Raw genomic sequence first — 55,348 nt, 5'->3', positions numbered from 1 at the left:
ACTGCAGTAATGTTCTCCCCATGGCACAGAAGGCGGACCAGCCAGTGAGCACCCCGACCGAGGAACCGGCCTGGAAGCAGCGCGCGGTGGAGCGCTCCACACAGGCGGCGAAACGTCGGGCCGAACAGAGGGTCGAGCGGTTTCTCGACGCGGCTCAGGCGATCATGGCGGAGAAGGGCACGACGGACTTCACCGTGCAGGAGGTCGTCGACCGCTCGAAGCAGTCGCTGCGGAGCTTTTACCAGCACTTCGACGGCAAACACGAGCTGCTGCTCGCACTGTTCGAGGACGCGATGAGCAAGTCGGCCGACGAGCTGCGCGCCGTCGCGGCCGAGCAGCCCGACCCGCTGGACCGGATCAAGGTCGTCATCCAGGACCTGTTCGAGAGCTCCCGCCCCGACCCGACCGGCAAGCAGCGCCCGCTGTTCACCGACTTCGCGATGCGCCTGCTGGTCTCGCACCCGGCCGAGATGCGCGTGGCGAACGCCCCGCTGCTCGCGCTGTTCACCGAGCTGATGCAGGACCTCGAGGACAAGCTTGTGCTGCGCCAGGGCTTCACGGCGAAGCGTGCGGCGGCCCTGACCATGCAGACCGTCATGTTCAACGCCCAGTCCAGCGGCCAGGAGGGGACCCACCCGCTGACCGCGGAGGAGATCTGGGACTTCGTCGCGCACGGATTCGCGGGCGACTGACGGCGAGAATCCCATTCTCATGGGCGGGAATATCCCTTACCCTCCCAGGCATGCCACTTGCCGTGAGTGAACTCTGGGACGACCTGCTGGCCTGCCTCGACCTGCGTACGCATACAACGGACATCGCGACCGCGCCCTTCGTGTACGAGGGGCACAGCCAGTGCCTCGGCTACCACCGTCTCTTCGGCGGGCAGTTGCTGGCCCAGTTCGTCCGGGCGGCGCAGCTGACCTGCCCGGGCAAGAGCGTCAAGTCCCTGCACGCACTGTTCGCGCGCGCGGGGCGCCCGGAGGAGCCCGTCCGCTACGAGGTCGACCGCCACCACGACGGAGGCTCCTTCGCCGCGCTGACGATCGTGGCCCGGCAGACGAAGGGTGTCGTGGCCACCGCGTCGGTCTCCCTGCACACCCCGGAGGACGGACCGGCCCACCAGACCGTGCCGGCCGTACCGCCCGTCCCCGGTCCGGAACACCGCACGGAGTTCCACCCGCTTCCCTGGGAGGCACGGACCACCACCGACCTCGACTCCCCGCTGCCCGAACAGCCCGAGTTCGACCTGTGGATACGCACCCCTCCCACGGAGCCGCACTTCGCCCCGGCCCTCACCGCGTACGCCACCGACCTGACGCTGATCGGCACGGCGCTGCGGCCGCTCGCGGGAATCACCCAGCACGACGCGGGCAAGGCGTTCACCTCCGCCGTCACCTCGCACACCCTCTGGTTCCACCGTCCGTTCAGCGCCGACGAGTGGCTGCTGCTGCGCCAGCACAGTCCGGTCCTGGCGCACGCCCGCTGCTTCGGGCGGGGTGACGTCCTGACCGAGAGCGGCGCACTCGTCGCGTCGTACGCCCAGGAGGCGTTGCTGCGCTTCACGCGGGAGCCGGCATGACGCCGTACCGAGTCGTCCAATGGGCCACCGGCACCATCGGTGCCCGCTCGCTGCGGGCGGTCATCGAGCACCCGGATCTGGCCCTGACCGGCCTGTACGTCCACACGCCCGACAAAGAAGGCCGGGACGCGGGGGAGTTGTGCGGTGCGGACGCGACCGGCGTCACCGCCACCCATGACATCGAGCACGTGCTGGCACTGGGCGCGGACTGCGTGCTGTACATGCCGTTGGTGTGCGAGGTCGACGAGGTGTGCCGGCTGCTGGCGTCGGGGGCGAACGTCGTCACCACGAGAGGCGAGTTCCATCATCCCGAGAGCATGGATCCCGTCGTACGCAAGCGCGTCGAGGACGCCTGTGAGCGCGGCGGCAGTTCGATCCACAGCACGGGCAGCAGTCCCGGCTTCATCACCGAGGCGGTGCCGCTCGTCCTGACGTCGATCGCGCGGCGCCTCGACTCGCTGACCATCGACGAGTACGCCAACCTCTCCCAACGCCCCTCCCCCGAGCTGTTGTTCGGGGTGATGGGTTTCGGCGCGACACCGGCCTCGTTCGACGAGGAACGGCTCTCCCACGCGCGGACCAGTTTCGGCCCGTCGCTGCGGCTGGTGGCGGAGGCACTGTCGCTTCCTCTCGACTCCCTCGATGCGACGGGCGAGTTGGCGACGGCTCGTCAGCACACCCGTATCGCCGCAGGTGAGTTGGCGCCGGGCACGGTGGCCGCCCAGCGCCTCACGGTGACCGGTCTGCGCGCGGGCCGCCCTCTGCTCCGCTTCCGTGCGACCTGGTACTGCACCACCGACCTCGAACCGGCCTGGAACCTGCACGACACCGGCTGGAGCATCTCCGTCGAGGGCGACGCGCCTCTCGACGTCTCCCTGCGGCTGCCGGTGCCGCTGGAACGGATGGCCGAGATCTCCCCGTCGTACACGGCCAACCGGGCGGTCAACGCGGTGCCGTTGGTGTGCGCGGCGGCTCCCGGGATCCGTACGACGCTTGATCTGCCGCAGATCACGGCGACCCTGCGCTGAACCTCCGCACCCGCCGCGGCCGGCTACGGCGCCGCGACCTCCACGACCATCGCCGACCCCATCCCACCGCCCGCGCACATCGACGCCACGCCGACTCCCCCGCCCCGCCGCCGCAGTTCGTGCACGAGCGTGACCAGCATGCGCGCACCGGTGGCGGCGACGGGGTGGCCCAGCGAGCAGCCGCTGCCGTTGACGTTGACGCGGTCGGGATCGAGGTCGAGGAGGCGGACGGCGGCCACGGCGACCGAGGCGAAGGCCTCGTTGATCTCGTACAGGTCGACGTCGGACGGTGAAAGGCCCGCGCGGGCAAGGGCCTTGGGGATCACCTTGACCGGTGAGAGTCCGGTCTCCGCGGGGTCCACGCCGACGGAGGCCCAGGACCGCACGGTGGCGAGCACGGGCAGGCCCTCGGCGGTCGCCGTGCCGTCGCTCGCCACGACCAGGGCGGCCGCGCCGTCGTTGCCGCCGCAGGCGTTGCCCGCGGTGATGCTGAAGCCCTCGATCTCGGGATGCAGCGGCTTGAGCGCGGCCAGTTTCTCCAACGAGGTGTCACGGCGCGGGTGTTCGTCGACGGAGAAGAGGCCGTGCGGGGTGTCGAGGGGGACGATCTCGACGTCGAAGCGGCCCTCGTCGATGGCCCGTACGGCGTTCTGGTGCGAGCGCAGTGCCCAGGCGTCCATGTCGGCGCGGGAGATGTCGGCGCGCTGGGCGACGTTCCAGCCGATCGTGATCGACATGTCGTTGTTGGGGGCGTCGGGGCGGCTCGGGTGCGTGGGTGGCGTCCACGGCTCCGTCCATTCGCCGTCGATGCGGAAGGCCGATTTCGGTGCGGTGGAGGCCGAGTTGACGCCACCGGCGATGACGAGGTCGTCCATGCCTGCGCGGATGCTCGCGGCGGCGCCCGCGACGGCGGTCAGTCCGGCGGCGCAGTGGCGGTTCAGGGCCTGCCCGGGGATCGAGGTCAGCCCGGTGGTCAGTGCCGCGTGGCGGGCGAGGACGCCACCGCCGTAGAGACCCTCGCCGAGGATCACGTCGTCGACCCGCTCGGGGTCGAGTCCGGCCGCCGCGGCACCGACGATGTGGTGGGCCAGGTCGAAGGCGGTGGTGTCGCGCAGGGTCCCCCTGAACGCGGTGCCGACGGGGGTGCGCAGGGCGGACACGATGACTGCCTCGGGCATGGAGGGTCTCCAGATCGGCGGGGTGGGCAGGGATCACTTCACTGAATGAGAATGCTACTCTCGAAATACTAGAACCATGTATCCCTGGAGGGGAGTCGCGATGCAGGTTCAAGGGACGTCCGCGGTCGTGGTGGGTGGGACGGGCGGCCTGGGCGAGGCCACGGTCCGCCGGCTGCACGCGGCGGGCGCGGCGGTGGTCGTCGCCGACCTCGCCGACGACAAGGGAAAGGCCCTGGAGAAGGAGCTGGGCGTCCGGTACGTACGGACGGACGCGACCGGCGAGGACGACGTGCGCGCGGCCATCGGCGAGGCGGAGGCCCTCGGCCCGCTGCGGATCTCGGTCGACGTGCACGGCGGACCCGCGAGCGGGGGACGGCTGGTCGGCAAGGACGGCGAACCGATGGATCTCGCCGGGTTCCGCCAGACCGTCGACGTCTATCTGACCGGCGTCTTCAACGTGATGCGCCTGACCGCCGCAGCGATCGCCCGCCAGGAGCCGGTGACCGAGGACGGCGGCCGGGGAGTCATCGTCAGCACCGCGTCGATCGCCGCGTACGAGGGCCAGATCGGCCAGCTGCCCTACGCGGCGGCCAAGGGCGGTGTCGTCGGCATGACCCTCGTGGCCGCCCGCGACCTGTCCCCCCTCGGCATCCGCGTCGTCACCATCGCACCCGGCACCTTCCTGACCCCCGCCTACGGCAGGGCGGCCGACCAGCTGGAGGGGTACTGGGGCCCGCAGGTGCCCCATCCCCGGCGGATGGGCCGCTCCCCCGAGTACGCCGCTCTCGTCCAGCACATCTGCGAGAACGACTATCTCAACGGTGAGGTGATCCGCCTGGACGGGGCGCTGCGCTTCCCGCCCAAGTAGGCCCGGCCACCGCCTGGCGGCTCAGCTCGACTCCCGCACCACCAGCCGGCACGGCACGGTGTGCACCCCAGGCACCGGCTTCGCGTCGATGGCCTCCAGCAGTTTGAGCGCGGCGATCCGGCCGATCTCGGTCAGGTCCATGTCGATCGTGGTGAGGGGCGGGCGGCAGGCCAGGGCCATGGTGTCCCAGTTGTCATAGCCGACGACGGCGATCTGCCCGGGCACGTCCAGGCCACGTTCGCGCAGCGCGTCGGCGACCCCCCGGGCGATCTGGTCGTTGCCGCAGAAGAAGGCGTCCGTATCGGGTGCCGTGCGCAGCACGGCGTCGGCGGCCCGACGCCCCCACGCCTCGCTCCACTCCCCGAAGTGCACGCGCCCGGTGGCGAGTTGAAGCGCGGAGTGGTCCAGCAGGTCCAGGGCGTGGCGGGCGCGGTCGCGGGCGGCCGCGTGGTGTTCGGGGCCGGTGACGTGGGCGATGCGGGTGCGGCCCGTCGCGATCAGGTGCTCGACGGCGAGGTGGGCGCCGCCCCGGTCGTCGGAGGCGACCGAGGTGTCGCGCGGGTCGGTGGACGGGGAGAGCGCGTAGACGATCGGTATGCCGTCGACACCCCGCAGCGGCGGGCGCGGGTCGGTGCGGCGGCCGGTGACGATGATGCCGTCGACCCGCCGGTCCATCAGGTTGCGCAGGTGGTGCTGTTCCCTGATGGTGTCGCCCCGGGTGTCGCACAGCAGCACGGAGATCTTCCCGGCGCCGAGCGCGTCCTCGGCACCCAACAGCACGGGCGTGCTGAAGCGGCCGATGCCGTCCGTCGTCATCAACCCGACCGTCCAGCTGCGGCCCGTGTGCAGGCTCTGCGCATGCTGGTTGGGCCGGAACCCGAGCCTGTCCACGGCGTCCAGCACCCGCTGCCGGGTCTCCGGCCGCATCCGGCCGCCCCCGCTCAGCGCCTTGGAGGCCGTACCGACACTGACGCCGGCGAGCGCGGCGACATCGGCGAGCTTCGCCCGTCCGGCGGAGGGGGAACGCGGAGCGGCTTCGGTCACGGGCAATCCTTTTCTCAGTCGTCGTCCCTGGCGGGCTCGGCGCGGTCCATGGTCGCAGGCGGTCCGGCGGAGTGCCAGTCCTTGAGCAACAAGAGAAATATTACGCAGAGCCCTTGACCGCGATCCCCTGCCTCCCCTCTACTCATCGGCGAGGAAAACGGTTGCCCAGATCGTTGCCCGGTCCCGGTCGCTCCCCCGCCTTCCACCTCTCGGAGAGCCATGCCCCGCACCAACGCCACCCCGCCCTCCCCCACCGGCCCGGTCCGTCTCGGTCCCGGCTCCCGCTCCGCCCTGCACCCCGGCGCGGTCGAAGTGACCGAAGGCTTCTGGCGGTTGCGTCGCGAGGTCAACGCGCGCACCTCCATCCCCCAGGGCCCCGGCCTGCTCGAGTCCGCGGGCAATCTGCACAATCTGCGGCTGGCGGCGGGCGCCGTCGAGGGCGTTTTCCGGGGCGCGTACCCGTTCGTCGACACGGACGTCTACAAGTGGCTGGAGGCGGCCGCCTGGCAGCTGGCCCAGGGCCCGTCCGCCGAGCTGGAGTCGGACGTCGACCGGATCGTCGCCCTGGTCGCCGACGCCCAGCAGTCCGACGGCTATCTCAACACCTGGTTCCAGCTGGTCAAGGGCGGCGAGCGCTACCAGGACCTGCGCTGGGGCCACGAGTTGTACTGCGCCGGCCACCTCATCCAGGCCGCCGTCGCCCACCACCGGGCCACCGGGCGCACCCAACTCCTCGACGTGGCCGTGAAGTTCGCCGACCACATCGACTCCGTCTTCGGCCCGCCGGACAGCGGCAAGGAGATCGACGGCATCGACGGCCACCCCGAGGTCGAGACCGCCCTGGTGGAGCTGTACCGGGAGACCGGAGAACGCCGTTATCTCGATCTGGCCGGCTACTTCGTCGACCGCCACGGCCACGGCCTCCTCGGCGGCGAGGCCTACTGCCAGGACCGCGTCCCGCTGCGCGAGGCGACGAACGTCGAGGGTCACGCCGTACGCCAGCTGTACCTGCTGGCCGCCGCCACCGACCTGGCCACCGAGACCGGGGAGCCCGAACTCCGGTTCGCCGCCGAGCGGTTGTGGCAGGCCATGACCACCACCAAGACCCACCTGACCGGCGGGCTCGGCGCGCATCACGAGGAGGAGGATTTCGGCGACCCGTACGAACTCCCCAACGAGCGTGCCTACTGCGAGACCTGCGCCGCCATCGCCTCGATCCAGTGGAGCTGGCGCATGGCCCTGCTCACCGGCGAGGCCCGCTACGCGGACCTGATCGAGCGCACCCTCTTCAACGGCTTCCTGGCGGGCGTCTCCCTGGACGGCGAGCAGTGGCTGTATGTCAACCCGCTCCAGGTCCGCGACGGCCACACCGACCCCGGCGGCGACCAGTCGGCCCGCCGCACCCGCTGGTTCCGCTGCGCCTGCTGCCCGCCGAACGTGATGCGGCTGCTGGCCGGCCTGGAGCACTACCTCGCCACCGGTGACGACGACGGCCTGCAGATCCACCAGTACGTCACCGGCCGCTACACCGCCGGCCCGTTCGCCGTACGCGCCGAGACCGACTACCCCTGGCACGGCACGATCGCCCTCACCGTCGAGGAGGCCCCGGCCGACCGCCCCTGGACGCTCTCGCTGCGCATCCCGCAGTGGTGCCGCGACTTCCGGGTGCGGTGCGGGGAGGAGACGTACGACACCGCCGTGGACGACGGCTGGCTGCGGCTGGAGCGGACCTGGGCGCCCGGCGACCGGGTCGTGCTGGAGCTCGGCCTGGAGCCGCGGCTCACCGCGGCGGACCCGCGGGTGGACGCCGTACGCGGCTGTGCGGCGATCGAGCGCGGGCCGCTCGTCTACTGCCTGGAGCAGGTCGACCACCCCGGCGGCGGCCTGGACGACATCGTCCTGGACACCACCCGACCGCTCGCGGTCAAGCACCGCCCGGACCTCCTCGGCGGCGTCACCACCGTGGTGGCCGCCGGGCGGCGGCGCCACATCCCCGACCGGGGGTGGTGGCCGTACGCCTCCGCGGACACCGTCGCGGCCCCCGAACAGGACGGCGAACCCGTCGAGTTGACCGCCGTCCCCTACTACGCCTGGGCCAACCGCGAGGACGGCAGCATGCGTGTCTGGCTCCCCACCTCCTGAAATCCCGTTCTACGACAACGAGGTCACCCCGTGATACCCACCCGCCGCACTCTCCTCGCCGCGGTCGCCGCCGTCGGCACCCTCGTCTCCCTCACCGCCTGCGGAGGCGGCTCCAGTTCCTCCTCGGACTCCTCGTCCGGTGGGTCCGGGGGGTCCGGGGGGACGTACACCTTCTGGGACCCGTACCCGCAGTTCGACGCCTCCTCGGCCTGGGGCAAGCTCGTGACCTCGTGCGGCACCAAGGCCGGGGTGAAGCTCAAGCGGACCGCGTACGACACCACCGACCTCGGCAACAAGGCCCTGCTGGCCGCGCAGCAGGGCAACGCGCCCGACGTGATGCTCGTGGACAACCCGGTCGTCTCCACGCTGGTGGAGGCCGGGATCCTGAACAAGACGAGTGACCTGGGCCTGGACACCAAGTCGATCCAGAAGAACATCATCGGCGCGGGCACCATCGACAGCGCGCCGTACGGGGTGCCGATCGGCGCCAACACACTCGCGCTCTACTACAACAAGAAGGTCCTTTCCGCGGCGGGCATCGACCCGACGTCGATCAAGGACTGGAACTCCCTCACGGCCGCGTTGAAGAAGGTCAAGTCGGCCGGGAAGAAGGGGATCACGTTCTCCGCGATCAACACGGAGGAGGGCAGCTTCCAGTTCCTGCCGTGGTTCTGGGGTGCGGGCGGGGATCTCACCAAGCTCAACTCCGCCAAGGGAGTCGCGGCGCTCTCGCTGTGGAAGCAGTGGGTGGACTCGGGGTACGCGCCCAAGGACGTGCTGCAGAACACGCAGACGACCAGCTGGCAGGAGTTCGCGACCGGGGACTACGCGTTCGGCGAGAACGGCACCTGGCAGCTCGGCAACGCGGAGAAGGCCGGTTTCGACTACGGCATCATCAACATCCCCGGGCAGAACGGCGGCTCGGCGCCGGTGCCGACGGGCGGCGAGTTCGTGACGGTGCCGGTGCAGAAGGAGACCGGGCGCTACGACGTCAGCAAGAAGATCGTCACCTGTCTGACCAGCGACGCGAATCTGCTGCCCACCGACACGACGCTGCAGTATGTCGCGCCGACGGCCGCCGTGCAGGCCGAGCAGGTCAAGCAGAACCCGAAGCTCAAGCCGTGGGTGTCGGCGGTGGCGGCGGCCCGCGGCCGTACCAGCGGCGGTCTGGGCACCAAGTACCCGACCATCTCCCAGCCGATGTGGACCGCCGTGCAGGCCGCGCTGTCGGGCGGCAAGAGCCCGCAGGACGCCCTGGACACCGCCCAGTCGAGCGCGCAGAAGGGCTAGGAACGGCATGACCATCGCCCGGGTCGACCGTCCGCGGCGGGCTCCGGCCGCCGCGGCGGGGGCGAGCGGCTCCGACGCCGTGTCCCTGCGCCGCCGGCAGCGGCGCAGGAGCCGCCTCACCGCGCTCGCCTTCGTGACGCCCCTGCTCGCCTATCTCGCCGCGTTCTACGTCTATCCGCTCTACCGCAATCTCGATCTGAGCCTGCGCGACTACACCGTCCGGTCGTTCGTGGCGGGGGACGCGCCGTTCTCCGGATGGGACAACTTCCGTACCGTCCTGGACGATCCGACGTTCGGTCCGGCCATGCGGCACACGATGGTCTTCACCTTCGTGTCGATCGCCTTCCAGTACGTCATCGGGCTGGCCCTCGCGGTCTTCTTCAACCGGCACTTCAGGCTCTCCACGGTGTTGCGGGCACTGTTCCTCATCCCGTGGCTGCTGCCGCTGATCGTGTCGGCGTCGACGTGGTCGTGGATGTTCAACAGCGAGTCGGGAGTGGTGAACTACTTCCTGCACTTCTTCGGCGTCGACCCGGTCGGCTGGCTGACCTCGCCGGACTGGGCGCTGACCTCGGTGATCGTCGCCAACATCTGGATCGGCATCCCGTTCAACCTGGTCATCCTCTACAGCGGCCTGCAGAACATCCCCGCGGAGTTGTACGAGGCTGCGTCCCTGGACGGGGCGAGCACCTGGCAGCAGTTCCGCCGGATCACGTTTCCGCTGCTGCGCCCGGTGTCGGCGATCACCCTGCTCCTCGGGCTCGTCTACACCCTCAAGGTCTTCGACCTGATCTGGATCATGACCAAGGGCGGCCCCGGCGACGCCTCGTCGACCCTGGCGACATGGTCGTACCAGCTCGGTTTCGGCACGCTGCTGCCCAAGTTCGGCCCCGGGGCCGCGGTGGGCAACCTCCTCATCCTCATCGCCCTCGTCTTCGGGCTGCTGTACATCCGCGTCCAGAGGAGGCAGGAGGCGTGAAATCCCTTACGCACACTCGCCGTTACACGCTGATCGGGCTCGTCCTCACCGCACTGATGCTGTTCCCGGTGTACTGGATGCTGAACGTGTCCCTCACCCCGCAGCAGGACATGCGCAAGGACCCGCCCGACCTGTTCCCGCTGCACCCGACCTTCGAGGGCTACCGGGCCGTCCTGGACGACCAGTTGCCCTACCTCGGCACCAGCCTGCTGATCGGCCTGGGCACGGTCGCCCTTACCCTCGTCCTGGCCGCCCCGGCCGGCTACTCCCTGGCGAAACTCCGCCCGCGCGGCGGCGGCGCGCTGGGCCTCGGCCTGCTGATCGCGCAGATGGTCCCCGGGATCGTCATGGCGATGGGCTTCTACGGCATCTTCCTGGACCTCGGTCTGCTCAACTCCTGGTGGGGGCTGATCATCGCGGACTCCACCATCGCCGTGCCGTTCGGCGTCATGATCTTCACGGCGTTCATGTCGGGCATCCCCGGCGAGCTCATCGCCGCGTCCCGCATCGACGGGGCCGGCACCTTCCGCACCTTCTGGTCGGTCGTCCTGCCGGTGAGCCGCAACGCCCTGGTCACCGTCTCGCTGTTCAGCTTCCTGTGGGCCTGGTCCGACTTCGTCTTCGCCAACACCCTTGACGGCGGCGGCGATCTGCGGCCGATCACCCTCGGCATCTACAAGTACATCGGCAACAACAACCAGGAGTGGAACGCGATCATGGCCACCGCCGTCGTCGCGTCCGTCCCCGCAGCGGTCCTGCTGGTCCTCGCTCAGCGCTATGTGGCCGCGGGTGTGACCGCGGGCGCCGTGAAGGACTGAGATCCCAGAGGTCGACGTCCCCGAGGACCGACCTACCGGAGGGCCGGCCCACCGGAGGGCCGCCCCCTCCATCCCCCCATCCTCCCCGAGGAGATATCTGTCATGAGCCGCACAAGACCGCCCGTCCCCGCACGTCTGACGGCCGTACTGGGCGCCGCCGCACTCACCGCGGCAGCGCTGGCCACCGCCGCCCCCGCCCAGGCGGCCCCGACCGCCTCCACCACACTCGTCGTCAACGCCGACCAGACCCTGCGTGCGGTCACCCATGTGGCCACCGGCAGCCTCTACGGCCTCGCGGACGCGAGCACCCCGTCCGACAGCCTGGTGACCCCGCTCAAGCCGAACACCTTCGTCCAGATGGCCCCGGGCGGCTCCCAACTCCCCAACGGTGAACCCAAGCCCGCCGGCGACGCGTTGGTCGTGGCATCCAAGGCGGCGCGGGCCGGCGCCAAGGTCGTCGTACGCATGCCGGACTGGTATCCGAACTTCCCGTACAAGTGGGTGAGTTGGAGCGACTGGCTGTCGGCCGTGGACAAGCAGGTCGCGTCGGTGCAGGCCTCCTCGGCCACCAACGTCGCCGCCTACGAACTGTGGAACGAACCGGACTGGACGTGGGACACGACAAACGCCGGTGCCTTCGACGCCGGTTGGGCACGGACGTACAAGGAGGTCCGGGCCAAGGACACCAAGACGCCGATCCAGGGCCCGAGTTACTCGGCGTGGAACCAGTCCTGGATGAGCACGTTCCTCACCGACGCCAAGGCGAGCGGCACGGTGCCGGACATCATCGCCTGGCACGAGCTGCAGGGTTCGGCGAACATCGCCTCGCACGTCTCCGCGTACCGGGCCCTGGAGAGCAGCCTCGGCATCAGCCCGCGGCCGATCGCGATCGAGGAGTACGGCACCACGAGCGAGGTCGGCGTGCCCGGACCGCTGGTGGGCTACGTCGCCAAGTTCGAGCGGGCGGGCGTGCACGACGCGGAGCTGGCTTTCTGGAACCACTACGGCACCCTCGGCGACACACTGACCGACACCGGCGGCTCGCCCAACGGCTCGTACTGGCTCTACAAGTGGTACGGCGACATGTCCGGGAACATGCTGGTCACCACTCCCCCGGCGCAGACGGGTATCGACGGCGCGGCCTCCCTCAACAGTGCGGGCAACCAGGTCAGCGTCATCTTCGGCGGCGGCGCCGGTTCAAGCGCCGTGCAGGTCAAGGGACTCGGATCGCTGTCGGCGTTCGGCGGCACCGTGCACGCGAAGCTGGAGTACACGCCGTCGAAGGGCCGTACGACCGCGGTGTCCGGGCCGGTGACCATCTCGGACGCCGACTACACCGTCTCGAACGGCTCGATCACCGTACCCGTGACGACCAATGCCTCCGACGGCTATCACCTGGTGGTCACGCCGAGCGGAACCTCGTCCTCACTGGCCGGTACCTACCAGATCACCAACAAGAACAGCGCTCTCGCCCTCGACACCTCGGGTGCGGGCACGGCGCAGGGCACGTCGGTGGTCCAGGCGACGTCGAGCACGGGCAGCAGCCAGTCGTGGACCCTCACCGCCGCCGGATCCGGCCTCTACAAGATCAGCAACAAGGCGAGCGGGCTGCTGCTGGGCATCGACTCCATGAGCACGGCGGACGGCGGCAAGGCCCTGATCTGGGGTGACAACGGCACCGCCGACCACCTCTGGCAGCTCATCCCGTCCGGCGACGGCTACTACAAGATCGCCAACTACAACAGCGGTCTGCTGCTCGGCGTGAACGGCATGAGCACGTCGTCGGGGGCCCAGGTGCTGCAGTGGGACGACAACGGCACGGCGGACCACCTGTGGAAGCTGACGTCCCGGTGAGTCACTTCTCCCGGCCGGTGAGCCGGGCGAGGCTGTCGCGGAAGTCGGCCGTCCGGAAGGACTGTTCCTCGGCGGACGTGGCGTAGTCGAGGGTGGCGAGCACCGCGCGTTCCAGGTGCATGTTCAGGACGCGTTTGGTGCTCTCCGCCGCCTGCCTCGGCAGCTCCGCGATGCGTTTGGCACAGGCCGTCGCCTCGGCCAGCGGGTCGGCCACCACATGGTTGGCCAGCCCCAGGGCGACGGCCTTCTCCGCCGGGATACGTGCGCCGGTGAGGGCGTACTCCTTGGCGAGCAGCAGGCTGGTGTGCAGGGGCCAGGTGAGCGGCCCGCCGTCGGCGGCGACCAGGCCGACCTGGACGTGCGGATCGGCGAGATAGGCGGTCTCGGCCATGTAGACCATGTCGCTCAGCGCCAGCAGACTGCAACCGAGCCCCACCGCGGGCCCGTTGACGGCGGCGACGACGGGAACCCGGCAGCGGACCATGCCGAGGACGATCTCGCGGCCATGGGCGATGGTGCGGGAGCGCAGGTCGGGATCCTGCCGGATCTCGTCGAGGTAGGCGAAGTCTCCGCCCGCCGAGAACGCCTTTCCCGCTCCGGTGAGGACGGCCGCTCGGGCGTCACGGTCGTCGGCCAACCGGGGCCAGAGCCGGGCGAGGCCGGTGTGGAGCGGGTCGTTGACGGCATTGAGGGCGTCGGGGCGGTTGAGGGTGATGAACCGCAGGGCGCCCTCGGCACGGACCTCGATCTCGTCCGGCATGCCGTACATGTTCTGACTTTCCGTCATGTCAGGCTCCCAGTCCGAGGATCCGCGAGGCGATGATGTTCTTCTGGATCTGCGAGGTGCCGCCCATCACGCTCTGCGCGCGGCTGTAGAGGTAGGCGTGCAGAAGGTCGGGGTCGCCGGCGCCGCCGACGGCCAACGCGGCGTGGCCGACCGTCTGTTCCGTCCAGGTCATGAGCAGCTTGTCGAGAGAGCCCTCGGGGCCGTGCGAGACACCGTCGAGCTGTTCGGACAGCCGTCGGCGTACGTGCAGGCGCAGCATCTCCGTCTCCACGACGGCCCAGGCGAGTTCGGGCGGCGGGGAGCCCTCCGTGCGGGCGGCGAGTTCGCGGACGAGTGTGCCGTAGCGGGCGGAGAAGCCGAGGGTCGAGGGTTCTCGTTCGTGGCCGACGACGGTCATCGCCAGGGCCCAGCCCTCCCCCGGCGCGCCGATCATCTGGTCGGCGGGCACCGTCGCGCCGTCGAAGAGGACCTGGCCGAACTCCTTGGTCACCCCGCTCATCATCTTCAACGGGCGCTGCTCGATGCCGGGTTGGTCCATGGAGACGATGAACGCGGAGATGCCCTTGTGCCGGGGTGCCTCCGGGTCGGTGCGGGCCAGGAGCAGGCACCAGTCGGCGACATCGGAGTAACTGGTCCAGATCTTGTGGCCGTTGACCACATAACGGTCGCCGTCGCGGGTGGCCGTGGTGGTGAGGGAGGCGAGGTCGGAACCGGCGCCGGGTTCGCTGAAGCCCTGGCACCAGCGTTCGGTGCCGTCGATCATGCCGGGGAGGAAGCGGCGCCGCAGTTCCTCGCTGCCGTGCCGGCCGAGACCCTGCACGAGGTAGCCGAGGCTGGGGCGGGCCGGGGCGCCGGCGCGGGCGAGCTCCTCGTCGAGGATGACGTCGTAGACGGGCGGGAGTTCGTGGCCCCCGTACTTCTTGGGCCAGGAGAGTCCGAAGAATCCTGCCGCGTGCAGGGCGCGGTGCCATTCGCCCTGGCGGGCCCAGTACTCGTCGCCCGCGGTGGGGAAGGTGCCGGCCCGTTCGGCCAGCCAGCTGCGCAGCCGGCCGCGGAACGCGGCTTCCTCGGGCGCGTCACGAAAGTCCACAGTCGATCTCCTCCAGGCGGACGGGGAACAGGTCGGCGGAGACGAGCGCCCGGCGGAGGTGGACGTGGGCGAGGCATTCCCAGGTGTTGCCGATGCCGCCGTGCACCTGGACCGCGGTCTCGCACACGGTGCGGGCGGATCGGGTGCAGTACAGCTTGGCGATGCGGGCGGCGCGGAGCGCCTCGGCTGCGGGCAGTTCGTCGACGGCCCAGGCTGCGTGTCTCAGGACGCTGATCGAGCCCTCGATGAGGGCCAGTCCCTCGGCGAGCAGGTGCGCGACGGCCTGGTAGGAGCCGATCGTACGGCCGTACTGCTCGCGGATCTTGGCGTAGTCGCAGGCGAGGGCGTGGGCGCCGCGGGCCGTGCCGACGAGGTCGGCGGAGGTGGCGACGAGGGCCAACGCGCGCCAGGAGTCGGCGCTTTCGTCAGGCAGGGTGCCGAGCTGCTCGGGGGTGCCGCTCAGCCGGGCGTCGAGGCGGGTCAGGTCGGTGCCGTGAACAAGAGGGCCGTTCTCGTCGGACAGGACGCGGTTGCCGTCGAGGGAGACGGCCCGTCGCATGCCGCGCGCGTCCCGCGCTCGCCCGTCGACGGCGATCGTCGCCGAGCGGACCTCCGGGGCCAGGTCATCGGCGAGAACGGGTCCGAGATACGGCACGTCGACGAGCCCTCGTCCGAACTCCTCGACGACCAGGGCGACTTCGACTCCGGACGCCCCGTCGGAGCGCAGTGCCCGCCAGCCGGTGGCCTCGACCGCCTTCTCCAGTCGGGCGATCCGGTCGGCGTCGTCCAGGTCGAAGACCGACCCGGGGCCCAGATCGCCGGCCAACTTGGCGGCCGCGTCACGGAGTTGACGTTGCTCAGCTGTCAGACGTACGTCCATCGCGCTCCTTGAGAGCCTGCTCCTTGACGGCCTGTTCCTTGAGTGCCTGTTCCTTGAGGACGCGCCGCAGCACCTTTCCGGAGGGCAGGCGCGGGATCTCGCTCACGAACTCCACCCGGCGCGGCCGTTTGTAGGAGGCCAGGCGGCTGCCGACCAGTTCGACGAGTTCGTCGGACTCGACCGGGCCGGAGCGCCGGACGGCCGCGACGACGGCCTCCCCGTCCGCCCCGTCGGGGACGCCGAAGACCGCGCAGTCGGCGACAGCGGGATGGCCGTGCAGCACGGCCTCGACCTCGGCGGGGGCGACCTGGAAGGCCCGCACCTTGATCATCTCCTTGGAGCGGTCGGTGAGGTGGACCCAGCCGTCCGCGTCCAGGCTGCCGACGTCGCCGGTGCGGTACCAGCCGTCGTGGAGGGCGTCCGCCGTGGCCTCGGCCGGTAGATACCCGGCCATGAGGGACTCGGCGCGCACCTCGATCTCCCCGGTCTCGCCCGGCCCGACGGGATCCCCGCTCTCCAGCGACACCACGCGCATCTCCACCCCGGGCACGGGGCGCCCGGGGGTGTCCAGCCGGGCCCCGTCGAGCGGGTTGCAGGCGATGACGGGCAGTTCGCTCGCCCCGTACGCGGGCACCCAGCCCACTCCGGTCCGGCGCGTGACCGTCTCGGCGATGTTCGGCGTCACCGGCGTCGCGCCCCACATGATGAACCGCAGGGACGAGAGGTCGTATCTCTCCAGCTTCGGGTGGGAGGCGATGGCGAGCGCGATGGGGGCGACCGCCATCTCGACCGTGATGCGGTCGAGTTCGATGTGGTGCAGCAGCCGGTCGAGGTCGAAGCGGCGGTGCAGGCGCAGCCAGGCGCCCACTTCCAGGGCCGTGACGATGTTGAGCAGGCCGAGGATGTGGGAGGGCGGTGTCGCGATCTGGATACGGTCGTTCGCGGTGAGTCGGAGGGCGGTTCTCCAGTGGTCCACGGCGGCGGCGAGGGACGCGTGTGTGTGGCGTACCGCCTTGGGCATGCCGGTGGTGCCCGAGCTGAACACCAGCACGGCGTCGGCCCGGGGGTCGGGCGCCACGGGGGTGGCCCCGCCGGGTGCGAGCGGCTCGTCGAGGTGCAGCATCGGCATGAGCCCGGCCAGTACGGGGTGGTCCCCGATCGCATGGGCCGGCTCGGTGATGTCCAGGGCGTGTTCGACCTCGCCCCGCTTCCACGCCGGGCTGAGCAGGACCACCGCCGCGCCCAGGCGCCACACGGCCTGGACGGCGATCACGAACTCGGGCCGGTTGGAGGACATGAGAGCGACCCGGTCCCCCGCCCGTACGCCCCGACGGGCCAGCACCCCGGCCAGCCCGTCGGCGAGGGCGGTCAGTTCGGCCCGGCCGTACTCCCGGTCCTCGAAGACCAGCGCGGCCCGTTCGCTCATCTCTCGCCCCCACCCGTTGAGAGGGTCCCATCTCATTGATGAGAATAGTATTCTCACTTCGATAGAACCTTGATACCAGAGCTCGAGGAGGGCGTCCATGGCGAGCCCCGCCCTGTTCCGGCGCGCGACCGTCGTCAAGATCGTCCAGGAGACCGCCGACGCGCGGACCTTCGTGCTGGACCCGCACGACGGCCCGTTCGCGTATCAGGCCGGGCAGTTCTGTGTCTTCCGGGTGCGGGTGGACGGCCGGGACCTGCTCCGCTCCTACTCCATGTCGAGCGCCCCGGAGATCGACGCCGACCTGATGACGACGGTCAAACGGGTCCCCGGCGGCAAGGTCTCCAACTGGCTGATCGACCACGTCGACGAGGGCGACGAACTCGAACTCACCCAGCCTCGCGGCCTGTTCTGTCTGCGCCCGGCCACCACGCCGCTGCTCGGCTTCAGCGGCGGCAGCGGGATCACCCCGATCCTCTCCCTCACCAAGAGCGTTCTCACCTGCACCGACCGCAGCGTCCGGCTGCTGTGCGCCGACCGGGACCCGGACTCGGCCATCTTCCGCACGCTGCTGGACGACCTGACCGTGTGCCATCCCGGGCGGCTGACCGTCGTACGGCATCTCGATGCCAGGGGCGGGTTCCTCACCCCGGAGGCGATACGGGAGTTCGTCGGGGCCGACGGAGACGCGGACGCGTACGTCTGTGGGCCGGAGCCCTTCATGGACCTGGTGGAGTCGGCGCTGCCGGGGCCGGGGCGAGTGTTCGGCGAGCGGTTCGGCGGCGGTGCGACGGCGCCCGCCCCCGCTCCCGCTCCCGCGGTGAACGGGACGCCCGTGCAGCCCCCGCAGGAGACCGGCACCGTCACCATCCTGCTCGGCAACAAGCGCGTCTCGGTGCCCAAGCATCCGAACGAGACGCTGCTGCAGAGCGCCCGAAGGGCCGGGCTCGCCCCGCCGTTCTCCTGCGAGGCGGGCAACTGCGCCACCTGCATGGCCAAGTTGACCGAGGGCAGCGCGACGATGCGTGTGAACGACGCCCTGACGGAGGAGGAGGTGGCCGAGGGCTACGTCCTCACCTGCCAGGGCGTGCCCGACGAGGGGTCAGTCACCGTCCACTACGAGTGAGCCGTGCTCGCCCAGCCGGGGCGGGGGCCGGTGGGCGGGTTCGTAGCCGACGACCCTCACCGGGCCGGCGACCAGACGGTAGTCGCCGGCCCGCACGATCATCTCCGGCGTGGCCTCCAGGGCCTCGGGCAGGGTGCGCACGGCCGCCGCGGCGATGCCGAGCGGGCGCAACCTGGCCTCCCAGCCCTTGGCGGTGTCGGCGGCCAGGGCGCGTGTGACGACCGCGAGGACCTCGTCACGGCGGGCGGCCCGCTCGGCCATCGTCGGGAAGCCGGCGATGCCGGCCTCGGCGGCGAAGGTCTTCCAGAAGCCGTCATGAGTGACGAACAGCGCCAAGTGCCCTTCCGCGGTGGGGAAGAGCTGGGCCGGCACATAGTACGAGTGCGCGCCGTGGGCCATGCGGCGCGGTTCCACGCCGTCGTTCAGGTAGGCCGACGCCCGGTAGTTGAGCTGAGCGAGCATCACATCCCGTAGCGCGATGTCGACTTGGCCTCCGCGTCCGGAGACGATCTGGGCGAGCAGGCCCAACGCGGCCGTCAGGCCCGCCGAGTTGTCGACGGAGGAGTACCCGGGCAGAGTCGGCGGCCCGTCGGGGTCGCCGGTCAGCGCGGCGACGCCGGTCGCGGCCTGGATGATGTAGTCGAAGGCCGGGTCGTCGCCCCCCTCCAGCCCGTATCCGGTGAGGGCGACGCAGACGAGCCGCTCGTTGAAGCGGCGCAGACTGTCGTACGTCAGCCCCAGGCGCCGTATCACCGACGGCTTGAGGTTGACCAGCAGCGCATGTGCGTCGGTCGCCAACTCGCCGAGTTTTTCCCGCCCTTGCCCGGTGGTGAGGTCGAGGCGGATGCTGCGCTTGTTGCGGTTGAGGCTGGCGAAGTAGGCGTCGCCCACCTGGCGGGAGAGGTCGCCGCCGGGCGGCTCGACCTTGGTGACCTCGGCTCCGAGGTCGGCCAGGAGCATCGTGGCGAAGGGTCCCGCGAGGATGTGTCCGACCTCGAGGATGCGGAGACCGGCGAGCGGTCCGGGAGTCACCTGAGCTCCGCTGCGAGGCTCGCGATCATCTCGCGGGTACGGCGCTTGGAGGCCACGAGTGCGTCGCGGTCGTCGCCGATCGGCAGCAGCCGCACGGACAGGTCGGTGACCCCGGCGTCCGCGAACCGCTTGAACCGGGCCGCGATGGCCGCCTCGTCGCCCGCGGCGCACAGGTCGCCGACGTCCTTGGCGTCGCCGTAGTCCAGCAGCCGTTGGTAGTTGGGCGAGATCTCGGCCTCTCCGAGAATGCGGTTCGCACGCTCGCGGGCCGCGTCGACCTCCGAGGGGCGGCACAGGCAGACCGGGATGCCGGCGACGATCCGCGGGGCCGGGCGTCCGGCGGCCTCGGCGGCCTTGGAGATGCGGGGAACGACGTGTTCGGCGACCGCGCGTTCGTCCGCCATCCACAGCAGGGTTCCGTCGGCCCGCTCCCCCGCGAGCCGCAGCATGACCGGTCCCAGGGCCGCCACGAGGATCGGCAGCGGGGCGACGGGGGCGAGGTCGAGGGGGTTGTGCACGGTGTAAGTGGCGTTCTCGACGTCGATGGGGCCGGGGCCGCGGCGGGCCGCGTCCAGGACGTCGAGGTAGTCGCGGGTGAGACCGGCCGGGCGCTCATAGGGCAGGCCGAGCATGTCCTCGATGATCCAGTGGTGCGAGGGGCCGACGCCCAGCGCCAGCCGCCCGCCCGCCGCGGCCTGCGCGGACAGGGCCTGACGGGCGAGGGCGATCGGATGCTGCGCCTGCAGGGGTACGACGGCGGTGCCCAGCTCGATGCGGCTGGTCCGTGCGCCCATCAGGGTCACGGCGGTCAACGCGTCGAAGTCTGTCGGGACTTGGGGAATCCAGGCCGTGTCCATCCCGGCGCTCTCGGCCCACTGCGCGTCCGCGATCAACCGCGAGACCTTGCGCACGGAGTCCCCCCGCTCGGCCCCGATCATCACACCGATCCGCACGTTCCCTCCAGGTGTCCGAAACTCAGGGTGAGGCCGGGCTCGCCGTCAACGCGCGCACCTCGGCGACCACGACGTCCAGGGGGGTGCCGGTGGGGAAAACCCCCGCGGCGCCCGCGGCCTTCAGACGCGGCACGTCCGCCGGGGGGATCGTGCCGCCGACGACGACCGTGATGTCACCGGCGTCCGCGGCCCGCAGCCCCGCCACCGTCCGGGCCGTGAGCGCGAGATGCGCGCCGGACAGCATGCTCAGGCCGACCATCGCCACGTCCTCCTGGACGGCGGTGGCCACGATGTCGTCGACGCGCTGGCGGATGCCGGTGAAGACGACCTCGAAGCCGGCGTCGCGCAGCGCCCGCGCCACGATCTTGGCGCCACGGTCGTGGCCGTCGAGACCGGGCTTGGCGATCAGAATCCGGGTCCCCATCAGAACACCACCGGTTGCTGGAACTCGCCCCAGACGTCCTTGAGCGCCGCGACCATCTCGCCGACCGTGCAGTAGGCGCCCGCGCAGTCGATGAGGGGACCCATCAGGTTGTCGGTGCCCTCGGCGGCGCGGGAGAGGGCGGCGAGGCGGGCGCGGACGGCGGCCGGGTCGCGTTCGGCCTTGACACGGGCGAGCCGTGTGAGCTGCAACTCGCGTCCTTTGGCGTCGAGTTCGTAGGTGGCGACGTCGGGGGCCGGTTCGTCCTCGGCGACGAAGCGGTTGACACCGATGACGGGCCGGGTGCCCGCCTCCACCTCCTGATGGATCCGGTAGGCCTCGTCGGCGATGAGCCCCTGCAGATAGCCGTCCTCGATCGCCCGGACCATGCCGCCGTGCTGCTCCAGGTCCGCCATGATCCCGACGATCCGTTCCTCGGTGGCATCGGTGAGCGCCTCGACGAAGTACGAGCCGCCGAGCGGGTCGGCCACGCGGGCGACGCCGGTCTCGTGGGCGAGGATCTGCTGGGTCCGCAGGGCGAGGGTCGTCGACTCCTCGCTCGGCAGCGCGAACGGTTCGTCCCAGGCAGCCGTGAACATCGACTGGACCCCGCCGAGTACGGAGGCCAGCGCCTCGTAGGCGACGCGGACGGTGTTGTTGCGGGCCTGTGGGGCATAGAGCGAAGCGCCGCCGGCCACGCAGCCGAAGCGGAACATGGCCGCCTTGTCGGAGCCGGCGCCGTAGCGCTCCCGCACGATGGTCGCCCAACGCCTGCGTCCGGCACGGTACTTGGCGATCTCCTCGAAGAAGTCACCGTGCGTGTAGAAGAAGAAGGAGACCTGCGGGGCGAACTGATCGATCGTCATACGGCCGCGCTGAAGCACGGTGTCGCAGTACGTCACCCCGTCGGCGAGGGTGAACGCCATCTCCTGGACGGCGTTGGCACCCGCGTCCCGGAAGTGCGCGCCGGCCACCGAGATCGCGTTGAACTTCGGCACCTCGGCGGCGCAGAACTCGATAGTGTCGGCGATCAGCCTGAGTGAAGGCGCGGGCGGCCAGATCCAGGTGCCGCGGGAGGCGTACTCCTTGAGAATGTCGTTCTGGATGGTGCCGGTGAGCTTCGCACGGGGCACTCCCCTGCGTTCGGCGGCGGCGACATAGAAGGCGAGCAGGATCGCCGCCGTGCCGTTGATGGTGAAGCTGGTGCTGATCCGGTCCAGGGGGATGCCCTCGAAGAGCACCTCCGCGTCGGCCAGGGTGTCCACGGCGACACCGACCCGCCCGACCTCCTCGCTCACCTCGGGGTCGTCGGAGTCGTAGCCGCACTGGGTGGGCAGGTCGAGCGCGACCGAGAGACCGGTTCCGCCCTGCTCCAGCAGATAGCGGTAGCGCCGGTTGGACTCCTCGGCGGTGCCGAACCCCGAGTACTGCCTGAGCGTCCACAGTCGCCCCCGGTACCCGGAGGCGTAGTTGCCGCGCGTGAACGGGAACACGCCCGGCTCGGGCGGCTCGGCAGCCCGGTCCGCCGGTCCGTAGACCAGCTTGAGCGGGATGCCGGAAGAAGTCTGGGCGAAGTCATTCATCGCCGGATACGGTACTTGCGACAAAAGAGAATGCCAATACCGCAGGCGAGAATGGCTATGCTTGCCTGATGGATCCGACCGGTGTCGACGAAGGGCTGTCGCTCAGCGGCGACGGACGCCCCGAAGCCCCCGTGCGCGGTCTCTTCCTCGACGACTGGCACGACACCGATCCGGCCGCCGCAGCGCATCGGCTGCGCGAGTGTCTGCCGCTCGGCATCGGGATCGCGACCCGCCGGCCGCCTGATCGACTGGGCCCGCTGCTGGAGCAGCTGACCCTGACGCTGGTAGGCCCTCAGGTGGACTCGGACGACCGGCGCCTGGTGTCCGTGGAGGACCCGGAGAAGGCTTACGAGGAACTGACCCACGCCGTCGAACGGCACCCGCGGGCGAGCCTCGCCCTGGGACAGCTCCTCCGGCAGACCCCGGCCCTCGGCACTCTGCAAGGCCTGGCGGCGGAGGCGGCGACGTACTCGATGCTCCTGGGCGGAACCGAGTTCGCGGCCTGGCTGGCCGGGCGGGAGAAGCGCCCTGCCCCCGCCGAGCACGCGCCCCTCGTTCGCGTGGACCGGGTCGGCGGCAGGCTGTCGATCCTGCTCGACCGACCGAACCGGCGCAACGCGTTCAGCTTCCGGATGCGGGAGGAGCTGTACGAGGCCCTGGAGCCGGCCGCCCTCGACAGCACCGTCGACGAGGTCGAACTGACCGGTGCCGGGCCGGTGTTCTCCAGTGGCGGTGATCTCGCCGAGTTCGGCTCCGCCCGGGACCTCGTGGCCGCGTATCTTGTGCGACTGGATCGGGCGCCGTGGCGGTTGATCGACCGGATGCGGGACCGGGTGACGGTCCGGGTGGGTGGCGGAGCCGTCGGTGCGGGGATCGAGATGGCCGCTTTCGCGGGGCGAGTGGTGGCCTCTCCGCAGGCGTTCTTCCAGTTGCCCGAGGTGGAGATGGGACTCGTGCCGGGGGCGGGCGGGACGGTCAGTGTGCCGCGGCGGATCGGACGGTGGCGGGCGGCCTGGATGATGCTGAGCGGATCCCGGATCGACGTCGCCACGGCCCTGCGATGGGGGTTGGTGGACGAGGTCGACGACCATGAACGGTGACGGGCTGCTGCTGCGGGATGTGGAGCGCCGTCCCTCACCGCATCCGGTCGACGTCCGCATCCGCGCCGGTGCCGTCGCCGAGATCGGGCCTCACCTCGCGCCCTTGGACGACGAGTGCGGCGTACCACGACGAGGTGGTCCACGGGGATCTGGAGGCCGTGGCGCCGAGGCCGGCCAGTCGATGAGCGGGGCTCGGGGGCGGGGACCGGCGGCAGTGCTATGTCACATACCACTGACAGCCACCGGCGTATGCTCACCGATCCCGCCCGCGGATCTCGGGCAGCAGACAGCGCGCCGATCTGCCCCGGATCGCCCCCGCCCAGAGTCCGGCCCCGTAGGCGAGGTCGTCGAGGCGCCGGGCGAGCAGGAAGCGGATCGGGTCCACCTGCGGGGCACAGCGCCGGTGTTCGAGCAGTCCGTCGGTGAGTGCGGCGAGCAGCGTCGCCCGGCGTGCCCGGCGGGAGACCAGACAACTCGCGGCGGTCAGCGGCCACCAGTGCCGTAGCAGCAGGGCCGATGTCTGTTCCGCGGTGGCGGCGAGGCCCAGGCCGGTCAGGGAGGCCGCGAGCCGCCATGGGGCGGCGGCGCCCTTGGTCACGTCGCGGGTGTAGCCCCGGGCCACGTCCGTGGCCACCGCGGCGGCCACGGGTAGGGACCACCGCCGTTGCGCCAGCAGGGCGGCCGCCACCGTCGCCGCCCAGGGGGTGAGGACGGCCGGGGCGATCGCCGTCCCGTGCCGTTGGGCGAGTGCGTGTGCTCCGCTGCCGTAATACGCCTTGCGTGCGGCCCAGTCGGCAAGGCCGGCGCGGTGGTCGTGGCGGACGGTGACCGCGGGGTCGTAGCGGATGCGTCGGCCCTCGGCGGCCAGTCGCCAGACCAGGTCCACGTCCTCGCCGACGCGCAGGCTCTCGGTGAATCCGGCGCCCAGAGCGTCGATGCGTGCGACCAGGCAGGCGCTCGGGACCCACGACGCACGCGAGCGTGGGTGCACGAGGGCGGGGTGCGGGCCGAGGTCGAGGGACGAGCGAGCCGCTTCGTATCTCGACAGCCAGCCCGGGCCGGCGTCCGTCAGGCCCAGGACGCGGGGGGCCACCATGGCCAACCGGGGGTCGTGGAAGTGCCGCAGCAGCATCCGCAGGGTGTCGGCGCCGAGGACCACGTCGGAGTCGACGAAGGCCACGTAAGGGGTACGGACCTGTCGCAGGCCGCTGTTGCGGGCTGCCGCCGGGCCGCGGTTGTGGTCGAGGACGATCAGCCGGGCACCATGGCGGGCGGCGACGCGGGCCACGGCGAGGGGGGCTCGGGAGCCGTCGTCGACCACGATCACCGGCGCCTGCGCGGCGATGCTGCCCAGCAGGCGGTCCAGCTCCCTCGGGCGGTCCTTGACGGGTACGACGACCGTCACCAACGCCTGCTCCAGGGGCGGGAGTTCGGATGCGACGGGGTGGGCCATCCCCAGGGCGACGAGCCGGTTCGCGAGGCGGACGGCGGCGGGGGTGTCGAGATGGATGCGCCGGTCGTTCACGAGCGGTTCGGCGCGGGCCGACAGTCGCACCAGGCGGGGCGGGCTGCCGCCGACGAGGACGCGGCCGTTGTCGTACCGCCGTGTCTGCTGCCCGAGTTGGACCACGGACCCGATCGGCAGAACTGGCCCGGCGGTCTCGTCGACCGGCGTGGCGGTCATCCGCGGAAGCCTCCCTCGGCGCTCATGACGGAGCCGTTGGCGACGCCGCCGTGGAGGGAACAGCAGTAGGCGATGAGGGAGGCGACCTCGTCCGGTTCGATGAGGCGGCCCTGGAGTTGGGAGTCGGTGAAGGCGTCGACGTCGTCCAGGCCGTAGAGGGCGGCGGTGGCCTGGAGCATGGCGGTGCGGGTCGAGCCCGGGGAGACGGCCACGGCGGTGACGCCGGTGTTGACGAGGTCGGCGGCGAGACCGCGGACCAGGCCGACGACGGCGTGCTTGGCGGCGCCGTAGCCGCTGAGGTGGAACAGGCCGCGGGTGCCGGCGGCCGAGGCGACGGCGACGAAGCGGCAGCCGCTCGGGGCGGGTCCGGCGAGGAAGTGCGGGACGCAGGCGGCGGCGGTGTTCCAGACGCCGAGAACGTCGATCTCGAACAGGGTGCGCAGGTCGGCCTCGGGGGTCTCCCACAGGGGTTGTCCGCCGGTGATGACGGCCGCCGCGGCGACGGCGGCGTCCAGGCGGCCGAACGTCTCGACGGCGGTGGCGGCGGCCTGCTCCAGTGCGCGCCGGTCGCGTACGTCGGAGATCTCGATGCGCACCTGGTCGGGGTGTTCGGCGGCGAGTTTCTCCAGCTCCTCGCGGGTCGCGAGAGCGTAGCTCACGCCGGGGCCGCGGTCGGGGCCGTTGCCGGCGCAGCTGTCCAGGGCGAGAACGGCGTATCCCTGTGCGCAGAGGGCGCGTACTGTGGCGGCGCCGATGCCACGGGCCGCGCCGGTCACCAGGGCCACGCGCGCGGTCACCGGTGTGCTCGCTCGGGTCGGAGACGGGTGGAGACGTCGGCGACCAGGGCGTCGAAGAGCCGGGCGCCCTCCTCGGCCGTCGCGGTGGTCGGATCGCCCAGCACGCCGGAGGGGGACACGGCGGCGACGCCTCCGGTGCGGAGGGCGGGCATCAACTCCCGTAGGGGCGTCGTGTTTCCGGGGCGCGCCCGGTCCATGCGGACGAGTTCCGGGGTCAGATGGAGCAGCAGCGAGGTCTCGGTGTGCCCGGCGTGCGCGTCGCCGCCCTCGGGAAAGCAGGGCACCCACTCCACGTCCCGCCCCTCGTCCACCAGCTGGGTGACGGCGTCGATGAGGCATCTCACGTTGCCGCCATGGCCGTTGACGAACACGACCCGCCCGGCCCACAGGGCGAGCGAGCGCCCGAGCTCCAGGAGTGCGAACCGCAGGGCCTCGTTGCCGAGGGACATCGTGCCGGGGAAGCCCTGGTGTTCCCCGCTGGCCGCGTACACGACCGGCGGTGCGACGACCACCTCTTCCCGCAGCCCCCGTGCCACGCCGTGCGCGACGGAGTCGGCGATGCGGGTGTCGGTGTCCAACGGCAGGTGGGGGCCGTGCTGTTCGAAGGAGCCGAGCGGCACCAGGACGAGCGGGCGGTCCGGTACATCGGTCCAGGCGAGGCGGGAGAGTTCCGTTCTCATGGGCACTCTGCAGCGCTTGCCGGGTGACGCGTGAAGCCGGCAGGAATCAGTACGTCGTCCGGGGTGAGGTCGTGGACGGAGGAGCGGCCGAGGCCGCGCAGGGTCGAGTCGATGCCGCCGGCCATGATGTCGAGAACGTTCTCGACGCCGGCCTGGCCCGCGGCCGCGAGCCCCCACAGATAGGCGCGGCCGATGAGCACCGCGCGGGCGCCGAGGGCGAGGGCCTTCACGACGTCGCTGCCGCGCCGGATGCCGCCGTCGAGCAGCACCTCCACCTGGTCGCCCACCGCCTCCGCCACGGCGGGCAGCATGCGGATGGGCGCCGGGGTGGTGTCGAGGTTGTTGCCGCCGTGGTTGGACACGGAGAGGGCGGTGACGCCGAGGTCCACGGCGCGGCGGGCGTCGTCGACGCGGGAGATGCCCTTGAGGAGGAAGGGGCCCTGCCATTCGTCGCGCATCCAGCGGACGTCGTCCCAGCTGGGCGGCGGGGTGCCCATCCACTGTCCGTAGGCACCGAAGAAAGCGGGGGAAACGCCGTTCTCATCGGCGAGGTTGGGGGTCGTCAGGTCCGGGAGGCTGCGGGTGCGGGCGTAGTCGAGGAGCCAGCCGGGCCGGGACAGGGCCTGCGGGGCGAGCTTCGTCATCGCCTTGAGGTCGAGGCGTTCGGGGATCCAGGGGCTGCCCCAGTCGCGGCCGTGGGAGAAGGACCAGTCGAGGGTGACGATCAGACCGGCCGCGCCGGCGGCCCGGGCGCGCTCCATGGCGCGGATCATGAAGTCCTTCGAGCCCATCCAGTACATCTGGAAGAAGGTCTTCGGGTTGGCCGCGACGACCTCCTCGACCGGTTTGCTCGCGAAGGAGCTGAGCCCCATCGCGGTGCCGCGCGCGGCGGCGGCCCGGGCTACCGCCAACTCGCCCTCGGGGTGGACGGCTTGGACGCCCGTGGGCGAGATGACGACCGGGAGGGTGATCTCCTGCCCCATGACCGTCGTCGCCGTGGTGCGCTCACTCGCCAGATCGGCCACGTGCGGCGCGAAGCCCAGCTCCTGGAAGGCGGCGGTGTTGTCCCGGTAGGAGACGCCGGCCTCGGAGCCGGCCAGCAGGGCGCTGTAGACGGACTTGGGAAGCCGTTTCCTCGCCCGCTGCTGGGCGTGCGCGACGGTCTCGAACCAACGGTTGCCCATGGGTGCCTCTCGCGAAGGGTTACGGGAGTTCGGTCGGCCGGAATCCGGCCAGCGGGTGTTCGGCGCACGCGGACACGGGTGGGGTGCGCTCGGCGTGGGGGCGTTCACCGATGGACACGAACACGGGTGTGCGGCGGTGGGAGTGGTCCTGTGCGGCCGCCGGAACCGTACGTCCGGCAGCCGCCAACGCCGTTTCCGCGTGCCCCTGTACGCACTCGGGGTCCGGTCCGTCCAGCGGCAGCCCGGTGAAGAACTTCGCCGCCATGCAGCCGCCCCGGCAGGAGTCGTAGGCCGAGCAGCTGGTGCAGGCGCCGCCGGTCTGCGGGCGCCGCAGGTCGGCGAAGAGCTCGGACTCGCGCCAGACCCGGGTGAAGCCGCCCTCGGCACGGACGTTTCCGGCCTTGAAGGTGTCGTGGATGGCGAAGGGGCAGGCGTAGACGTCGCCCACCGGGTCGATCAGGCATACGACCCGTCCGGCGCCGCACAGGTTCAGGCCGGGCAACGGGCCGCCGAACGCGGAGAGATGGAAGAAGGAGTCCCCGGTGAGGACGTTCTCGCCGTGTTCCACCAGCCAGTCGTACAGCTGCCGCTGCTGTGCGGCCGTGGGGTGCAGCTCGTCCCACACGTCGGCGCCGCGGCCGGACGGCCGGAGCCGGGTGAGGCGGAGTTGGGCGCCGTAGTGGTCCGCGAGGGCCTTGAAGGCGTCGAGCTGGCCGATGTTGTGCCGGGTGGCCACGACCGAGATCTTGAAGCCGCTCATGCCGGCCGACCGCAGGTTCTCCATCGCGCGCAGGGCGGTGGCGTACGAACCCCGGCCGCGCACGGCGTCGTTGACGCCGGCGGTGGCACCGTCCAGGGACAGCTGTACGTCGACGTAGTCGGAGGCGGCGAGGCGGCGGGCGACGTCCGGGGTGATGCGGATGCCGTTGGTGGAGAACTTCACTCCCACGCGGTGGGCGGTGGCGTACTCGACGAGTTCCCAGAAGTCGGGGCGGACCGTGGGCTCTCCGCCGCCGATGTTGACGTAGAAGACCTGCATGCGTTCGAGCTCGTCGATGACCGCCTTGCACTCGGCGGTGGTCAGCTCGCGCGGGTCGCGGCGGCCCGAGCTGGAGAGGCAGTGGACGCAGGACAGGTTGCAGGCGTAGGTCAGTTCCCAGGTGAGGCAGATCGGGGCGTCGAGGCCGTACTGGAAGTGGTCGATCAGGCGGGCCGGTTGCGGGGGTGCGGCCGGGGATGTCATGGCGCCTCGTCTGCTCGGGAGGGCGTGCGCTGCACGATCATGCGGGAGGTGGCCAGGGTTGCCAACGCGGCCCGGTAGCGGCCCAGTTCGTCCTCGCGGATACCGGCGGTGCGGCAGGCGTCGGCCGCGCTGGGCGCCTCGGTCAACAGGCGCACGGCGGCCAGGAGCCTCAGGTCCTTGAGGAAGGACAGGCGGCGGGTGCCGAAGTGGTAGAGCAGGGCTCCGAAGGGTTCCGGGCGCACGGCGACCTGGGGGTGCAGGGTCCAGGGGCCGGCCATGTCGAAGGACGGCATCTGCGGGGCCGGTTCAGTACACGCCGCACATGCCGTCGATGGAGACCTCCTCGACCAGCAGGTCCTCCTCGACCAGCTGGTCGTCGGCGAGAGGCGGTTCGCCCTCGCTTCGGTCTACGGTGGCGGTCTCCATGCTCAGGGTTCGCGTCGCTTCGCTCACGAGAAGCTCCTTCTCCGAAGAAGATGAGGATGTTCTCTCCGTGTTCGCGACCATAATGGCACCCGGTGCCGAAAGGAAGAGCGCGTGCTGAAATCGTCGAGTTCCGCCACCCCCGAGCCGGGCGGCCGCGTCGGGCGCCGGCCGTCGACGTCCCGCGCCGACCTGGAGCAGCACGCTCTGCGGCTGTTCGCCGCGCACGGCTTCGACGAGGTGACCGTCGAGGACATCGCGGCGGCAGCGGGGATCGGGCGCCGTACCTTCTTCCGTTACTACCGGTCGAAGAACGACGCCGTCTGGGGGGACTTCCAGGGCGAGCTGCGGCGGATGCGAGAGGTGCTCGCCGGGTACCCGCGCGAGACGCCGATGATGGACGCGCTGCGCGAGGCGATCGTGGACTTCAACCGCCTCGACGCCGCGCAGATCCCGTGGCACCGGCTGCGGATGCGACTGATCCTCGAAGTGCCCGCGCTCCAGGCGCACTCCACCCTCATGTACGCCGAATGGCGCGCCGTCGTGGCGGAGTTCGCCGCCGATCGCCTCGGCCTCGCGCCCGACGCCCTGCTGCCCCAGGTGATCGCCTACTCCTGTCTGGGCGCCGCGGTCGCCGCCTACGAGCAGTGGCTTCGGCAGGAGGGCTCCGATCTCGCCGGCTTCCTGGACGAGGCGCTGCGGGCGCTGGGGCCGGGGTTCCAGCGTGCGTGACGCGGGCCGGGTACTCCTCGTCAGCCGAACTGGCCGGGCTGGTAGTCGCCGGCCGGCTGCTGGACGAGGACGTTGAAGCGGTTGTACATGTTGATCAGGGCGATCGTGGCCACCAGCGCGGCGAGCTGCTCCTCGTCGTAGTGCTTGGCGGCGTTCGCCCAGACCTCGTCGGGGACACCGCCGGCCGCGTCGGCGATACGGGTGCCCTGCTCGGCGAGTTCCAGGGCGGCCCGCTCGGCCTCGGTGAACACCTTCGCCTCGCGCCAGGCCGCGACCAGGTTGAGCCGCTGCTGGGTCTCCCCGGCGGCCAGCGCGTCCTTGGTGTGCATGTCGGTGCAGAAACCGCAGCCGTTGATCTGGCTGGCACGCAGCTTCACCAGCTCCTGCGTCGCGGCCGGCAGCGTCGAGTCGGCGAGTACCTTGCCCGCGGAGTTGATGTGCCGGAAGATCCTGGCGGCAACGGGGTTCTCGAGCATGTTCAGGCGAGCTTCCATCGTGCGCTCCTGTGTAGGTGTCGTTGGCTACACCTCATTGACGGAACAGCCCGCCCGGTTGTGACACGACGGACGCTCAGTATTTCTTCGCGCCCGCCACGATCGCCTCCCGGATGCGGTGGTACGTGCCGCAACGGCACACGTTGCGGATCTCGTCGAGGTCGGCCTCGCTGATCTCGCGCCCCTCCTCGCGGGCCTGGCGGACCTTGGCGACGGCGGTCATGATCTGGCCGGGCTGGCAGTAGCCGCACTGGGCGACGTCGTACTCCAGCCAGGCCTCCTGCATGGGGTGCAGGTCCTTGCCGACGGTGGCGGGCAGGCCCTCGATGGTCGTCACCTGGTCGGTGGGAGCGAGGTCCTTGACCGGGACGCAGCAGGGGTTGAAGGCCTTGCCGTTGACATGGCTCGTACAGGCCTGGCACACGCCGAGCCCACAGCCGTACTTGGGGCCGGTGACGCCCAGGACGTCGCGGAGCACCCACAGCAGTCGTACGTCGTCCTCGATGTCCACGGTCACGGACCTGCCGTTGAGGATGAAGGTGTGTTCGGGCACGTTCGGCTCCTAGAAGGCGCGGTCGAGGCCGTCGGTGGGCGAGGCCGGGATCGGCGGGGTGGTGGGCAGCGGGTCGAAGCCGAGCGGTCCGGCGTGGTTGATCGGGAAGGCGGTCGGCATGGTGCCGGTCGCGCGGCCGTACGCGCAGGCCACGGCCGCCATCGCACCCGCGACCGCCAGTTCGCCCGCGCCGCCGGGCGTGTCGGTGGTCGGCGGCATGACGACGATCTCCAGCTCCGGTGGGGTGTTCCACTGCCGGGTGTAGAAGTAGTTGTCCCAACTGCCTTCCAGGAAACGCCCGTTGGTCATGTGCAGTCCGGAACTGAGCGTGATCGCGATGCCGTCCATGATGCCGCCCATCATCTGCGCCTCCAGACCGCGGGGGTTGACCGCCAGTCCCACGTCCACCGCGCAGACGACCTTGGTGACGCGCGGGCCGGTGCAGGCGTCGGGGACCTTGCGGCCGGTGGTCTCGGGGCGGCAGTCGATCTCGGCGAGGACGGCGACGTAGGCGTGGTACTCGGGGTGCAGGGCGATGCCCTGGGCGGTGCCGGCGGGCATGCTCCGGCCCCAACTCCCCACCTCCGCAACCTTGTCCAGGACCGCCCGGGCGCGGTCCTCCTTGAGGAACGTGCGGCGGAACCGGTAGGGGTCCTTGCCCAATTTCCTGGCCAGCTCGTCCACGATCAGTTCCTGCGCGCAACGCACGTTGGGCGAGTAGATGTTGCGCATGGAGCCGGTGTTGAAGCCCTTGTCCACCTCGCTGAGGAGCTGGGTGACGACGCCGAAGTCGTACGGGGTCTGCTGGGTCAGGGTGAAGATCGTCTCGGAGAAGGTGAGGTCGCCGACGGGGAGTCGGGCCGCTTCAGCAGTGATGATCTCGCCGACGCCGTGGCCGAAGTCGGTGGCGACGGACGTGTGGCGCTGGTCGTAGGTGAGGACCTGTCCGAGGGCGTAGGTGGCGCGAACCCGGGAGGTGGACATGGGGTGGGTGCGGCCCTGGCGGAAGTCGTCCGTGCGGTGCCACATCAGCCTGACCGGCTTGCCCATGGCCTGCGAGATCTCCGCGGCCTCGGCGGCGCCGTCGTGGAAGAGCTTGCGTCCGAAGGAGCCGCCGCCCTCGGTGACATGGACCTCGACCGCACCCGCCGGCAGTCCGAGCCGCAGCGCGATCTGCTCCCGCGCGGTGATCGGGGACTTCAGGCTGGCCCAGATCTCGGCGGAGTCCTTCCGTACGTCGGCGACGGCGCAGTTGGTCTCCAGGGCGCTGTTGCTCGCGAAGTGGAAGGTGAAGCGGGCGTCGACCGCCTTGGTGAGCAAGTCCAGGGCGGGCAGCGGGAGTTCGGCCTTGCGGAGTTCGGCTCGGACGGTGTCGTCGGAGGCGTCCTCCGCGGTGCCCGGGCTCCAGGTGACCTTCAGCGCGCGCACCGCGTCGATGCACTGGCCGAAGGTGCGACCGCGGACGGCGACGCCGGTGGAGATCCGTGCGACGTCCGTGATGCCGGGCATGGCCCGCACCTCGTCCAGGTTGTCGACCGAACGGACCGTGCCGTTGATCGTCGGCGGCCGACACACCATGGCGGGCAACGCGCCCGGGACATGCAGGTCCATCGCGAACGTCTTGCGTCCGGTGACCGCTTCGAGCGCGTCGACGCGCCGCTGTGCGGTGCCGATCACCTTGAACTCGGACGTCTCCTTGAGGGCGACCGAGACCTGACTGGTCGTCACACCAGCGGCTTTCTCGGCCAGTTCACCGTAGGAGAGGCTCTTGCCGGTGACGGTGGAGGTGATGACCCCGGCCTTGGCGGTCAAGGTGTCGACCACCTCCCCCAGTTCGAGAGCGGCGGCGTGCAGGAGTCGACCTCGGGCGACGGCGGCCGCCACCCGGATCGGGGTGAAGGTCGAGATGGTGGTGTTCGAGCCCCCGGTGAGCTGGTTGAAGAGCAGCTCGGGGCGGGCGTCGGCGAGCGTGACGTGGATTCTCTCCAGCGGGAGGTCGAGTTCTTCGGCGATGAGCATGGCGCTGGAAGTGGTGATGCCCTGCCCGACCTCGGCCCGGGGCAGCGCGAAGGAGGCCATGCCGTCGGGGTCGAGGCGGATCGTGATCAGGTTCGCCGTGGGCAGGGTGGCATGGGTGAGCATGTCGTTGAGGTCGTAGATCTCGGCCGGACCGGGCACCGAGGGGACGACCGCCGCTGCCGGGGCCGGGGCGAGGACCGCCTCGCCGAGCTCGGCGGCGACGGTCAGGGTCGAGGCGGCCACCACATATCCGAGGAAGCGTCGGCGTCCGATGCCGTCCGGTGCCGGGGCCGCTCCGTGCGGCTCGGTGTGTTCGTGGGCTCCCATGTGCTGTCCTCCGCGCGACCAGGCACTCCGCTTCGTTGCGGCCCCCGAACTGTGCATGTGGCGGGAGCGGCGCGGAAGATCTCCCCGAGGTTTCCGCACAGGAACGCCATAACTCCCGTCCCGTGTGAAGCACCGGGCTCGGGGAAAACCCGAATGCGCCGGGTCGCCCGTCCTGCGATCCTTCCGGAATGTCCCATCGACTCGAACCGCTGGTCATCCGGCACACCCACCGACTCCCCCTGCCCACCGGCCCGGCCGGTCAAGGCGAGGTCTCCGCACGGCAGTTCGACGCCGCGCTGATGTCCGTGGGCTTCAAGCTCTCGGCCGAGGTGCTGGAGCGGCTGTCGGAGCTGTCCGAGGCGACGGTCGTCGACACCGCCGTACGGACGCTGTCCGCCGTGCGTGAGATGGTGGGAGATCACGTCCAGCACAACGTCTACTTCGTCGACTTCCCGGCCCATGTGCCGGACACGCTCGACTTCTGGATGCGGTGCATCACCGAGGCGCTGGAGGACGGCAGGGCCCGCCCGAGCATCCTCGCCCAGCTCCGCAGCGGTGTGGTCAACCTGCTCACCCTCCCGTCCTACGGCAGGTACCGGCACACGTACGCCGAGATGCTCGCCGCCCACCAGGAGCTGATCGCCGCCGCGGGCGACCGGCTGACGGTCCTGCATCCGGCCGGCGACCCGGAGGACGAGGTCACGGCCCTCTACCTGGCGCTGGCCGGCAGCACCACACCCCTGAGCGAGGAGCACCTGCACGATCTGAGCGCTCTCGCCGAGCACTGCGCGGACGGCCCCCAGCCGGAGGCGTTCCCGATCCGTGAGAACCGGGCTCTCGTCAACGAGGCCCGGCTGAAGGCGGGCGCGGGTGTCCTGCTGGACACGGTCACCGATGTGCTGCGGCTGGCCTGTGCGCTGTCCGACGGGGATGTGACCCTGCGGCAGCCGACCCGGTTCCGGGCGCTGTCGCGTCCGGTCCGCCGGGCCCTGCTCGCGGCGCTCGACGAGGTCGTCGCCGACGCACCGGCCAAGCTCGCCGACGTCAACCAGTACCGCGAGGCCTTCAAGCGCCTCGGCGAGCGGCTGCACCCGCACGAGCATCCGCGGTGGCCGCACGCCGCCGACGTGTTCGCCGTCGCCCGGGGCGAGAAGCAGGCTCGCTCCTTCGACGGCCGCGTCGAGGAACTGCTCGGCCGGGACGACGTCGCCGGTGCGGCGGAGCTGCTGAGGTCGGCGCCCGGCGCGCTGTTCCGGTCCCTGGACCGGCTGCTGCGCACGGCATCCACCGAGGAGGAGCGGGACGCCGTCGTGGCCGCCGCCGAGCAGGTCGCCCCGCAGGTCTCGGGACGGGTCGTGCTGTCGGTCCGCGAGCACCTGCACAACCGTGCCGGGGACACCGGGACGCGTCGTGTGTTCGTCAACCGCGCCGGCCACGCCCACGTCACCGACGATCTGCGTGCACCCGTCCCGCCTGCGGTGCGAGGGCGTTTGATCGCCGCTCTCGACGCCGAGACACGCCGTCGGCTCCCGCCCGTGGAGCGGGTGTTGGTCGACCCGGACGTCCTGGACGTGGCGCTTCCGCTGAGCGGGAGGGCGACCTCGGCCGGCCTCGGTGTGCTGCCGCGCGGCTCGGTGTCACCGGTCGACGGCGAGTTGCTGCGGTTCTTCGTGTACTGGAGGCAGACGGAGCGCGTCACCGACTACGACCTGTCCGCGCTGACACTGGACCACGAGTTCGAGCCCGTGACCTGGCTGTCGTACACCAATCTGCGGGACGTCGAGGGCGAGCACTCGGGAGACATCACCGACGCACCCGAAGGCGCCTCGGAGTTCATCAACCTGCGGCTCGGCGCCGTCCGGGGCACGTTCATCGTGCCGCAGGTCAACATCTACTCCGGGGAGGGCTTCGAGGAGACGGCGGAGTCGTTCTTCGGGTTCATGCTGCGCGAGGGTGAGCAGAAGGGGCGGCCCTTCGAACCTCGTACGGTGCGCATGAAGTCGGAGCTGCGCGGTCCGGGGCGGATCGCGTTGCCGCTGGCGTTCCGGCGTGCGGAGGACGGCAGTTGGCAGGCCAGGTGGCTGCACCTCTACCTGAAGGGCAGCCCGGCGTACAACCGGGTCGAGGGCAACCGGGTGTCGGTGGCGACGCTCTTGCGCTCGATCGTCGAGCGCGAGCAGCTGACGATCCGTCATCTGACCGGTCTGATGGCCGAGTCCGGTGCGACGGTGACGGCGTGGGACGGTGAGACGGTCCCGGACGACGTGCCCGTGACGTACATCGGCCTGCAGCGCCCCGAGGGGCTGCACCCGGACTCCCGGATCTTCACCCCGGAAAATCTGCGCGACCTGATCCCCGCCTGACTGTTAACGTTGTCCGTGGTGAGGCCATGAAGGGGCTTCCTTCTCATCCGCCTCGAAAGCGGGCCTGTAAAGCCCAGTTCCTTCGCCTTCCTCACCACCGACGTGACGATCGGGGGCGCCGCACATGCGGCGCCCCCGATTCATTGCGCGAGAGCCGCCCGGGCCGTCGCGAGCGCCTGCTCGGCGTAACCGCGTCCGAACAGGACGGCGTGCACGAGCAGCGGAAAGAGCTGGTGCAGTGCGATGCGGTCGGCCCATCCGTCGGCGAGCGGCGCCTCCTGCTGGTAGCCGTCCACGATCCGCTCCAGATGCGGGCAGCCGAACAGGTGCAGCATCGCCAGGTCGGTCTCTCGGTGTCCGCCGTGCGCGGCCGGGTCGATGAGCCAGACGTGGCCGTCGGCGCCCCACAGCACGTTGCCGTTCCACAGGTCACCGTGCAGCCGGGCGGGCGGCTCGGCGGGACCGGCGAGTTCGGGCAGCCGCTCACAGACGCGCTCGACCAGCGCCGTCTCGGCGGGCCGGATCGTGCCGCCGTCGACGGCGGACCGCAGATACGGCAGGACACGGTGCTCGGCGTACCAACTCGGCCAGTCGCTACCGGAGATGTTGCGCATGGGGGCGAGCCCGATGTACGCGTCGACCGGACCGCCGGGCGGCGGGGCACCGAAGGCGGGCGCACCGGCGGCGTGCAGGGCGGCGAGCCCACGCCCGAACCGCACGGCTGCCCCGGCCGTCGGCCGGCCCCGTGGAACAAGGTCGCTGACCAGCCAACTCCGTTCGTGCCCCCACACATGGGGAACGCGGACCGTCCCGGCGTCGGTCAGCCAACGCAACCCCGCCGCCTCGGCCGCCACGGCGCCGGGCTCGTCCGCATGCTTGACCACCACCAACTGCCCTCCGTCGAGGCCGACTTCGGCCAACGCCCCGGACAACCACCGCTCGCCCCGCACCGCACGCCCGGTGATCCGGGCCACCGCGGCGGCCGGTCCTTCGCCGTGCCGGGCCGGTTCACGGGTGGTCATCCGACGGGTCGCAGAGGGAAACAGAGGTGCACAGGCACCAGCGTACGTACGATCCGGTCCCCGCATCCCTGATGGGCACCGGGGCCTCGTTCACAGGTCGCATCGAGGTCGGAAAGAGAGCGCCGGCTGCTCCGGGCGTCCCGAGGCCGACGAACAGGCCGCCTTCGAGGTGTCGGCGCGCCGCGACCCCGGCCAGGACGGCAGCTCGGAGGTGGATCTGCGGGAGTCCCACCTGCCGCACATCGCCGTGCGCAGCCGCGGACCGCAACGGCAGCATCGAGCAGGACCGCGCCGGCGGGGACACCGCCGACCTGCCGAGCTCCAACCGGGGCGGAGCGGGCCTCGGCAACGCCAACCTCCCCGGCTCCGGCCTGCGGAACTCCTACCTGGTCGGGGCGGATCTCAAGACCTCAGCCCTGGACCTGGCCGAGCTCCGGGGCGACCGGTTGGACGACACCGATCCGAGCCATGCGAGCCCGGAGTCGGCCGGGGCCCCCGTTGCGCCCGGACCGGCTCACTTACCGGTCGTCGCCCGCAGCGCCCTCAGCACATCCTCGTCGGTCAGCTGGTCGAAATGCTCGTAGCACGGGCCGACAGCGATGAAGGACGCCGGACTCCGCAGGCACAGCACCTCGTCGGCCTCGGCGTGCATCAACTTCACCGCCTCCGCGGAGCCGACCGGCACGGCCAGTACGAGGCGGCCGGGCGCCTGGCGGCGGATGCAGCGCAGGGCGGCGCGCGCCGTGGAGCCGGTCGCCAGACCGTCGTCCACGACGATCACCGTCCGGCCGGTCAGCTCGGGGGCGGGGCGGCCCTGCCGGTAGCGGCGCTCGCGGCGGTGGAGCTCCGCGCGCTCGCGTTCGACGACAGGGGCGAGGTCCCACTCGGTGAGGCCCAGCAGGTCGAGGGCACGTTCGTCGAAGAGCGGCTCGTCCTCGCCGGCGATCGCGCCGACGCCGTACTCCTCCTGGAAGGGCGCACCGATCTTCCGTACGACCAGAACGTCGAGCGGGGCGTTCAACGCCCGCGCCACCTCCCGGGCCACAGCGACTCCGCCGCGTGGGAGGGCGAGGACGACGGGATCCGGCAGGACGCCCTTCTCCTGCTCGATCCGCAGCCGCTCGGCCAGTTCCCGCCCGGCCTGCCCGCGGTCGTGGAACCGCATCGCCCTCGCCGCCCCTTCCGCACGGAGACACCCCCGTCCCCTCACCGCGTACCCCTTGAGTCCCGTCCGATGCACGCGCCCCGGCCACCCCGGCACGGGACCCGTCGGGTCATGGACCGGCAGGTCACGGGTACCCGTAAGCGTGAAGGACCTCTCACGGGTACCCGTAAGCGTGAAGGACCTCTTGTGAGGAGATGACTCGGATGCTGCTCATCGGACTGCTCCTCCTCGGAGCCACCGGCGCCTTCACGGCACTGGCGATCGCCGGCAACCTGTCCGGAGGCCCCGAGTACACCGTGTCGGTGCTGGATCACCACATCGCCACGATGAACACGCTCGCCGTCTTCAGCTCCGGCCTGGCGCTGGCCCTCATCTTCTGTCTGGCTCTGGCCATGGTGACCGGCGCGTCGCACCGCCGACAGCGCAGGCCTCGGGTGTACTGACCGGGCAGGGCCAAGCACGCCGACGAGATGACAGAACGGGACGCCCCCGCCTGAGGCCGGTCGAGATCAGCAGGTCAGCGGTTCGGCTCGGCTCTGCTGATGGCCGCCAGGGCGGAGTGCGGGTCCTCGGTGGCGGCGAGGTCGGCGATGCTGACGACGCCCACCGGGCAGCCGCCGTGCTCGACGACCGGCAGACGGCGGACCGCGTACCGGCTCATCAGCTCGATCGCCCGGTCGGTCGTGTCGTCCGGGGACAGGGTCGCCACCGGCGGGCGGGTGCATACGGCGCCCACGGTCGTGTTCTCGGGATCGCGGCCCTCGGCAAGGGCCCGGACCACGATGTCGCGATCGGTCAGCACGCCGAAGAGATCGCAGTCGTACGCCACCAGGACGTCGCCGATGTCCTGCTCGCGCATCAGCCGGGCGGCACGCGCCACCGTGGTCATGGGTTCGACGGAGGCCGTGCCGGGCGACATCACGTCGCGTATCTTCCGGGTCATGGGGTACCTCCCGGTCCTGGATCGGCGAGGTGGTGCATATCAGTCACGTAGCCCACACCGGTCTCCGTAAACTCTGCCCCGGACCGCATCCGTTCCGCGCAGCGCGTCATCCGCGGCCGGTCCTCGGCGAACCATCCCTCCCACGGCCGGTCCAGCGGCAGCCAGGCCGCCGGCTGCCCCTCCTCGGGCCTCAACTGGACGTCCCTGTCCAGGACTGCCACGAACGTCACCCCCATGACGGCCGGCCAGCCCGGGTGATACGAGCGCACCGTGACGGCCTCCGGCACCGGACCGAGCCGCGCACGCACCCCCGTCTCCTCGAACAGCTCCCGCCGGGCGGCCTCGCGTGGCGTCTCCCCCGGTTCCACCGCTCCGCCGGGCGGCACCCAACCGCGCCAGGCGTGCCGCACCAGCAGGACATGCGTCAACACGCGATCGAACGCCCAGACTCCGGAGCCCAGGGGACCGTTCAGCTCCTGCGCCGGGCGCAGCAGCCACTCCAGGGCGTTGTCGTAGGAGTTCAGGGCCTGTCTCGCGTCACTGATCGCGGCGTCGAGGGTGCGGGGTTCGATGCGGTGGCGGGTCATCTTCCGGAGCGTACGGCCCACCACTGACAATCCGTCCTCACGGGCATACGGCCCCTTGGCGACGCCCTCCACGTCAGCTCCGCCCGGGCTCGCCCTCGCCGGCCGAGGCCGGGCCAGGGCTGCGGCCGTAAGCCGGTTGAGAGCCGACCGTGCCATGGGCGGGGTTCACCGCGGTCGCCGAGTCGTCATGCGCCTGTCGTCGAGCCGGGCGGACGATCATCAGGACCACCACGATCAGCCAGGTGAGGGCGAACGGACCGGTGATCATCGACAGGGGGGCAGCCGGGACGAGCAGGGCAGCGAAGACGATCGCGTAGCCATTGAGCACCCGGCTCAGGTCCGACACGGAGGTCGAGCCGACGCCCTGCCCGATGTTCGGCAGGCCGACGTCGGTGATCCACACGTCGATGTGGCCAAGGATGAGTGACGGACACCAGGATTCTGGACCGTTCCGTCAAGAACCGTAAGAAGTCGTGGAACGGATTGCCAAGAATGCTGGTTGGCCGGTCGCGGGAGGCGGTTGCTGCTCCTCGGTCCGCGGACCCGGGAGTCCGTGAGTCCATGAGTTCCCGGCGATTTAAAAAGTGGCCCCTGTGGGGACACGTAGCTGCGTGGTTTCGATGACGTGAGGCGGTGATGTGCGGGTGAGCGATGCCTTGCGTCGGTCGCGCCGACATCCGGGTGCGGGTTCCGATGGCAGTCGTGGTCCGCGGCGGATGCGGTACGTCGTGCTGGGCAGTCGGGCCGCCCGCGGAGTCGGGACGGTGGCCCGTGCGCGCAGGGCTACGGCGGTGGTGGGGCGGGCCGGAGACGGCGTGGCCGTCCACCACGGGCTGAAGGTGGGTGCCGCGTATGCGTGGCGGCTGCTGGTCCTCGGGGCGGCCGCGTACGCGGGCTTCGTGGTTTTGGGACGTTTGCAACTGGTCGCTGTGGCCTTGTTCCTCGCTCTGGTCGTGACCTCCGTGCTGCGTCCACTCGCCGATCTGCTGGCGCGATGGCTGCCGAGGGCTCTGGCAGTGGTGGTGAGTGTCGCAGGAAGCCTGATGGTGGTCCTCGGGTTGCTGTCGCTGGTCGGTGAACTGGTGGCGAGCGAGTGGGACCGGCTGGGGCAGGAGTTCAGCGGGGGCATCGGGCGCATCGAACGGTGGCTGCGAGGGCCCCCATTCCATGTGAGTCCCACGGTGATGTCGGACCTTCAGGGAAAGGTGAGCTCCTTCGTGTCCGAGCACCGCTCCGTACTGATCAGCAGCGCTGTGAGCGGTGCCGGACGGCTTGTGGAGGTGCTGACCGCGGCGGCGCTCGCGCTGTTCTGCTCCGTGTTCTTCATCCATTCCGGCGACCGGTTCTGGGGCTGGTTCCAGGAGGAGCTGCCGCAGCGAGCACAGGACCCGTGGAGCCGCGCAGGCCGTGCGGCGTGGCGGACCTTCGCCGGGTACACGCGGGGCATCGTGATTGTGGCGGCCACCAACGCGGTGCTGGTCGGCGTCGCCCTGTTCGTGCTGCGGGTGCCGTTGGCCCTGCCGCTGACGTTGCTGGAGTTCTTCGCCGCGTTCATCCCGCTGGTGGGATCACCCATCGCGTTGGGAGTGGCCACGGTGGTTGCCCTGGCTTCGCGCGGGCCGGCCATCGCGATCGCGGTTCTCGCGCTGATCGTCATCGTCGGCCAGATCGAGGGCCACGTACTGCATCCGCTGGTGATGAGCTGGGCCGTCCAGCTGCACCCGGTCGTCGTGGCCGTCTCCGTCATCGCCGGCAGCATCCTGGCCGGGGTGATCGGCGCGATCGTGGCGGTGCCCATGGTGTCGGTGGCCTGGGCGGTGCACGGCGAACTGCGCGCCCCCGGCGCGAGCAGAGAGGGGCGGATGCCTGGCAGTCGCCGATCGGTCCGGTGAGGGAGGCACCCACCAGGAACCGATGAGCGGCTGGATCAGCGGAGCCTCAGCGCCTTCATGAGGACGCCTTCGCACCGAAAGGGACGCCTATCCGCGCTGGGCTTCCCGTGCCCTGCCGAGCGCCACCTCCACATCGTGGGGTGCCGACTCGGGCAGCTCCGTGACGATCTCGCCCGTCCTGGGGGTGCAACTCACGGTTCGGCCACGGCCCTCCACCTCTCGAGTGGGTCGAAACACCAGATCAGAGGCGACTACGTCGGTTACCGTCCGGCCGCTTTGTCCTGCGGCAGGGTTGCCGTGCGAGGACATGCGGGTTCGACATCGTCGCCGAGCACGATCACCGCTCGTAGGCCATCCAGTCGCTTCGTGACGCGGGCGATCCGCACCGCCGGAACGGCACGCCGCACCACCCTGCGGTCGGGGACACGCCTCCGGCTCCGATCGGCGTGGCGATGGGCACCGACGCGGCGACCAAGGTCGCAAAGGTGCTCCGGAGCATTGAGGAGGGCCTCCTTGCCCCGACCGAGATGATCTGCCGCCTGAGCTGATCGCCGTACCGGATTCGCCCGCACGAGGTCTTGCTCATGTCTCCGCCGCGGCGTTCCGCGAGGCGTTCAGCGCCGCCGCCACGGCAGCACAGCCGAATCCGCCGCCGCGTTCTCGGCATGGTGCAGGGCGTCGCTGATCGCCTCGCCGATCTCCGCGAACTGCCGTACCTGTTCAGGGGTCAGGGCATCGAAGACCGCCCTGCGCACGGCTTCCACATGGCCCGGGGCGGCCCGCTCAAGGAGGGCGTGGCCCTCGTCGGTGAGGACCGCGAGCTGGCCGCGGCCGTCGGCGGGGTCCTCGCGCCGGTCGACCAGGCCGGTGTCGCGCAGGCGGTTCACGGCGTGCGTGAGCCGACTGCGGGTGATCTTGAGCCGCTGGGCCAGCTCGGACATGCCGAGGGCACCGTCGGGCTCCGAGGAGAGGTGGGCCAGCAGGCTGTAGTCGGCGTGCGTCATGCCGGCGTCGCGCCGCAACTGCCGGTTGAGGTGGTCGGCGAGCAGAGTGGAGAAGTCGACATAGGCCAGCCAGGCCCGTCGCTCCTCGACATTGAGCCAGCGCGGCGTCGTGGACATGGTCACACTCTACCGACCCATCGTTTGAAACTTCAATCACAACGGGTGGAAGGCCCCGCACAAGGCGGGTGCCGAGCTCTTCCTGAGCCGGCTGAGCACCCGGGCCACGCAGAAGAGCGCCATCGCGACATGGACCTGGTCGGTGCGCGAGGACGTCGCCCCGCCGACCGGCCTCAAGCTCCTGGCGTCGTACAAGAACACCGACCCGGACGCCTTCGCGAGGTTCATGTCGAACCGCGGCGCGGTGGAGCGCTTCCGCACCCAGGTCGAGCTCTACGTCGGCCGGGTCAAGGGCGTCGACCCCGCCGACCCGGACCACACCCTCGGCCGCACCCCGGGCGCCTTCTGACCCATCGGACGCCGGCCCGGCGACGGCCGCCCCGTCAGGCCGCCTCTTCCAAGGCGTCCTCCATGTCCTCTCCCCGCCGGGCGGCGGTGGAGCAGCACCAGTGCCGTGCCCAGGGCCGGCACGACGGGGAACCGCCCGGCGGCGGCGAAGCCCCGCTCGGCGAAGCGGGTCAGGGCCGCGATGCCCACGGGCAGACCGAGCCAGAGGAGCCAGGGACGATACGGGCCGGCGTCCGGACGGGAACGCTCGTAGAGCCCGAACCGGCCGGTGTCCAGCGGGCGCAGCGCCCGTACGAGGGCGGTCAGGACGGCGTTCCTCGGCGAGGTGATCCGACGAGCCGACGGCCGCGGCGTCGACCGGGTCGTCCGCGACGAGATCACCGGACCGCTCGGCATCGCGGACTCCCTCGTCTACGGCATCGCCGAGGACATGGCGCCCCGACTGGCCGTCGTGGTGGACGGCGCACCGGACGATCCCCCCGGGCAGACCGCCGGAGCTCAAGCAGATCACGCCGGAGGCGCTGACCCTCACCATGGTCAACCGGCCCGACGTCCTACAGGCCTGCGTGCCGTCGGGGTGCACCGGCAGTGCCCGCGCGCTCGCCCGTATGTACGCGGCACTGGCCGAGGGCGGCCGGCTGGACGGCATCCGTCTGATGCCCGCGGAGCGCATCGCCACGGCCTCGGCCCCCGGCCCCGACCTGCCGGACGCGCTGTCCGGAGACCGGTCCCGACGCGCCCTCGGCTACGGCGCCGGCGGCCGGGAGTTCGGGCACGGTGGGGCGGGCGGATCGCCGGGCTGGGCGGTACCGGACCATCGCTTCGCCTTCGCCCTCGCCAAGAACGACCTGACGGTCGGCCCCTCCACCACTCAAATCGTCGCCCGTGAAGTGCGTGACGCCCTGGGTCTGCCTCTGTGACCTCGGGTCCGACCCGCCGTAGCTCGGCCAATCTGACCTCACACCGACAGCCGCACGGGCCATTTCTCCCACCCTTCCCCACCCGTGTCCCAGCCCCCAGCCATCGCGCTGCCACCCCTCCCACCTGTGGCTTCACGCTCCGGCAGCGGCGAGGCAGCGCCTCACACAGTGACCGGTGTCACCGTGTCACCGATCGTCCGGACATGGCCGGATTCTTGTGCGCCTCGTGTGCGCAGTGACATTGATCTGTCACTGTGCGCTTCTTCCGGTGGGGGGAATTTTCGGCGTTTCCTGGGGAGGGATGCGTTGTGCTGAGACGTGAGGCCTTCCGGGTGCCTCGGCACCCGGCGTCGGTCGGCTTCGCCCGGCACCGGGTCCGACAACATCTGGCCACGTGGGGGCACGACAAGGACGACGCGATCACGGAGGACGTCGTCCTGCTGGCCTCCGAGCTGGCGGCGAACGTGGTCCGCCACGGCCCCATCCTGCAGCGCGAGTTCGAGATCTCGGTGACGGCGAGGGCCGACGGCTCCTGTTTCATCGCCGTCTCCGACGAGAGCCCGGCCCAGCCGGTGCTTCAGGGCGTGCGGAGCGCGGACGACGAGCGGGGGCGCGGACTGCATCTGGTCGACCAGGTGGCGCGGACCTGGGGCGTACGGCCCCGGGGGCGGCACGGCAAGACGGTGTGGGCGCTGGTCGACTCCGCCCCGTGAGGCGGGTCGGCGTTACTGGGCCAACTGCGGGTACAGTCCCGCGAGTTCGCCGGACAGCCCGGCCTTCACCTGGCGCGTGAGGTCGTCGGCCAGCACCTCGTGCGCTCCGGCCTCGACGCCGTCGAGCGCGAGCGCTGCGACGGTACGGGCGTCCGACTTGGGTGCGTCGATGCGTGTGGTGAGGTCGGTGTCCACATATCCGACGTGCAGGCCGGTGACCGCGATGTCGCGCGGCTGCAGCTCCAGGCGCAGGGAGTTGGTCTGCTGCCACAGGGCGGCCTTGGAGGCACTGTAGGAGCCGGCGTTGCCCAGCCAGGACAGCACGGAGTGGACGTTGAGGATATGGCCGCCGCCGTTGCGCTCGATCGCCGGCACGAAGGCGCGGGTGACGAGCAGCGGCCCGTAGAAGTTGATCTCGAACTCCCGGCGCACGTCCTCGACCGAGGTGGCGAGGAAGGGTCCGCCGACGGAGACTCCGGCGTTGTTGACCAGGATGGTGACATCCTGGGCCTGTGCCGCGGCGGCCGCCACCGAGTCGGGGTCGGTGACCTCCAGAGCCAGGGGTACGGCGTCGGGGTGCGTCACCGTACGGGGGTCGCGGGCCGTGGCGTACACCTTGCCGACGCCACGCGCGTACAGCTCCTCCACCAGCGCCTTGCCGATGCCACGGCTGCCGCCGGTGACGAGGACGACGGCGCCCTTGATCGCTGTCATGACTGGCTCCTTGAGCGAGAACAGTGAATAAACCGATCGGTTTTCATCACTGTAAACCGATCGGTTTCCGATACTCAATACCGAAGCTGTATTGAGTTGGAAAAGTGGACTTGGGTGTCGGCGCCGTGGACTCGGATATCAGCGCTTCAGCACGGCCGCTCGCTGCCCGAGCCGCTCCAGCACCGTCTCGCCCCAGTGGACGTTGGCCCGCTCCAGCGCCAGGCCGCCGAGCAGGGTGAGGTACGGGCCGATGCGCTCGGCCTTCGCGAAGTACTCGTCCTCCGTGCGCCCGGCCAGCAGCCGCTCCTTCAGTCGCTCGTAGCGGGCGAGCTTGGCCTCGGCCCGCTCGAGACGCTCGGCGACCGCGGCATGTACGGCGTCGACGGCGTCCGCGTCGCCGAGGTCGACGCACTGCACCTTGACCATCAGCTCGTCGCGGATGGCCAGGGGCTTGGCCGGGGTGTCGAGGACGTAGTCGCGCAGGACCTCGAGCCCGGCCTCGGTGAGCGAGAACAGCCGCTTGTTCGGGCGGCGTTCCTGCTGCACGACCCGCGCGGAGACGAGCCCCTCGCCCTCCATGCGCTCCAGCTCCCGGTAGAGCTGCTGCGGGGTGGCCATCCAGAAGTTGGCGACCGAGGCCTCGAAGCCCTTGGCCAGGTCATATCCGGACGCCTCGCCCTCCAGGAGCGCGGCCATCACCGCGTTGCGCAATGCCATGGGCTCAAATTAACACCGCGTTGATTAGTCAAGGAGGTGACCAGAGATGACGTGTCGTCACTGCTTGTCGCGCGCGGCGAGCCGTTCGGTGATCTCGGCCCTGACCGTCTCATGCAGCTCGTCCGGCGTGAAGCCGAGGTCGCGCAGGATCTGCGCGGCCGGACTCTCCTCGGTGCGGATCAGGCCCAGCAGCGTGTGTTCCGTGCCGACCCAGTCGTGGCCGAGGTCGGCCGAGGCGCGGTGCGCCTGCTCGATGGCCTCCTTGCTCTCCGGTCGGACGCCATCCCCGAGGGCACGGTGGCTCTGCGCCACGAGCAGAGCCTCGACCCCGAGGAGACCGCGCTGGCCGGCGCCTCGGACAACCCGCGCGGCGACTGGCAGGACCTCTCCGCCGAACTCGGTCGCATCCAGTCCCCCACCCTCTTCCTCTGGGGGATGTACGACGCCTTCCTCACCCCGGACTACCCGCTCATGCTGGCCCGCATGGTCCCGCAGGGCAGCCTGCACGTGATGAGCCTCGCCTCCCACCACCCCCAGGAGGAGCGGCCGTACGACTACTACACCACCGTGACGGGCTTCCTGAACCAGTCGCACCGCTGACGGAGGGCATGTGACCGCATCAACCCCGCGCGTCGTCGAACTGACCAGCCCCTTCACCCGGTTCGCCGGTCGGCTGCTGGTCGGACTCGGCTACGAGGTGATCCTGGTCGAGCCTCCCGAGGGCGACCCGGATCGCCACGAGGACCCCGACGGCTTCACCCACTGGGACGCCGGGAAGCGCTCGGTGCTCCTGGACCCGTCCGCCACCGAGGAGTTGGACCGTCTCCTCGCCGGAGCCGACGTGCTGCTCGACGGCACGGCGGAGGGCGTCCGGGCAGCAGGCCTCGACCACCTGGTCCACGTCCGCGTCACCCCGTTCGGCCTGGTCGGCCCGCGCAGCGACTGGCAGGGCACCGATCTGGTGGTGGCGGCGCTGGGCGGGATGCTCGCGCAGGTCGGCGACCCGGACGGGCCGCCGCTGCACCTGCCGGAGAACCAGGCGGAGCAGCTCGCCGGCGTCAACGCGGCCATTGCCGCCGTGCTGGGGCTGCGGGCCCGACGACGGGGGCCGGGCCAGCTGATCGACGTGTCCGCGCAGGCGTGCGTGGCCGCTGCCCTGGAGGCGGCACGCTCGCCTATCTGCACGAGGACCGGGTGCCGGCGCGGCCGGGGCGTGTGCACCCCCTGGTCCCGCACGGGCTGTTCCGGGCGGCCGACGGCCACCTCGGCGGCGGACTCGGCGGCAGCCCGCGCATGTGGGACGCGCTGCTGGCGTGGCTGTGCGAAGAGGGCGCGCAGGCCGATCTGGCCGAGCCGCGGTGGCAGGACCCGGTCGAGCGCAAGACACACCAGGAGCATGTCTTCAAGGTCGTCCAGGACTTCGTGGGCGCCTGGCCCAAGGCGGGTTCGCGGAGCGGGCGCAGGCCAGGAAGCTGCCCTGGGCGGCGGTGGACCTGCCGTACGAGCTGCCCGACAACCCCCAGCTCGCCGCGCGTGGCTTCTTCACACGGGTCGACGGCCGGACCGACCTGGGCTTCCCGTTCGCGTTCCCGGAGGGCCGCCGGACCACCGCGCTCACCGTGCCCGGCATCGGCGCCGACCAGACACTCCTCGCCGAGGACCGTCCCCTGCGGCCGGTCGAGGACACCCGCTCGAACGCTCCCGCCCTCGACGGCGTCCGCGTCCTCGACCTGCGCGTGAACTGCCCGCGTTCGCCGTGCCCCGGTACGTCGAAGTTGTCCCGAGCCTGCCGCTCACCGAGACTGGCAAGGTACGCAAGGCGACGCTGCGGCAGCGCGGCGTCACCCCGGACACCTGGGACCGGGCCGCCGACCGCCTTCTCGGCTGACTCGTACGCCACGGTCGTTGACCGGACCCCACCCCGACAGGAGAATGAGCGCGCACGCTTGAGAGCGCTCTCAAGCCCCAGGGCGCCCCGAACCTCACGAGGAGACCCATGACCGCCAGCCCAGGCCGGGGACTCAGCCGTCGCGCACTCATCGGGACCGGCCTCGGCGTCGGCGCCGCGGTCCTGACGGCCACCGGAACCGCCGCCGCAGCGTCCCGCAAGGCCTCCGCACCCGAACGGGCGTCCGCCTTCCTCGCCGCCGCCATGGACGCCTACCCGGACCACGGCACCGTCCGGCTGTCCCAGAGCTACACCGACCAGGCAGGCCTGTTCAGCACGGCGTTCACCTACGACAACGCCCTGGCGATCCTGGCGAACCTCGCCTCCCGCACGGCCGACGGCCGGTCCCGCGCCGTGGCGCTCGGCGACGCGCTCCTGTACGCCCAGGCGCACGACCCCGGTTACGACGACGGCAGGCTGCGGCAGGCGTACAACGTGGGGCCGTACACCTTCTACGACGGCTCGTCGCAGCCGGACGGCTTCGTGCGCGCGGACGGCACGGCCAATGTGGGCACCCAGTTCGGCTTCACCGGTACCGCGGTGGGCGACATGGCGTGGGCCGGTATCGCGCTGGGCACCCTCGCCGGACGGACCGCTGAACGCCGGTTCCTCGACGGTGCCGTGCGGATCGGCGAGTGGATCGAGCGCACCGGGCGTACCGACGAGCCGCTGGGCGGCTACAAGTTCGGGGTGAACGGCGCGAACGAGAAGCTGCCCTTCACCGCGACCGAGCACAACACCGACCTGGTCGGCCTGTTCGGCAGGCTCGCCCGGCTGACGGGGGACAAGGTGTGGCTCGAACGGCGGGCGCGCGCAAGGGAGTTCGTGCAGAAGATGTGGGAGCCGTCGGGCGGCTTCTTCTACACCGGCACGAACGACGGCGTGACGATCAACAAGTCGCCGATCCCCGAGGACACCCAGACCTGGACCCACCTCGCCCTCGGCTCCCCGTCCTACGTGCGCTCGCTGGACTGGGCCGCCTCCCAGCTCGCCGTCCTGGACACCGCCGAGCGCCCCAACAGCACCGTCCCGCAAGGGCAGTCGTACGACGGGGTCACCTTCAGTTCGGCCGCTCTCGTGGCGAACGAGGACGCCCCGATCGCGTCGGGGCAGCCCAAGCCCGACCGCAACGGCGTCTGGTTCGAGGGCACCGCCCATCTCGCGCTCGCCCTGCGCGGGCGCCGGGCTCCCGGTGACGAGGCGCGCGCACGGCGGCTGATCGCGTCCATCGAGCGTGCCCAGGATCTGCTGGGCGGCGGCCAGACCCTCGGCGGCACGGCGGTGGCCGAGGGCTCCGGGGTGGTGTCGGCGAGCAGCCCGCTCGACACCGGTTTCGGGTTCGGCTACTACCCCCACCGGCACACCGGCGCCACGGCCTGGTACCTGCTGGCGGCGGCGCGCTCCAACCCGCTGGCGGTCTGAGAGTCCCCGACTCACCGGGCGGTGTAGCCGAGTTGGCGCCTCATGTACGGCGTCATCAGGGTCTTCGCCTTGGCCAGCATGGAGGGGCGGTTGCCGAGGACCGCGCTCTGGCCGCCCGGTACCGGCATGATCGTCAGCCCGTCGCGCGGGCCGAAGGGCACGATGACCGGGGTGCGGTGGACCGGCCGGTAGAGGCGGGGCTCCTTGCGGTGCCTCCCGGCGCTGTGCAGGTAGGTGCGGATGTTCCAGGCGGCGAGGTCGGCCTGGGCGAGCGCGGCGGGCGTGATCTTGAGTTCGGTGGCGTCGTTGACGTCACCGACGGCGTACACGTTCCGCCAGCCGGCGACCCGCAGCGACCGGTCGACCCTGACGTGTCCGGACGCGTTGAGCCAGTCGCCGTGTCCGCCCAGCCGCAGCCAGAGCGTGTTGGGCGTGGTGCCCGTGGTCCAGAAGGAGAGATCGGCGGCGGTGATGTTGCCGTGTGCGTCGCGGTAGGTGCCGAAGTCGTTGCCGGGCGACATGAACGCGCCGAGCCGAACCTCCACCCCGTGGTCCTCCAGCCAGGTCCGCGCCCGGCGTCCGGCCCGCTCGACGCCCGTGTTGTGCAGCAGCTCGGTGCCGGAGTGGGCGAGGGTGACCCGTGCGTCGGGCCGCGCGAGGCGTATCTCGGCGCTGAGTTCTACGCCGGAGGGGCCACCGCCCACGACCAGGACGTGCTCGGCGCCGGCGATCTTGTGCTGGTGGTCGCTGAGGGACTTGAGCGTCTCTTCGGTGGTGGTACCGGTGAAGCGGGCCGGTTCGGGGTAGTCGGCGCCGGTGGCGATCACGACCACGTCGTACGGCAGCCGTTCTCCCGTCGCCAGCACCACCTCCCGCGCGTCGGTGTCGATCCGCAGCGCCTTGCCGACCACCACCCGGCCGTTGGCGAGCAGCCGGTCGTACGGGATGAAGGGGGTGATGGACCACTCCGGGCGCACTCCCGCGCGCAGGGAGGCTATGCGGTGGAAGAAGACCTCCTTGCGGTCCACCAAGGTGACCCGCGCCGTCGCGTCGAGTCGTTTTGCCAGGCGGACTCCCGCGTAGCCGCCGCCGATCACCACTACGTCGCGGTCATGCACACGACTCTCCTGTGCCTGCTCGTGGGGGGATGCGAGCGGCGGGACGCGTGGGGCTTCCTCGGCCACTCGAACTGCCTGTGAGCGTAGCGCTTGAACTCTAAAGCTCTTGGGCAGGCGTGTGTACATTTTGCGAAGTAATGACGGGGGATGTGTGCGCACGCGCTTTCCACGACAGAAGGCCGGCCCCGCGCCATTCAGCGCGGGGCCGGCCTTGTGGTGGTACGTCGTCTCCGGCGGCGCCGGTCAGTCCGTGCCGGACTCCATGGCGGCACGGTCCAGCAGCGCGTCCTGCTCGGAGACCTCGCCACGGGAGGCGATGACCTCGGCGCCACCCTCGGGCAGCTCCGGCATGGTGCCGATCAGACCCGTCGCCGCCGCCTGAGAGGCGCCGATGGTGGGGCTGCCGGTGCCGATCAGACCGAGGCCGACGTACTGCTCCAGCTTGGCGCGGGAGTCGGCGATGTCGAGGTTGCGCATGGTGAGCTGGCCGATCCGGTCGACCGGGCCGAACGCGGAGTCCTCGGTGCGCTCCATGGAGAGCTTGTCCGGGTGGTAGCTGAACGCCGGGCCCGTGGTGTCGAGGATCGAGTAGTCCTCGCCGCGCCGCAGCCGCAGGGTGACCTCACCGGTGATCGCCGAGCCGACCCAGCGCTGCAGGGACTCGCGCACCATCAGCGCCTGCGGGTCCAGCCAGCGACCCTCGTACATGAGGCGGCCAAGGCGCCGGCCCTCGGTGTGGTACTGGGCGACGGTGTCCTCGTTGTGGATCGCGTTGACGAGACGCTCGTAGGCGGCGTGCAGCAGGGCCATGCCGGGGGCCTCGTAGATGCCCCGGCTCTTGGCCTCGATGATCCGGTTCTCGATCTGGTCGGACATGCCGAGGCCGTGCCGGCCGCCGATGGCGTTGGCCTCCATGACCAGGTCGACGGCGGTGGCGAACTCCTTGCCGTTGATCGTCACCGGGCGGCCCTGGTCGAAGCCGATCGTCACGTCCTCGGCGGCGATCTCGACCTCGGGGTCCCAGAACCGGACGCCCATGATCGGCTCGACGGTCTCCACGCCGGTGTCGAGGTGCTCCAGGGTCTTGGCCTCGTGGGTGGCGCCCCAGATGTTGGCGTCGGTGGAGTACGCCTTCTCCGTGCTGTCCCGGTAGGGCAGGCCGTGGGCGAGCAGCCACTCGGACATTTCCTTGCGGCCGCCGAGCTCGGTCACGAAGTTCGCGTCCAGCCAGGGCTTGTAGATCCGCAGGTGGGGGTTGGCGAGCAGGCCGTAGCGGTAGAACCGCTCGATGTCGTTGCCCTTGAAGGTCGAGCCGTCGCCCCAGATCTGGACGTTGTCCTCGAGCATGGCCCGGACCAGCAGGGTGCCGGTGACGGCGCGGCCCAGCGGGGTGGTGTTGAAGTAGGCGCGGCCGCCGGAGCGGATGTGGAACGCACCGCAGGCGAGCGCGGCCAGGCCCTCTTCCACCAGCGCGGCACGGCAGTCGACCAGGCGCGCGATCTCGGCACCGTAGGTCTTCGCACGGCCGGGCACCGAGGCGATGTCGGGCTCGTCGTACTGACCGATGTCGGCGGTGTAGGTGCACGGGACGGCGCCCTTGTCGCGCATCCACGCGACCGCGACCGAGGTGTCGAGCCCGCCGGAGAAGGCGATGCCGACGCGCTCGCCGGCGGGAAGGGAGGTGAGGACCTTGGACATAGGAAGAGTATGCATCATTACGCATGACCATGCAAAGGTGGGGTCGGTTACTTTCCCGTCATGGGCAGGAGTCGAACTCGGCGCCGGCGTGCGCCGACGAGCCGCCGCGCCCCCGAGCCGATACGTCAGCGCAGGTCGAGGCGCATCAGGATGCCGGAGGGCGTCGAGGTGCGGGATCTTGCGGTGGCGCGCGTAGGTCGTGTCCGCGCGCGGTGCGATGGCGGCCCAGCCGACGGGTTCGTCGCCATCGTGGGCGAGGACGCCCGGAGGGGGGTCCCTTCGGCTCAGCCCGCGACGTACTCGCCACGGGCCGGGCCGCGCAGTTCGTTGTTGAGCCCGGAGGGGATGCGGTGGGCACGGGCACGCCCTGCTCAGCGCACCAGGCAAGGGCGCCTGCCGTCGAAGGTCCAGTCCTTGATCAGGTAACGCATGCCGACCGCGTCGTCACGGCCCGACAGCGCCTTCGTGCGGTGGAGCTCGTGCGCGGCGAGGAGGCGGTCCATGTCGAGGCGGATGCCGAGGCCGGGGGTGTCCGGGACGGCGACCTCGCCGTCGGTGATGCGCGGCGGGTCGACGGTCAGCCGTTCCTGGCCCTCCTGCCAGATCCAGTGCGTGTCCAGCGCGTTGTACTCGCCCGGGGCGGCGGCGCCGCAGTGGGCCATCATCGCGAGCGAGATGTCGAAGTGGTTGTTGGAGTGGCAGCCCCAGGTCAGGCCCATCTCGTGGCACAGCTGGGCCACCCGTACCGAGCCCCGCAGGGTCCAGAAGTGCGGGTCGGCGAGCGGGATGGAGACGGACTGCAGGGCCAGGGCGTGGGTGAGCTGCCGCCAGTCGGTGGCGATCATGTTGGTGGCCGTGGGCAGTCCGGTGGCCCGGCGGAACTCCGCGAGGATCTCCCGGCCCGAGTAGCCGCCCTCGGCTCCGCAGGGGTCCTCGGCATAGGCGAGGGTGCCGACGAGGGGCCGGCACAGGTCGATCGCCTCGCGCAGCGACCAGGCGCCGTTGGGGTCGAGCGTGATCCGCGCCTCGGGGAAGCGGTCCTTCAGGGCCCGTACGGCCTTCACCTCCTCGGCGCCGGGCAGGACTCCGCCCTTGAGCTTGAAGTCCCGGAAGCCGTAGTGGTCGTAGGTGGCCTCGGCCTGGCGGACGATCGCCTCCGGGGTCAGCGCCTCCTCGCGCCGCATTCGGTACCACTCCACGTCCGAGTCCGGTTCACGGACGTAGTCCAGGTCCGTGCGGTCGGGATCACCGACGTAGAAGAGGTAGCCGAGGACCCGTACGGAGTCGCGCTGCTTGCCGTCGCCGAGGAGGGCGGCGACCGGGACCTCCAGGTGCTGGCCGAGCAGGTCGAGGAGCGCCGACTCGACGGCGGTGACGGCATGGACGGTGGTGCGCAGGTCGAAGGTCTGGGCACCGCGTCCACCGGAGTCGCGGTCGGCGAAGGCCGCCTGCAGCGTACGCAGGACCGCCGTGTAGTCGCCCACGCGCGCCCCCAGGACGAGGGGTTCGGCGTCGCGCAGGGTCTGGGTGATCTTCTCCCCGCCGGGTACCTCGCCCAGGCCCGTGCGCCCCTCGGAGTCCTCGATGACGACGACGTTCCGGGTGAACCACGGGGCGTGCGCGCCGGAGAGGTTGAGGAGCATGGAGTCGCGGCCGGCGACCGGGTAGACGGAGAACTTGGTGACGACGGGCTGGCTCATAAGGGGAACTGCCGTTCTGGTGAGGGCGGTTGGGGCGGGGGTCAGACGTTGAGGGTGTCCAGGACTTGCTCCAGGACCAGCACACCGCCCAGGCCGAGGACGGCGAGGACCGTCGTGTAGGTCGTCCGTGTCTTGATGGCGTCGATGACCGACAGGTTGAAGTACTCCTTGAACATCCAGAATCCCGGGTCGTTGACATGGGAGAAGGCGATCGAGCCGCAGGAGACGGCGAGCACCATGACCTCGGGGTGTACCCCGCTGCCGGCGAGCAGCGGCAGCGCCACGCCGGAGGCGGTGACGACGGCGACGGTCGCCGAGCCCAGGGCCACGCGGAGGATCGCGGCGATCAGCCAGGCCAGGATGATCGGCGAGATGGACCAGTGCTCGGTGGAGTCCTTGATGTAGTCGGAGACACCGCCCTCGACGAGGACGTTCTTGAAGGCACCGCCCGCGCCGATCACCAGCAGGATCATCGCCATCGCCTGCGCGGCCTCCCGGCAGGAGGCGGCGACCTCCTCCAGGCTGCGGCCGATGCGCGGGCCGAGTGCCCAGATCGAGAGGAGGAGGGTGAGCAGCAGGGCGATCGGGGCGGAGCCGATGAAGGCGACGAAGTGCAGCAGCGGGCTCGATCCGGAGGTGGCCAGGTCGGTCACCGCGGCCCCGGCGATCAGCACCACCGGCAGCAGGGCCACGGCCAGTGACCAGCCCATGCCGGGCATTTCCTCGTCCTCGAAGACGCGGTCGCTGACCAGGCCCGCCGGAACCTCGGGGTTCATCGCCCGGACGAAGGGCAGGCGCGGCCAGGTGAGGGCGATCAGCGCGCCGGCCGGGACGGCGATGAACAGGCCGTAGAACAGGGTGAGTCCGACGGAGGCGTGGAAGGTGGCGGCCACGGCGGTCGGACCGGGGTGGGGCGGAAGGAAGCTGTGCATGGTGGACAGGGCGATGGACATGGGCAGTCCGACCCACAGCAGGTTGGAGCGGGTGACGCGGACGAGCGTGAAGGCGACCGGCACGATGATGACGAAGGCGACCTCGTAGAACATCGTCACGCCGATGAGCATCGCGGTCAGCACCATGGCGACCTGGACCCAGCGCGGCCCGCAGACATCCAGCAGCTTGGTGGCTATGCGCTGGGCGGCGCCCGAATCCCCCATCACCCGGCCGACCATGGCGCCGAGCCCGATGGTGAGCATCGTGTCGCCGATCTGGCCGCCGATGCCCTCGTAGAGGACGTCCGAGATCTTCTCCAGCGGTATGCCCCGGACCAGGGCGACGCCCACGGCCACCAGGAGCAGGGCCGCGAAGCCGTTCAGTCTGAGCTTCGTCATCAGGAAGAGCAGGATCAGCACGCTGATTCCGACCACGACGAGCGGCATGCGCCAGTTCTCCTTTGAACTGCCAGTCGGGACTGGGATGTTCACCCTCTCGAACGGAATCCTCAGATGAGGATGCCGTCTACATATGAGGACGGAGGCTAGGTTGATCGTCATGCCGAGGTCAATGGGTGTGCACAACAAGGCCGTCCCGGGACGGGAGTCGGCGCTCTCGGACGCGCTTGCCCAGTACCGCCGCGTCGCCGGGCTGCCGGCGACCTCGCTCGCGTGGGGTTTCTGGAGCGAGCGCAGCGAATTGACTGCTGACCT

At 70.9% G+C, this 55,348-nt stretch carries 55 protein-coding genes and 1 pseudogene; 22 read left to right on the top strand and 34 right to left on the bottom strand.

Annotation, left to right across the window (positions count from 1 at the left end; translation table 11 throughout):
• The first annotated feature begins 20 nt into the window (after positions 1-20).
• From ACWC09_RS27060 to ACWC09_RS27050, 3 genes are read left to right on the top strand one after another with little or no spacing between them, the layout of a single operon-like run.
• Positions 21-692, top strand: coding sequence for a TetR/AcrR family transcriptional regulator (locus tag ACWC09_RS27060; RefSeq protein WP_450853285.1), 672 nt, complete (start codon positions 21-23; stop codon positions 690-692).
• Positions 693-742: 50 nt separating this feature from the next.
• Positions 743-1,579 carry an acyl-CoA thioesterase gene (locus ACWC09_RS27055; RefSeq protein WP_450853283.1) on the top strand — a complete coding sequence of 279 codons (837 nt, stop codon included), beginning with the start codon at positions 743-745 and terminating at the stop codon, positions 1,577-1,579.
• Entirely contained in the window at positions 1,576-2,607 is a 1,032-nt protein-coding gene (locus ACWC09_RS27050) for an NAD(P)H-dependent amine dehydrogenase family protein (protein WP_450853281.1), read from the top strand. Before ACWC09_RS27055 ends, ACWC09_RS27050 begins: the two co-directional genes overlap by 4 nt.
• A 23-nt stretch (positions 2,608-2,630) precedes the next feature.
• Here the strand turns inward: ACWC09_RS27050 and ACWC09_RS27045 are convergent, their stop codons facing one another.
• Positions 2,631-3,785 (bottom strand): thiolase family protein, encoded by a 1,155-nt coding sequence (locus tag ACWC09_RS27045; RefSeq protein ID WP_450853279.1) that lies wholly within the window; start codon positions 3,783-3,785, stop codon positions 2,631-2,633.
• A 100-nt stretch (positions 3,786-3,885) separates the two neighbouring features.
• Here ACWC09_RS27045 and ACWC09_RS27040 point away from each other — a divergent pair, with 100 nt between their 5' ends.
• Positions 3,886-4,653 (top strand): SDR family NAD(P)-dependent oxidoreductase, encoded by a 768-nt coding sequence (locus ACWC09_RS27040; protein ID WP_450853277.1) that lies wholly within the window; start codon positions 3,886-3,888, stop codon positions 4,651-4,653.
• Between the two features lie 21 nt (positions 4,654-4,674).
• On the opposite strand, the gene ACWC09_RS27035 is transcribed toward ACWC09_RS27040, so the two are convergent.
• The gene (locus tag ACWC09_RS27035; RefSeq protein ID WP_450853275.1) at positions 4,675-5,697 is read right to left on the bottom strand and encodes a LacI family DNA-binding transcriptional regulator; all 1,023 of its coding nucleotides are present in this window, start codon (positions 5,695-5,697) and stop codon (positions 4,675-4,677) included.
• 219 nt (positions 5,698-5,916) lie between these two features.
• On the opposite strand from ACWC09_RS27035, the gene ACWC09_RS27030 reads away from it, so the two are divergent.
• The 5 genes from ACWC09_RS27030 to ACWC09_RS27010 all read left to right on the top strand — a co-directional run bounded on the left by ACWC09_RS27030 (position 5,917) and on the right by ACWC09_RS27010 (position 12,780).
• Positions 5,917-7,839, top strand: coding sequence for a glycoside hydrolase family 127 protein (locus ACWC09_RS27030; protein ID WP_450853273.1), 1,923 nt, complete (start codon positions 5,917-5,919; stop codon positions 7,837-7,839).
• 30 nt (positions 7,840-7,869) lie between these two features.
• Positions 7,870-9,129 (top strand): sugar ABC transporter substrate-binding protein, encoded by a 1,260-nt coding sequence (locus ACWC09_RS27025; protein ID WP_450853271.1) that lies wholly within the window; start codon positions 7,870-7,872, stop codon positions 9,127-9,129.
• A gap of 7 nt (positions 9,130-9,136) precedes the next feature.
• Positions 9,137-10,108: a carbohydrate ABC transporter permease gene (locus ACWC09_RS27020; RefSeq protein WP_450853269.1), complete on the top strand. Its 972-nt coding sequence runs from the start codon at positions 9,137-9,139 to the stop codon at positions 10,106-10,108.
• Positions 10,105-10,926 (top strand): carbohydrate ABC transporter permease, encoded by an 822-nt coding sequence (locus ACWC09_RS27015; RefSeq protein ID WP_450853267.1) that lies wholly within the window; start codon positions 10,105-10,107, stop codon positions 10,924-10,926. The genes ACWC09_RS27020 and ACWC09_RS27015 overlap by 4 nt, the downstream gene beginning before the upstream one ends.
• Before the next feature lie 102 nt (positions 10,927-11,028).
• Complete coding sequence (locus ACWC09_RS27010; protein WP_450853265.1) at positions 11,029-12,780, top strand: RICIN domain-containing protein; 1,752 nt, start codon at positions 11,029-11,031, stop codon at positions 12,778-12,780.
• Between the two features lies 1 nt (position 12,781).
• On the opposite strand, the gene ACWC09_RS27005 is transcribed toward ACWC09_RS27010, so the two are convergent.
• The 4 genes from ACWC09_RS27005 to ACWC09_RS26990 are packed head-to-tail and all read right to left on the bottom strand — an operon-like array spanning position 12,782 to position 16,963.
• A complete protein-coding gene (locus ACWC09_RS27005) occupies positions 12,782-13,567 on the bottom strand; it encodes an enoyl-CoA hydratase/isomerase family protein (protein ID WP_450853263.1) in 786 nt (261 codons plus the stop codon).
• A 1-nt stretch (position 13,568) separates the two neighbouring features.
• Positions 13,569-14,657 carry an acyl-CoA dehydrogenase family protein gene (locus ACWC09_RS27000; RefSeq protein WP_450853261.1) on the bottom strand — a complete coding sequence of 363 codons (1,089 nt, stop codon included), beginning with the start codon at positions 14,655-14,657 and terminating at the stop codon, positions 13,569-13,571.
• Positions 14,644-15,537, bottom strand: a complete 894-nt coding sequence (locus ACWC09_RS26995) for an acyl-CoA dehydrogenase family protein (protein WP_450853259.1) — start codon at positions 15,535-15,537, stop codon at positions 14,644-14,646. Before ACWC09_RS26995 ends, ACWC09_RS27000 begins: the two co-directional genes overlap by 14 nt.
• Positions 15,515-16,963, bottom strand: coding sequence for a class I adenylate-forming enzyme family protein (locus ACWC09_RS26990; protein ID WP_450853257.1), 1,449 nt, complete (start codon positions 16,961-16,963; stop codon positions 15,515-15,517). The genes ACWC09_RS26995 and ACWC09_RS26990 overlap by 23 nt, the downstream gene beginning before the upstream one ends.
• Before the next feature lie 97 nt (positions 16,964-17,060).
• Between ACWC09_RS26990 and ACWC09_RS26985 the strand changes: the two genes are divergently transcribed.
• Complete coding sequence (locus tag ACWC09_RS26985) at positions 17,061-18,086, top strand: 2Fe-2S iron-sulfur cluster-binding protein (RefSeq protein WP_450853255.1); 1,026 nt, start codon at positions 17,061-17,063, stop codon at positions 18,084-18,086.
• Here ACWC09_RS26985 and ACWC09_RS26980 read toward each other — a convergent pair.
• From ACWC09_RS26980 to ACWC09_RS26965, 4 genes are read right to left on the bottom strand one after another with little or no spacing between them, the layout of a single operon-like run.
• Entirely contained in the window at positions 18,063-19,118 is a 1,056-nt protein-coding gene (locus ACWC09_RS26980; protein ID WP_450853253.1) for a CaiB/BaiF CoA transferase family protein, read from the bottom strand. The genes ACWC09_RS26985 and ACWC09_RS26980 overlap by 24 nt on opposite strands.
• Complete coding sequence (locus ACWC09_RS26975; protein ID WP_450853251.1) at positions 19,115-20,071, bottom strand: TIGR03564 family F420-dependent LLM class oxidoreductase; 957 nt, start codon at positions 20,069-20,071, stop codon at positions 19,115-19,117. Before ACWC09_RS26975 ends, ACWC09_RS26980 begins: the two co-directional genes overlap by 4 nt.
• Positions 20,072-20,093: 22 nt before the next feature.
• Positions 20,094-20,495 carry a cobalamin B12-binding domain-containing protein gene (locus ACWC09_RS26970; RefSeq protein WP_450853249.1) on the bottom strand — a complete coding sequence of 134 codons (402 nt, stop codon included), beginning with the start codon at positions 20,493-20,495 and terminating at the stop codon, positions 20,094-20,096.
• A complete protein-coding gene (locus ACWC09_RS26965) occupies positions 20,495-22,075 on the bottom strand; it encodes a methylmalonyl-CoA mutase family protein (protein ID WP_450853247.1) in 1,581 nt (526 codons plus the stop codon). Before ACWC09_RS26965 ends, ACWC09_RS26970 begins: the two co-directional genes overlap by 1 nt.
• A 68-nt stretch (positions 22,076-22,143) precedes the next feature.
• Between ACWC09_RS26965 and ACWC09_RS26960 the strand changes: the two genes are divergently transcribed.
• Positions 22,144-23,175: an enoyl-CoA hydratase/isomerase family protein gene (locus ACWC09_RS26960; protein WP_450853245.1), complete on the top strand. Its 1,032-nt coding sequence runs from the start codon at positions 22,144-22,146 to the stop codon at positions 23,173-23,175.
• Between the two features lie 253 nt (positions 23,176-23,428).
• On the opposite strand, the gene mftF is transcribed toward ACWC09_RS26960, so the two are convergent.
• Genes mftF through mftA form a run of 7 tightly spaced genes read right to left on the bottom strand, consistent with a single transcriptional unit; the run spans position 23,429 to position 29,216 of the window.
• Positions 23,429-24,859, bottom strand: a complete 1,431-nt coding sequence (mftF, locus tag ACWC09_RS26955; RefSeq protein WP_450853243.1) for a mycofactocin biosynthesis glycosyltransferase MftF — start codon at positions 24,857-24,859, stop codon at positions 23,429-23,431.
• Complete coding sequence (locus ACWC09_RS26950) at positions 24,856-25,656, bottom strand: mycofactocin-coupled SDR family oxidoreductase (protein ID WP_450853241.1); 801 nt, start codon at positions 25,654-25,656, stop codon at positions 24,856-24,858. Before ACWC09_RS26950 ends, mftF begins: the two co-directional genes overlap by 4 nt.
• Entirely contained in the window at positions 25,653-26,336 is a 684-nt protein-coding gene (gene mftE, locus ACWC09_RS26945) for a mycofactocin biosynthesis peptidyl-dipeptidase MftE (RefSeq protein ID WP_450853239.1), read from the bottom strand. Before mftE ends, ACWC09_RS26950 begins: the two co-directional genes overlap by 4 nt.
• Positions 26,333-27,520, bottom strand: coding sequence for a pre-mycofactocin synthase MftD (gene mftD, locus ACWC09_RS26940; protein ID WP_450853237.1), 1,188 nt, complete (start codon positions 27,518-27,520; stop codon positions 26,333-26,335). Before mftD ends, mftE begins: the two co-directional genes overlap by 4 nt.
• Before the next feature lie 19 nt (positions 27,521-27,539).
• On the bottom strand, positions 27,540-28,763 hold the full coding sequence (gene mftC, locus ACWC09_RS26935; protein WP_450853235.1) for a mycofactocin radical SAM maturase: 1,224 nt from the start codon (positions 28,761-28,763) through the stop codon (positions 27,540-27,542).
• Entirely contained in the window at positions 28,760-29,056 is a 297-nt protein-coding gene (gene mftB, locus ACWC09_RS26930) for a mycofactocin biosynthesis chaperone MftB (protein WP_450853233.1), read from the bottom strand. Before mftB ends, mftC begins: the two co-directional genes overlap by 4 nt.
• Positions 29,057-29,069: 13 nt before the next feature.
• Entirely contained in the window at positions 29,070-29,216 is a 147-nt protein-coding gene (gene mftA / locus ACWC09_RS26925) for a mycofactocin precursor MftA (RefSeq protein ID WP_450853231.1), read from the bottom strand.
• A gap of 84 nt (positions 29,217-29,300) precedes the next feature.
• On the opposite strand from mftA, the gene mftR reads away from it, so the two are divergent.
• Complete coding sequence (mftR, locus tag ACWC09_RS26920; protein ID WP_450853229.1) at positions 29,301-29,918, top strand: mycofactocin system transcriptional regulator; 618 nt, start codon at positions 29,301-29,303, stop codon at positions 29,916-29,918.
• Between the two features lie 20 nt (positions 29,919-29,938).
• Here the strand turns inward: mftR and ACWC09_RS26915 are convergent, their stop codons facing one another.
• From ACWC09_RS26915 to ACWC09_RS26905, 3 genes are all read right to left on the bottom strand, one after another.
• Positions 29,939-30,412, bottom strand: coding sequence for a carboxymuconolactone decarboxylase family protein (locus ACWC09_RS26915; protein ID WP_450853227.1), 474 nt, complete (start codon positions 30,410-30,412; stop codon positions 29,939-29,941).
• A gap of 76 nt (positions 30,413-30,488) precedes the next feature.
• A complete protein-coding gene (locus tag ACWC09_RS26910; protein ID WP_450853225.1) occupies positions 30,489-30,965 on the bottom strand; it encodes a (2Fe-2S)-binding protein in 477 nt (158 codons plus the stop codon).
• Between the two features lie 9 nt (positions 30,966-30,974).
• Positions 30,975-33,311: a molybdopterin cofactor-binding domain-containing protein gene (locus tag ACWC09_RS26905; RefSeq protein ID WP_450853223.1), complete on the bottom strand. Its 2,337-nt coding sequence runs from the start codon at positions 33,309-33,311 to the stop codon at positions 30,975-30,977.
• A 188-nt stretch (positions 33,312-33,499) separates the two neighbouring features.
• On the opposite strand from ACWC09_RS26905, the gene ACWC09_RS26900 reads away from it, so the two are divergent.
• Positions 33,500-35,674 (top strand): hypothetical protein, encoded by a 2,175-nt coding sequence (locus ACWC09_RS26900; protein ID WP_450853221.1) that lies wholly within the window; start codon positions 33,500-33,502, stop codon positions 35,672-35,674.
• A 140-nt stretch (positions 35,675-35,814) separates the two neighbouring features.
• Here ACWC09_RS26900 and ACWC09_RS26895 read toward each other — a convergent pair whose 3' ends face one another.
• Together ACWC09_RS26895 and ACWC09_RS26890 are read right to left on the bottom strand one after the other, a co-directional pair.
• A complete protein-coding gene (locus ACWC09_RS26895) occupies positions 35,815-36,696 on the bottom strand; it encodes a fructosamine kinase family protein (protein WP_450853219.1) in 882 nt (293 codons plus the stop codon).
• A gap of 514 nt (positions 36,697-37,210) precedes the next feature.
• Positions 37,211-37,861 carry a phosphoribosyltransferase gene (locus ACWC09_RS26890; protein ID WP_450853217.1) on the bottom strand — a complete coding sequence of 217 codons (651 nt, stop codon included), beginning with the start codon at positions 37,859-37,861 and terminating at the stop codon, positions 37,211-37,213.
• Positions 37,862-38,064: 203 nt separating this feature from the next.
• Here ACWC09_RS26890 and ACWC09_RS26885 point away from each other — a divergent pair, with 203 nt between their 5' ends.
• A complete protein-coding gene (locus ACWC09_RS26885; protein WP_450853215.1) occupies positions 38,065-38,304 on the top strand; it encodes a hypothetical protein in 240 nt (79 codons plus the stop codon).
• A 74-nt stretch (positions 38,305-38,378) separates the two neighbouring features.
• On the opposite strand, the gene ACWC09_RS26880 is transcribed toward ACWC09_RS26885, so the two are convergent.
• From ACWC09_RS26880 to ACWC09_RS26870, 3 genes are all read right to left on the bottom strand, one after another.
• The gene (locus ACWC09_RS26880) at positions 38,379-38,804 is read right to left on the bottom strand and encodes a CBS domain-containing protein (protein ID WP_450853213.1); all 426 of its coding nucleotides are present in this window, start codon (positions 38,802-38,804) and stop codon (positions 38,379-38,381) included.
• A complete protein-coding gene (locus ACWC09_RS26875) occupies positions 38,801-39,391 on the bottom strand; it encodes an NUDIX domain-containing protein (RefSeq protein WP_450853211.1) in 591 nt (196 codons plus the stop codon). The genes ACWC09_RS26880 and ACWC09_RS26875 overlap by 4 nt, the downstream gene beginning before the upstream one ends.
• Positions 39,392-39,464: 73 nt before the next feature.
• On the bottom strand, positions 39,465-39,794 hold the full coding sequence (locus ACWC09_RS26870; RefSeq protein WP_450853209.1) for a hypothetical protein: 330 nt from the start codon (positions 39,792-39,794) through the stop codon (positions 39,465-39,467).
• A 313-nt stretch (positions 39,795-40,107) separates the two neighbouring features.
• On the opposite strand from ACWC09_RS26870, the gene ACWC09_RS26865 reads away from it, so the two are divergent.
• Complete coding sequence (locus tag ACWC09_RS26865) at positions 40,108-41,283, top strand: AI-2E family transporter (RefSeq protein WP_450853207.1); 1,176 nt, start codon at positions 40,108-40,110, stop codon at positions 41,281-41,283.
• Positions 41,284-41,897: 614 nt separating this feature from the next.
• On the opposite strand, the gene ACWC09_RS26860 is transcribed toward ACWC09_RS26865, so the two are convergent.
• The gene (locus ACWC09_RS26860; protein ID WP_450853205.1) at positions 41,898-42,404 is read right to left on the bottom strand and encodes a MarR family winged helix-turn-helix transcriptional regulator; all 507 of its coding nucleotides are present in this window, start codon (positions 42,402-42,404) and stop codon (positions 41,898-41,900) included.
• 142 nt (positions 42,405-42,546) lie between these two features.
• Here ACWC09_RS26860 and ACWC09_RS26855 point away from each other — a divergent pair, with 142 nt between their 5' ends.
• The 3 genes from ACWC09_RS26855 (at position 42,547) to ACWC09_RS26845 (ending at position 44,385) form a co-directional block, all read left to right on the top strand.
• The gene (locus tag ACWC09_RS26855; RefSeq protein ID WP_450853203.1) at positions 42,547-42,753 is read left to right on the top strand and encodes a hypothetical protein; all 207 of its coding nucleotides are present in this window, start codon (positions 42,547-42,549) and stop codon (positions 42,751-42,753) included.
• 532 nt (positions 42,754-43,285) lie between these two features.
• Positions 43,286-43,672, top strand: coding sequence for a hypothetical protein (locus tag ACWC09_RS26850; protein ID WP_450853201.1), 387 nt, complete (start codon positions 43,286-43,288; stop codon positions 43,670-43,672).
• 308 nt (positions 43,673-43,980) lie between these two features.
• Positions 43,981-44,385 carry an ATP-binding protein gene (locus tag ACWC09_RS26845; RefSeq protein WP_450853200.1) on the top strand — a complete coding sequence of 135 codons (405 nt, stop codon included), beginning with the start codon at positions 43,981-43,983 and terminating at the stop codon, positions 44,383-44,385.
• Between the two features lie 12 nt (positions 44,386-44,397).
• On the opposite strand, the gene ACWC09_RS26840 is transcribed toward ACWC09_RS26845, so the two are convergent.
• The 3 genes from ACWC09_RS26840 to ACWC09_RS26830 all read right to left on the bottom strand — a co-directional run bounded on the left by ACWC09_RS26840 (position 44,398) and on the right by ACWC09_RS26830 (position 46,128).
• Positions 44,398-45,099 (bottom strand): SDR family oxidoreductase, encoded by a 702-nt coding sequence (locus tag ACWC09_RS26840; protein ID WP_450853198.1) that lies wholly within the window; start codon positions 45,097-45,099, stop codon positions 44,398-44,400.
• Positions 45,100-45,237: 138 nt separating this feature from the next.
• On the bottom strand, positions 45,238-45,816 hold the full coding sequence (locus tag ACWC09_RS26835) for a PadR family transcriptional regulator (RefSeq protein ID WP_450853197.1): 579 nt from the start codon (positions 45,814-45,816) through the stop codon (positions 45,238-45,240).
• Between the two features lie 57 nt (positions 45,817-45,873).
• The gene (locus ACWC09_RS26830; RefSeq protein ID WP_450853195.1) at positions 45,874-46,128 is read right to left on the bottom strand and encodes a Clp protease N-terminal domain-containing protein; all 255 of its coding nucleotides are present in this window, start codon (positions 46,126-46,128) and stop codon (positions 45,874-45,876) included.
• Between ACWC09_RS26830 and ACWC09_RS26825 the strand changes: the two genes are divergently transcribed.
• The 3 genes from ACWC09_RS26825 to ACWC09_RS26815 all read left to right on the top strand — a co-directional run bounded on the left by ACWC09_RS26825 (position 46,114) and on the right by ACWC09_RS26815 (position 49,186).
• On the top strand, positions 46,114-46,416 hold the full coding sequence (locus ACWC09_RS26825) for an alpha/beta fold hydrolase (RefSeq protein ID WP_450853193.1): 303 nt from the start codon (positions 46,114-46,116) through the stop codon (positions 46,414-46,416). The genes ACWC09_RS26830 and ACWC09_RS26825 overlap by 15 nt on opposite strands.
• Before the next feature lie 10 nt (positions 46,417-46,426).
• Positions 46,427-47,704 carry a CoA transferase gene (locus ACWC09_RS26820; protein ID WP_450853191.1) on the top strand — a complete coding sequence of 426 codons (1,278 nt, stop codon included), beginning with the start codon at positions 46,427-46,429 and terminating at the stop codon, positions 47,702-47,704.
• Positions 47,705-47,812: 108 nt separating this feature from the next.
• Entirely contained in the window at positions 47,813-49,186 is a 1,374-nt protein-coding gene (locus ACWC09_RS26815; RefSeq protein WP_450853189.1) for a Tat pathway signal sequence domain protein, read from the top strand.
• Between the two features lie 11 nt (positions 49,187-49,197).
• Here ACWC09_RS26815 and ACWC09_RS26810 read toward each other — a convergent pair whose 3' ends face one another.
• From ACWC09_RS26810 to ACWC09_RS26790, 5 genes and pseudogenes are all read right to left on the bottom strand, one after another.
• Positions 49,198-50,304: an NAD(P)/FAD-dependent oxidoreductase gene (locus ACWC09_RS26810; RefSeq protein WP_450853188.1), complete on the bottom strand. Its 1,107-nt coding sequence runs from the start codon at positions 50,302-50,304 to the stop codon at positions 49,198-49,200.
• 243 nt (positions 50,305-50,547) lie between these two features.
• Positions 50,548-52,002 carry an argininosuccinate synthase gene (gene argG, locus ACWC09_RS26805; protein WP_450853187.1) on the bottom strand — a complete coding sequence of 485 codons (1,455 nt, stop codon included), beginning with the start codon at positions 52,000-52,002 and terminating at the stop codon, positions 50,548-50,550.
• A gap of 156 nt (positions 52,003-52,158) precedes the next feature.
• Positions 52,159-52,358, bottom strand: a pseudogene (locus tag ACWC09_RS26800) (GNAT family N-acetyltransferase); the annotation flags it as partial.
• Between the two features lie 15 nt (positions 52,359-52,373).
• Positions 52,374-53,702 carry an enolase C-terminal domain-like protein gene (locus tag ACWC09_RS26795; protein WP_450853186.1) on the bottom strand — a complete coding sequence of 443 codons (1,329 nt, stop codon included), beginning with the start codon at positions 53,700-53,702 and terminating at the stop codon, positions 52,374-52,376.
• A gap of 41 nt (positions 53,703-53,743) precedes the next feature.
• Positions 53,744-55,195 (bottom strand): gluconate:H+ symporter, encoded by a 1,452-nt coding sequence (locus ACWC09_RS26790; protein WP_450853185.1) that lies wholly within the window; start codon positions 55,193-55,195, stop codon positions 53,744-53,746.
• Here ACWC09_RS26790 and ACWC09_RS26785 point away from each other — a divergent pair.
• Positions 55,167-55,348, top strand: a 182-nt coding sequence (locus tag ACWC09_RS26785; protein WP_450853184.1) for a KR domain-containing protein, incomplete at its 3' end; no start/stop codon positions are given. The genes ACWC09_RS26790 and ACWC09_RS26785 overlap by 29 nt on opposite strands.

Source organism: Streptomyces sp. NPDC001617 (assembly GCF_053596855.1).
This window is presented reverse-complemented; position numbering and strand designations above follow the sequence as displayed.

Coding starts and splice junctions, on each gene's coding strand:
- ACWC09_RS26860 (WP_450853205.1), bottom strand. CDS start 42,404: ATGTCCACGACGCCGCGCTGGCTCAATGTCGAGGAGCGACGGGCCTGG.
- ACWC09_RS26885 (WP_450853215.1), top strand. CDS start 38,065: ATGCTGCTCATCGGACTGCTCCTCCTCGGAGCCACCGGCGCCTTCACG.
- ACWC09_RS26890 (WP_450853217.1), bottom strand. CDS start 37,861: ATGCGGTTCCACGACCGCGGGCAGGCCGGGCGGGAACTGGCCGAGCGG.
- ACWC09_RS26835 (WP_450853197.1), bottom strand. CDS start 45,816: ATGGCATTGCGCAACGCGGTGATGGCCGCGCTCCTGGAGGGCGAGGCG.
- ACWC09_RS26960 (WP_450853245.1), top strand. CDS start 22,144: ATGGATCCGACCGGTGTCGACGAAGGGCTGTCGCTCAGCGGCGACGGA.
- mftB (WP_450853233.1), bottom strand. CDS start 29,056: ATGCCGTCCTTCGACATGGCCGGCCCCTGGACCCTGCACCCCCAGGTC.
- ACWC09_RS26790 (WP_450853185.1), bottom strand. CDS start 55,195: ATGACGATCAACCTAGCCTCCGTCCTCATATGTAGACGGCATCCTCAT.
- ACWC09_RS26850 (WP_450853201.1), top strand. CDS start 43,286: ATGGTCAACCGGCCCGACGTCCTACAGGCCTGCGTGCCGTCGGGGTGC.
- mftC (WP_450853235.1), bottom strand. CDS start 28,763: ATGACATCCCCGGCCGCACCCCCGCAACCGGCCCGCCTGATCGACCAC.
- ACWC09_RS26895 (WP_450853219.1), bottom strand. CDS start 36,696: ATGACCACCCGTGAACCGGCCCGGCACGGCGAAGGACCGGCCGCCGCG.
- ACWC09_RS27005 (WP_450853263.1), bottom strand. CDS start 13,567: ATGACGGAAAGTCAGAACATGTACGGCATGCCGGACGAGATCGAGGTC.
- ACWC09_RS26990 (WP_450853257.1), bottom strand. CDS start 16,963: ATGAGCGAACGGGCCGCGCTGGTCTTCGAGGACCGGGAGTACGGCCGG.
- ACWC09_RS27050 (WP_450853281.1), top strand. CDS start 1,576: ATGACGCCGTACCGAGTCGTCCAATGGGCCACCGGCACCATCGGTGCC.
- mftE (WP_450853239.1), bottom strand. CDS start 26,336: ATGAGAACGGAACTCTCCCGCCTCGCCTGGACCGATGTACCGGACCGC.
- ACWC09_RS27055 (WP_450853283.1), top strand. CDS start 743: ATGCCACTTGCCGTGAGTGAACTCTGGGACGACCTGCTGGCCTGCCTC.
- ACWC09_RS27060 (WP_450853285.1), top strand. CDS start 21: ATGGCACAGAAGGCGGACCAGCCAGTGAGCACCCCGACCGAGGAACCG.
- argG (WP_450853187.1), bottom strand. CDS start 52,002: ATGTCCAAGGTCCTCACCTCCCTTCCCGCCGGCGAGCGCGTCGGCATC.
- ACWC09_RS26880 (WP_450853213.1), bottom strand. CDS start 38,804: ATGACCCGGAAGATACGCGACGTGATGTCGCCCGGCACGGCCTCCGTC.
- ACWC09_RS26915 (WP_450853227.1), bottom strand. CDS start 30,412: ATGGAAGCTCGCCTGAACATGCTCGAGAACCCCGTTGCCGCCAGGATC.
- ACWC09_RS26900 (WP_450853221.1), top strand. CDS start 33,500: ATGTCCCATCGACTCGAACCGCTGGTCATCCGGCACACCCACCGACTC.
- ACWC09_RS27020 (WP_450853269.1), top strand. CDS start 9,137: ATGACCATCGCCCGGGTCGACCGTCCGCGGCGGGCTCCGGCCGCCGCG.
- ACWC09_RS27040 (WP_450853277.1), top strand. CDS start 3,886: ATGCAGGTTCAAGGGACGTCCGCGGTCGTGGTGGGTGGGACGGGCGGC.
- ACWC09_RS26795 (WP_450853186.1), bottom strand. CDS start 53,702: ATGAGCCAGCCCGTCGTCACCAAGTTCTCCGTCTACCCGGTCGCCGGC.
- ACWC09_RS26865 (WP_450853207.1), top strand. CDS start 40,108: ATGCGGTACGTCGTGCTGGGCAGTCGGGCCGCCCGCGGAGTCGGGACG.
- ACWC09_RS26875 (WP_450853211.1), bottom strand. CDS start 39,391: ATGACCCGCCACCGCATCGAACCCCGCACCCTCGACGCCGCGATCAGT.
- ACWC09_RS26995 (WP_450853259.1), bottom strand. CDS start 15,537: ATGGACGTACGTCTGACAGCTGAGCAACGTCAACTCCGTGACGCGGCC.
- mftF (WP_450853243.1), bottom strand. CDS start 24,859: ATGACCGCCACGCCGGTCGACGAGACCGCCGGGCCAGTTCTGCCGATC.
- ACWC09_RS26905 (WP_450853223.1), bottom strand. CDS start 33,311: ATGGGAGCCCACGAACACACCGAGCCGCACGGAGCGGCCCCGGCACCG.
- ACWC09_RS26840 (WP_450853198.1), bottom strand. CDS start 45,099: ATGACAGCGATCAAGGGCGCCGTCGTCCTCGTCACCGGCGGCAGCCGT.
- mftD (WP_450853237.1), bottom strand. CDS start 27,520: ATGGGCAACCGTTGGTTCGAGACCGTCGCGCACGCCCAGCAGCGGGCG.
- ACWC09_RS26815 (WP_450853189.1), top strand. CDS start 47,813: ATGACCGCCAGCCCAGGCCGGGGACTCAGCCGTCGCGCACTCATCGGG.
- ACWC09_RS27010 (WP_450853265.1), top strand. CDS start 11,029: ATGAGCCGCACAAGACCGCCCGTCCCCGCACGTCTGACGGCCGTACTG.
- ACWC09_RS26985 (WP_450853255.1), top strand. CDS start 17,061: ATGGCGAGCCCCGCCCTGTTCCGGCGCGCGACCGTCGTCAAGATCGTC.
- ACWC09_RS26970 (WP_450853249.1), bottom strand. CDS start 20,495: ATGGGGACCCGGATTCTGATCGCCAAGCCCGGTCTCGACGGCCACGAC.
- ACWC09_RS27045 (WP_450853279.1), bottom strand. CDS start 3,785: ATGCCCGAGGCAGTCATCGTGTCCGCCCTGCGCACCCCCGTCGGCACC.
- ACWC09_RS26965 (WP_450853247.1), bottom strand. CDS start 22,075: ATGAATGACTTCGCCCAGACTTCTTCCGGCATCCCGCTCAAGCTGGTC.
- ACWC09_RS27030 (WP_450853273.1), top strand. CDS start 5,917: ATGCCCCGCACCAACGCCACCCCGCCCTCCCCCACCGGCCCGGTCCGT.